At 70.2% G+C, this 55855-nt stretch carries 55 protein-coding genes and 1 other annotated feature (2 of these 56 running past the window's edge); of the genes, 31 read left to right on the top strand and 24 right to left on the bottom strand.

The window, feature by feature from the left end; translation table 11 throughout:
• The 3 genes from ABLE43_RS03570 to ABLE43_RS03560 form a co-directional block, all read left to right on the top strand.
• Positions 1-898, top strand: the 3' portion of a protein-coding gene (locus ABLE43_RS03570) for a DNA-directed RNA polymerase subunit alpha (RefSeq protein ID WP_348977102.1). It extends 167 nt beyond the left edge of the window; only the last 898 of its 1065 coding nucleotides appear in the window; its start codon lies beyond the left edge, outside the window; it ends in the stop codon at positions 896-898.
• 334 nt (positions 899-1232) lie between these two features.
• Entirely contained in the window at positions 1233-1655 is a 423-nt protein-coding gene (gene rplQ, locus ABLE43_RS03565) for a 50S ribosomal protein L17 (RefSeq protein WP_348977101.1), read from the top strand.
• Positions 1656-1808: 153 nt separating this feature from the next.
• Positions 1809-4064, top strand: coding sequence for an NADP-dependent malic enzyme (locus ABLE43_RS03560; protein ID WP_348977100.1), 2256 nt, complete (start codon positions 1809-1811; stop codon positions 4062-4064).
• A gap of 39 nt (positions 4065-4103) precedes the next feature.
• Here the strand turns inward: ABLE43_RS03560 and ABLE43_RS03555 are convergent, their stop codons facing one another.
• The gene (locus ABLE43_RS03555; protein ID WP_348977099.1) at positions 4104-4823 is read right to left on the bottom strand and encodes a hypothetical protein; all 720 of its coding nucleotides are present in this window, start codon (positions 4821-4823) and stop codon (positions 4104-4106) included.
• Positions 4824-4942: 119 nt separating this feature from the next.
• Here ABLE43_RS03555 and ABLE43_RS03550 point away from each other — a divergent pair, with 119 nt between their 5' ends.
• Positions 4943-5653, top strand: coding sequence for an SDR family NAD(P)-dependent oxidoreductase (locus tag ABLE43_RS03550; protein ID WP_348977098.1), 711 nt, complete (start codon positions 4943-4945; stop codon positions 5651-5653).
• Between the two features lie 124 nt (positions 5654-5777).
• Here ABLE43_RS03550 and ABLE43_RS03545 read toward each other — a convergent pair whose 3' ends face one another.
• Positions 5778-5927 (bottom strand): hypothetical protein, encoded by a 150-nt coding sequence (locus ABLE43_RS03545; protein WP_348977097.1) that lies wholly within the window; start codon positions 5925-5927, stop codon positions 5778-5780.
• Between the two features lie 184 nt (positions 5928-6111).
• Here ABLE43_RS03545 and ABLE43_RS03540 point away from each other — a divergent pair, with 184 nt between their 5' ends.
• The 6 genes from ABLE43_RS03540 to ABLE43_RS03515 all read left to right on the top strand — a co-directional run bounded on the left by ABLE43_RS03540 (position 6112) and on the right by ABLE43_RS03515 (position 12768).
• Positions 6112-7488: a helix-turn-helix domain-containing protein gene (locus ABLE43_RS03540; RefSeq protein ID WP_348977096.1), complete on the top strand. Its 1377-nt coding sequence runs from the start codon at positions 6112-6114 to the stop codon at positions 7486-7488.
• 309 nt (positions 7489-7797) lie between these two features.
• Positions 7798-9654 (top strand): ABC-F family ATP-binding cassette domain-containing protein, encoded by a 1857-nt coding sequence (locus ABLE43_RS03535; protein ID WP_348977095.1) that lies wholly within the window; start codon positions 7798-7800, stop codon positions 9652-9654.
• Positions 9655-9702: 48 nt separating this feature from the next.
• Positions 9703-10209 (top strand): hypothetical protein, encoded by a 507-nt coding sequence (locus ABLE43_RS03530; protein ID WP_348977094.1) that lies wholly within the window; start codon positions 9703-9705, stop codon positions 10207-10209.
• A 128-nt stretch (positions 10210-10337) separates the two neighbouring features.
• A complete protein-coding gene (locus ABLE43_RS03525; protein WP_348977093.1) occupies positions 10338-11957 on the top strand; it encodes a DNA polymerase III subunit gamma/tau in 1620 nt (539 codons plus the stop codon).
• Positions 11954-12277: a YbaB/EbfC family nucleoid-associated protein gene (locus ABLE43_RS03520; RefSeq protein WP_348977092.1), complete on the top strand. Its 324-nt coding sequence runs from the start codon at positions 11954-11956 to the stop codon at positions 12275-12277. The genes ABLE43_RS03525 and ABLE43_RS03520 overlap by 4 nt, the downstream gene beginning before the upstream one ends.
• Before the next feature lie 242 nt (positions 12278-12519).
• Positions 12520-12768, top strand: a complete 249-nt coding sequence (locus ABLE43_RS03515; RefSeq protein ID WP_348977091.1) for a hypothetical protein — start codon at positions 12520-12522, stop codon at positions 12766-12768.
• Positions 12769-12965: 197 nt separating this feature from the next.
• Here ABLE43_RS03515 and mtgA read toward each other — a convergent pair whose 3' ends face one another.
• From mtgA to ABLE43_RS03500, 3 genes are all read right to left on the bottom strand, one after another.
• On the bottom strand, positions 12966-13694 hold the full coding sequence (gene mtgA, locus ABLE43_RS03510; protein WP_348977090.1) for a monofunctional biosynthetic peptidoglycan transglycosylase: 729 nt from the start codon (positions 13692-13694) through the stop codon (positions 12966-12968).
• Between the two features lie 189 nt (positions 13695-13883).
• On the bottom strand, positions 13884-14789 hold the full coding sequence (gene rpoH, locus ABLE43_RS03505; RefSeq protein WP_055759716.1) for an RNA polymerase sigma factor RpoH: 906 nt from the start codon (positions 14787-14789) through the stop codon (positions 13884-13886).
• Between the two features lie 52 nt (positions 14790-14841).
• Entirely contained in the window at positions 14842-15795 is a 954-nt protein-coding gene (locus ABLE43_RS03500; protein WP_348977089.1) for an RluA family pseudouridine synthase, read from the bottom strand.
• Between the two features lie 16 nt (positions 15796-15811).
• Here ABLE43_RS03500 and ABLE43_RS03495 point away from each other — a divergent pair, with 16 nt between their 5' ends.
• From ABLE43_RS03495 to ABLE43_RS03480, 4 genes are read left to right on the top strand one after another with little or no spacing between them, the layout of a single operon-like run.
• Positions 15812-16309 carry a Mov34/MPN/PAD-1 family protein gene (locus ABLE43_RS03495; protein WP_348977088.1) on the top strand — a complete coding sequence of 166 codons (498 nt, stop codon included), beginning with the start codon at positions 15812-15814 and terminating at the stop codon, positions 16307-16309.
• Complete coding sequence (locus ABLE43_RS03490) at positions 16306-16944, top strand: histidine phosphotransferase family protein (protein ID WP_348977087.1); 639 nt, start codon at positions 16306-16308, stop codon at positions 16942-16944. The genes ABLE43_RS03495 and ABLE43_RS03490 overlap by 4 nt, the downstream gene beginning before the upstream one ends.
• Before the next feature lie 40 nt (positions 16945-16984).
• Entirely contained in the window at positions 16985-18184 is a 1200-nt protein-coding gene (locus ABLE43_RS03485) for an MBL fold metallo-hydrolase (RefSeq protein ID WP_348977086.1), read from the top strand.
• A 52-nt stretch (positions 18185-18236) separates the two neighbouring features.
• Positions 18237-18983 (top strand): DUF3088 domain-containing protein, encoded by a 747-nt coding sequence (locus ABLE43_RS03480; RefSeq protein ID WP_348977085.1) that lies wholly within the window; start codon positions 18237-18239, stop codon positions 18981-18983.
• Between the two features lie 119 nt (positions 18984-19102).
• Here the strand turns inward: ABLE43_RS03480 and ABLE43_RS03475 are convergent, their stop codons facing one another.
• From ABLE43_RS03475 to ABLE43_RS03445, 7 genes are all read right to left on the bottom strand, one after another.
• On the bottom strand, positions 19103-19768 hold the full coding sequence (locus ABLE43_RS03475) for a hypothetical protein (protein WP_348977084.1): 666 nt from the start codon (positions 19766-19768) through the stop codon (positions 19103-19105).
• Between the two features lie 68 nt (positions 19769-19836).
• Positions 19837-20700, bottom strand: coding sequence for an RDD family protein (locus ABLE43_RS03470; RefSeq protein ID WP_348977083.1), 864 nt, complete (start codon positions 20698-20700; stop codon positions 19837-19839).
• Between the two features lie 13 nt (positions 20701-20713).
• On the bottom strand, positions 20714-21706 hold the full coding sequence (locus ABLE43_RS03465; protein ID WP_348977082.1) for a stage II sporulation protein M: 993 nt from the start codon (positions 21704-21706) through the stop codon (positions 20714-20716).
• Positions 21703-22929 carry a DUF58 domain-containing protein gene (locus ABLE43_RS03460; RefSeq protein WP_348977081.1) on the bottom strand — a complete coding sequence of 409 codons (1227 nt, stop codon included), beginning with the start codon at positions 22927-22929 and terminating at the stop codon, positions 21703-21705. Before ABLE43_RS03460 ends, ABLE43_RS03465 begins: the two co-directional genes overlap by 4 nt.
• Positions 22926-23882, bottom strand: a complete 957-nt coding sequence (locus ABLE43_RS03455; RefSeq protein WP_348977080.1) for an AAA family ATPase — start codon at positions 23880-23882, stop codon at positions 22926-22928. Before ABLE43_RS03455 ends, ABLE43_RS03460 begins: the two co-directional genes overlap by 4 nt.
• Positions 23879-25105 (bottom strand): hypothetical protein, encoded by a 1227-nt coding sequence (locus ABLE43_RS03450; protein WP_348977079.1) that lies wholly within the window; start codon positions 25103-25105, stop codon positions 23879-23881. Before ABLE43_RS03450 ends, ABLE43_RS03455 begins: the two co-directional genes overlap by 4 nt.
• The gene (locus tag ABLE43_RS03445) at positions 25102-25779 is read right to left on the bottom strand and encodes a hypothetical protein (protein WP_348977078.1); all 678 of its coding nucleotides are present in this window, start codon (positions 25777-25779) and stop codon (positions 25102-25104) included. The genes ABLE43_RS03450 and ABLE43_RS03445 overlap by 4 nt, the downstream gene beginning before the upstream one ends.
• A 129-nt stretch (positions 25780-25908) precedes the next feature.
• Here ABLE43_RS03445 and ABLE43_RS03440 point away from each other — a divergent pair, with 129 nt between their 5' ends.
• The 4 genes from ABLE43_RS03440 to ABLE43_RS03425 all read left to right on the top strand — a co-directional run bounded on the left by ABLE43_RS03440 (position 25909) and on the right by ABLE43_RS03425 (position 30010).
• Positions 25909-26748 (top strand): hypothetical protein, encoded by an 840-nt coding sequence (locus tag ABLE43_RS03440; protein ID WP_348977077.1) that lies wholly within the window; start codon positions 25909-25911, stop codon positions 26746-26748.
• A gap of 44 nt (positions 26749-26792) precedes the next feature.
• Positions 26793-28199 carry an amidohydrolase gene (locus tag ABLE43_RS03435; RefSeq protein WP_348977141.1) on the top strand — a complete coding sequence of 469 codons (1407 nt, stop codon included), beginning with the start codon at positions 26793-26795 and terminating at the stop codon, positions 28197-28199.
• Positions 28196-29497, top strand: coding sequence for an amidohydrolase family protein (locus ABLE43_RS03430; RefSeq protein WP_348977076.1), 1302 nt, complete (start codon positions 28196-28198; stop codon positions 29495-29497). Before ABLE43_RS03435 ends, ABLE43_RS03430 begins: the two co-directional genes overlap by 4 nt.
• A gap of 162 nt (positions 29498-29659) precedes the next feature.
• On the top strand, positions 29660-30010 hold the full coding sequence (locus tag ABLE43_RS03425; RefSeq protein WP_348977075.1) for a hypothetical protein: 351 nt from the start codon (positions 29660-29662) through the stop codon (positions 30008-30010).
• A gap of 262 nt (positions 30011-30272) precedes the next feature.
• Here the strand turns inward: ABLE43_RS03425 and ABLE43_RS03420 are convergent, their stop codons facing one another.
• Positions 30273-31202, bottom strand: a complete 930-nt coding sequence (locus ABLE43_RS03420; RefSeq protein ID WP_348977140.1) for a glutaminase — start codon at positions 31200-31202, stop codon at positions 30273-30275.
• 155 nt (positions 31203-31357) lie between these two features.
• On the opposite strand from ABLE43_RS03420, the gene ABLE43_RS03415 reads away from it, so the two are divergent.
• A complete protein-coding gene (locus ABLE43_RS03415) occupies positions 31358-33040 on the top strand; it encodes an alpha-L-fucosidase (RefSeq protein ID WP_348977074.1) in 1683 nt (560 codons plus the stop codon).
• Positions 33041-33140: 100 nt separating this feature from the next.
• Here the strand turns inward: ABLE43_RS03415 and mutS are convergent, their stop codons facing one another.
• The 3 genes from mutS to ABLE43_RS03400 form a co-directional block, all read right to left on the bottom strand.
• A complete protein-coding gene (gene mutS, locus ABLE43_RS03410; RefSeq protein ID WP_348977139.1) occupies positions 33141-35711 on the bottom strand; it encodes a DNA mismatch repair protein MutS in 2571 nt (856 codons plus the stop codon).
• A 134-nt stretch (positions 35712-35845) separates the two neighbouring features.
• Positions 35846-36211: a hypothetical protein gene (locus tag ABLE43_RS03405; RefSeq protein WP_348977073.1), complete on the bottom strand. Its 366-nt coding sequence runs from the start codon at positions 36209-36211 to the stop codon at positions 35846-35848.
• 14 nt (positions 36212-36225) lie between these two features.
• Complete coding sequence (locus ABLE43_RS03400) at positions 36226-36696, bottom strand: Lrp/AsnC family transcriptional regulator (protein WP_348977072.1); 471 nt, start codon at positions 36694-36696, stop codon at positions 36226-36228.
• 178 nt (positions 36697-36874) lie between these two features.
• Between ABLE43_RS03400 and ABLE43_RS03395 the strand changes: the two genes are divergently transcribed.
• Together ABLE43_RS03395 and ABLE43_RS03390 are read left to right on the top strand one after the other, a co-directional pair.
• Entirely contained in the window at positions 36875-38518 is a 1644-nt protein-coding gene (locus ABLE43_RS03395; protein ID WP_348977071.1) for a sensor histidine kinase, read from the top strand.
• On the top strand, positions 38515-39501 hold the full coding sequence (locus ABLE43_RS03390) for a polysaccharide deacetylase family protein (RefSeq protein WP_348977070.1): 987 nt from the start codon (positions 38515-38517) through the stop codon (positions 39499-39501). The genes ABLE43_RS03395 and ABLE43_RS03390 overlap by 4 nt, the downstream gene beginning before the upstream one ends.
• A gap of 16 nt (positions 39502-39517) precedes the next feature.
• Here ABLE43_RS03390 and ABLE43_RS03385 read toward each other — a convergent pair whose 3' ends face one another.
• Entirely contained in the window at positions 39518-40066 is a 549-nt protein-coding gene (locus ABLE43_RS03385; RefSeq protein ID WP_348977069.1) for a GNAT family N-acetyltransferase, read from the bottom strand.
• Positions 40067-40124: 58 nt separating this feature from the next.
• A complete protein-coding gene (locus ABLE43_RS03380; RefSeq protein WP_348977068.1) occupies positions 40125-41021 on the bottom strand; it encodes an AraC family transcriptional regulator in 897 nt (298 codons plus the stop codon).
• Positions 41022-41171: 150 nt separating this feature from the next.
• Here ABLE43_RS03380 and ABLE43_RS03375 point away from each other — a divergent pair, with 150 nt between their 5' ends.
• Positions 41172-42188 carry an aldo/keto reductase gene (locus ABLE43_RS03375; protein WP_348977067.1) on the top strand — a complete coding sequence of 339 codons (1017 nt, stop codon included), beginning with the start codon at positions 41172-41174 and terminating at the stop codon, positions 42186-42188.
• A 23-nt stretch (positions 42189-42211) separates the two neighbouring features.
• On the opposite strand, the gene ABLE43_RS03370 is transcribed toward ABLE43_RS03375, so the two are convergent.
• Entirely contained in the window at positions 42212-43054 is an 843-nt protein-coding gene (locus tag ABLE43_RS03370) for a PhzF family phenazine biosynthesis protein (protein ID WP_348977066.1), read from the bottom strand.
• A 106-nt stretch (positions 43055-43160) separates the two neighbouring features.
• Between ABLE43_RS03370 and ABLE43_RS03365 the strand changes: the two genes are divergently transcribed.
• Positions 43161-44573: an aminotransferase-like domain-containing protein gene (locus tag ABLE43_RS03365; protein WP_348977065.1), complete on the top strand. Its 1413-nt coding sequence runs from the start codon at positions 43161-43163 to the stop codon at positions 44571-44573.
• Here ABLE43_RS03365 and ABLE43_RS03360 read toward each other — a convergent pair.
• Positions 44553-45470, bottom strand: a complete 918-nt coding sequence (locus ABLE43_RS03360; protein ID WP_348977064.1) for a LysR family transcriptional regulator — start codon at positions 45468-45470, stop codon at positions 44553-44555. The two genes, ABLE43_RS03365 and ABLE43_RS03360, sit on opposite strands and share 21 nt — an antisense overlap.
• 91 nt (positions 45471-45561) lie before the next feature.
• On the opposite strand from ABLE43_RS03360, the gene ABLE43_RS03355 reads away from it, so the two are divergent.
• Together ABLE43_RS03355 and ABLE43_RS03350 are read left to right on the top strand one after the other, a co-directional pair.
• On the top strand, positions 45562-46596 hold the full coding sequence (locus ABLE43_RS03355; RefSeq protein ID WP_348977063.1) for an aldo/keto reductase: 1035 nt from the start codon (positions 45562-45564) through the stop codon (positions 46594-46596).
• 12 nt (positions 46597-46608) lie between these two features.
• The gene (locus ABLE43_RS03350; RefSeq protein ID WP_348977062.1) at positions 46609-47772 is read left to right on the top strand and encodes an MFS transporter; all 1164 of its coding nucleotides are present in this window, start codon (positions 46609-46611) and stop codon (positions 47770-47772) included.
• Between the two features lie 400 nt (positions 47773-48172).
• On the opposite strand, the gene ABLE43_RS03345 is transcribed toward ABLE43_RS03350, so the two are convergent.
• Positions 48173-48742 (bottom strand): glutathione S-transferase family protein, encoded by a 570-nt coding sequence (locus ABLE43_RS03345; RefSeq protein WP_348977061.1) that lies wholly within the window; start codon positions 48740-48742, stop codon positions 48173-48175.
• 90 nt (positions 48743-48832) lie between these two features.
• Between ABLE43_RS03345 and ABLE43_RS03340 the strand changes: the two genes are divergently transcribed.
• Positions 48833-49534 carry a helix-turn-helix transcriptional regulator gene (locus tag ABLE43_RS03340; protein WP_348977060.1) on the top strand — a complete coding sequence of 234 codons (702 nt, stop codon included), beginning with the start codon at positions 48833-48835 and terminating at the stop codon, positions 49532-49534.
• Between the two features lie 15 nt (positions 49535-49549).
• On the opposite strand, the gene ABLE43_RS03335 is transcribed toward ABLE43_RS03340, so the two are convergent.
• Positions 49550-51046 (bottom strand): SulP family inorganic anion transporter, encoded by a 1497-nt coding sequence (locus ABLE43_RS03335; RefSeq protein WP_348977059.1) that lies wholly within the window; start codon positions 51044-51046, stop codon positions 49550-49552.
• Between the two features lie 55 nt (positions 51047-51101).
• Positions 51102-51157, bottom strand: a sequence feature (sul1 is cis-regulatory element that is thought to sense ions involved in sulfur or methionine metabolism; They are found in Alphaproteobacteria).
• Positions 51158-51296: 139 nt separating this feature from the next.
• On the opposite strand from ABLE43_RS03335, the gene ABLE43_RS03330 reads away from it, so the two are divergent.
• From ABLE43_RS03330 to ABLE43_RS03315, 4 genes are all read left to right on the top strand, one after another.
• Complete coding sequence (locus ABLE43_RS03330) at positions 51297-51536, top strand: DUF3253 domain-containing protein (RefSeq protein ID WP_348977058.1); 240 nt, start codon at positions 51297-51299, stop codon at positions 51534-51536.
• A gap of 47 nt (positions 51537-51583) precedes the next feature.
• A complete protein-coding gene (locus ABLE43_RS03325; protein WP_348977057.1) occupies positions 51584-51838 on the top strand; it encodes a hypothetical protein in 255 nt (84 codons plus the stop codon).
• A gap of 184 nt (positions 51839-52022) precedes the next feature.
• Positions 52023-53045, top strand: a complete 1023-nt coding sequence (locus tag ABLE43_RS03320) for a metallophosphoesterase (protein ID WP_348977056.1) — start codon at positions 52023-52025, stop codon at positions 53043-53045.
• Between the two features lie 56 nt (positions 53046-53101).
• On the top strand, positions 53102-54274 hold the full coding sequence (locus tag ABLE43_RS03315; protein ID WP_348977055.1) for a winged helix-turn-helix domain-containing protein: 1173 nt from the start codon (positions 53102-53104) through the stop codon (positions 54272-54274).
• A 159-nt stretch (positions 54275-54433) separates the two neighbouring features.
• Here the strand turns inward: ABLE43_RS03315 and ABLE43_RS03310 are convergent, their stop codons facing one another.
• Positions 54434-54694, bottom strand: coding sequence for a type II toxin-antitoxin system PemK/MazF family toxin (locus ABLE43_RS03310; RefSeq protein ID WP_348977054.1), 261 nt, complete (start codon positions 54692-54694; stop codon positions 54434-54436).
• 172 nt (positions 54695-54866) lie between these two features.
• On the opposite strand from ABLE43_RS03310, the gene ABLE43_RS03305 reads away from it, so the two are divergent.
• Positions 54867-55682: a protein NO VEIN domain-containing protein gene (locus tag ABLE43_RS03305; protein ID WP_348977053.1), complete on the top strand. Its 816-nt coding sequence runs from the start codon at positions 54867-54869 to the stop codon at positions 55680-55682.
• Here ABLE43_RS03305 and ABLE43_RS03300 read toward each other — a convergent pair.
• Positions 55679-55855 carry the end of a DJ-1/PfpI family protein gene (locus tag ABLE43_RS03300; RefSeq protein WP_348977052.1) on the bottom strand. Its footprint extends 420 nt past the window's final position, so the window shows 177 of its 597 coding nt (coding positions 421-597); the start codon falls outside the window, past its right edge; its stop codon occupies positions 55679-55681. The two genes, ABLE43_RS03305 and ABLE43_RS03300, sit on opposite strands and share 4 nt — an antisense overlap.

Raw genomic sequence — 55855 nt, 5'->3', positions numbered from 1 at the left:
GCAGGGTGCCGCCGTGACCTCGATCAAGATCGAGAACGTCCTGCACGAATTCTCGAGCCTTGCCGGTGTCCGTGAGGACGTGACCGACATCGTGCTCAACGTGAAGCAGGTCGCGCTCAAGATGCAGGGCGAGGGGCCGAAGCGCCTCCAGCTCTCCGTCACCGGCCCGGCCGAGGTGAAGGCGGGCGACATCGCCGTCACCGGCGACATCGAGGTGATGAACCCCGAACTGGTGCTGTGCCATCTCGACGACGGCGCGACGCTGAACATGGAACTGACCGCCGATGTGGGCAAGGGCTATGTCCCCGCCTCGGGCAACCGTCCGGCCGACGCGCCGATCGGCCTGATCCCGGTCGACGCGCTCTATTCGCCGGTGCGCCAGGTCAGCTACAAGGTCGAGAACACCCGCGTCGGGCAGGAACTCGATTACGACAAGCTGACGCTGACGATCGAGACCGACGGCACCGTGACCCCGGAGGACGCGCTCGCCTATGCTGCGCGCATCCTGCAGGACCAGCTGGCGCTGTTCGTCCACTTCGACGATTCGTCGCTGCCGCGCGCGGCGGTGGTCGGCACCGCGGCCCCGGCGCAGACCAGCGAAGGTCAGGGCGACACCGCCCAGATCAACCGCTATCTGCTCAAGAAGGTCGACGAGCTCGAACTGTCGGTCCGCAGCGCCAACTGCCTCAAGAACGACAACATCATCTATATCGGCGATCTGGTCCAGAAGACCGAGGCCGAGATGCTGCGCACCCCGAACTTCGGTCGCAAGTCGCTGAACGAGATCAAGGAAGTGCTGTCGTCGATGGGCCTGCGCCTCGGCATGGACATCCCCGGATGGCCGCCCGAGAACATCGAGGAAATGGCCAAGAAGCTCGAACAGGAGATCATGGGCTGAGGCCAAGCCGCACCGGGATAGCATCGCTATCCCGGAGGCGGCGAAAGCCCGGCCGGCGGGCCTCTGGCCCGACCGACGACATGGGCTTTGCCCATGTCGGGTTTCCGGTGGAGAGGACATCGCCTGCGGCGATCCCCCTCCACCAGCTTCGCCCTGGCTCGCTTCGCGAGCCGATTTCGCGGCAGCAACTTGCCCCCGGCAAGTTGCTGGTCGCCGCTACATCCCCCTCCCCGTGCCGGGGAGGATCGAGAGACAGGCCAACGGTGGCGGCCTCGACAGCCACCTGCTCTGGGGTATCCGTGACACGGCCCCTTAACGAACGAAGGAACTACCCATGCGTCATCGCGTCGGCGGCCGTAAGCTGCAGCGTACCTCGGCCCATCGTGCGGCCCTGTTCCGCAACATGTCGGCCGCGCTCATCAAGCATGAGCAGATCACCACCACCGTCGCCAAGGCGAAGGAACTGCGCCCCTATGTCGAGAAGCTGATCACCCTCGCCAAGAAGGGTGGCCTGTCGAACCGTCGTCTGGCGCACGCCCGCCTGCTCGACGATGCGCAGCTGACCAAGCTGTTCGACGTGCTGGCGACCCGCTATGCCGATCGCAACGGCGGCTACACCCGCATCATCAAGGCGGGCATCCGCGCGTCGGACGCATCGCCGATGGCGATCATCGAATTCGTCGACCGCGACGTGTCGGCCAAGGGCCAGGATTCGGGTCCGGTGCTGAACGACGAGGATTTCGACGAAGCCGCCTGATCCGGCGTCCTTGCCGATCCGACGGGGGGCGGTCGCACGATGGTGCGGCCGCCCCTTTTGTCGTTCCGCGCGCAAATCCCGCATGGCGGGACAAGAGCCTTGCCCGATCCCGCATCCCCTGCGTAAAGCCGCAGGCAAACGGGAGAAGTGCCAGTGTCCGAAGCCACCGACCAGTTTTCCGAGCGCGAGGCGCTGCTGTTCCATTCTGAAGGGCGGCCCGGCAAGATCGAGATCATCGCCTCCAAGCCGATGGCCACGCAGCGCGATCTGGCGCTGGCCTATTCGCCGGGCGTCGCGGTGCCGGTGCAGGCGATCGCCGACGACGCAGCCACCGCCTATGACTATACCGCCAAGGGCAATCTGGTCGCGGTGATCTCCAACGGCACGGCGATCCTCGGCCTCGGCAATCTCGGCGCGCTGGCATCGAAGCCGGTGATGGAGGGCAAGGCGGTGCTCTTCAAGCGCTTCGCCGACGTCGATTCGATCGATATCGAGCTGAAGACCGAGGACGTCGACCGCTTCATCGACGCGGTCGAACTGATGGAGCCGACCTTCGGCGGCATCAACCTCGAGGACATCAAGGCGCCCGAGTGCTTCATCATCGAGCAGACGCTGCGCGAACGCATGAACATCCCGGTGTTCCATGACGACCAGCACGGCACCGCGATCATCTGTGCGGCGGGGCTCATCAACGCCTGCCTGCTGACCGACCGCAAGCTGTCGGAGGTGAAGGTCGTGGTCAACGGCGCGGGCGCCGCCGCGATCGCCTGTACCGAGCTGATGAAGGCGATGGGCGTCGCCCATGACAACGTCATCATGTGCGACCGTACCGGCGTGATCTATCAGGGCCGCGACGACGTGAACCAGTGGCAGTCGGCGCACGCCGCCGCCACCGACCGCCGTACCCTGACCGAGGCGCTGCACGGCGCGGACGTGTTCCTGGGGCTGTCGGCGGCAGGCGCGCTCAAGCCCGAGATGGTCAAGGACATGGCCCCGTCGCCGATCATCTTCGCGATGGCCAATCCGGAGCCGGAAATCCGCCCGGAACTGGCCAAGGCCGCGCGGCCCGACGCGATCGTTGCCACGGGCCGCTCGGACTATCCGAACCAGGTCAACAACGTCATCGGCTTCCCGTTCATCTTCCGCGGTGCGCTCGACGTGCGCGCGACCGGGATCAACGATGCGATGAAGATCGCCGCCGCCAACGCCATCGCCGAACTGGCGCGCCAGCGCGTGCCGGAGGAAGTGGCGCTGGCCTATGGCACGCAGCACAGCTTCGGCCCCGAATATATCATCCCCGCGCCGTTCGATCCGCGGCTGATGGAACTGGTGCCGAGCGCGGTCGCCAAGGCGGCGATGGACTCGGGCGTGGCGACGCGCCCGATCCTCGACATGGACGCCTATCGCCAGCAGCTGCGCGCGCGGCTCAATCCGACGACCTCGGTCCTGACCATGGCCTATGAGGGCGCGCGCGCGCACCCCAAGCGGGTGCTGTTCGCGGAAGGCGAAGAAGAGGTCGTGCTGCGCGCGGCGATCGCGTTCAAGGAAGGCGGCTACGGCATTCCGGTGCTGGTCGGTCGCGACGACGTGCACGACCGGCTCCGCGCGCTGGGCGTCGCCAACCCGGACGAATATGAGGTCCACAACAGCCGCACCAGCGAGATGGTGCCGCAGATGGTCGACTTCCTGTACGAACGGCTCCAGCGGCGCGGCTATCTGAAGCGCGATGCCGAGCGGCTCATCAACCAGGACCGCAACACCTTCGGTGCGGTGCTGCTGCAACTGGGCGTCGCCGATGCGATGATCACCGGCATCACCCGTACCTATGCGCAGACCTTCCGCGACGTGCGCCGGGTGATCGATCCGGTCGGCGGCAAGGTGCCGTTCGGCATCCACCTGCTGGTCGGGCAGAGCCATACCGTGTTCATGGCCGACACCACGATCAACGAACGTCCCACCGGCGAGGAACTGGCCGACATCGCCGAGCGCACGGCGGCGGTCGCGCGCAAGATGGGCCATGAACCGCGCGTCGCGTTCCTCAGCTACTCGACCTTCGGCAATCCGTCGGGCCAATGGATCGACAACGTCCGCGACGGCGTGGCGGCGCTCGACAAGCGGCAGGTCGGCTTCGAGTATGAAGGCGAAATGGCCCCCGACGTGGCGCTCAACCCGCGGCAGATGGCGAACTTCCCCTTCGCCCGCCTGTCCGGCCCGGCCAACGTGCTGGTGATGCCGGGGCTGCAATCGGCCAACATCTCGGCCAAGCTGATGCGCGAGATCGGCGGCGACGACGTGATCGGGCCGATGCTGATCGGCATGGAGAAGCCGGTGCAGATCGCGCCGATGACCTCGACCGCCAACGAACTGGTGACGCTGGCGGTGCTGGCGGCGGGCGGCATGGTCGGCTGAGGGCAGGGGGCGCGGTCGTGCCGCGCCCCCGCCGGGACGTCAGAATTCCTTGATGAGCCGCAGGCCGCCGACCGGCCTTGCGCGTTCGCCGCGTTGCCGGTCGACCCCGGCGCCGACCTGCACATTGACCCTGGACGCCAGCGGCGCGTGGAATTGCGGGATCATCGCGATCCCGCCGTCATGGCCCGACTTGTAGTTGACCTCCAGCCCGGCGATGCGATCCCCGCGCAGGTCGTAGAAGGTCGAATGGTTGACCAGCAGCCCGGCGTCGCTCTCCGACTGGCCGAGGCGCACGTCGCCGATGCCGACCATCGACATCGTGCTCCACCGTTCGCCGTGCCGCCGCCCGAGCATGTAGAGCAGCGCCTGCGACGTCCGCCCGCTCTCGCGCTCGTAGATGCCGAGATACTGCACGCCGTGGACGGCGCGTCCGCCGTCGAAGGTGCCGATCGTCGCCTGCGCCCCCAGCTTCCATTCGGCCAGTCGGGTGCCCTCGAACGGCAGCTCGAACTCCAGCGCGAAATTGTCGGCGACGGCATATTCGATCTCGGGCGCCCATTCGAGCGCGCGCTCCTGCCCCGACAGCGGCGACAGCGCGAGCGCGTTGACCTCCAGTTCGCCGCGACGGGCACCCATCGGGCGCACCATGTCGAACACCATCGGTTCGGGGATGTGCGGATAGTCGGCGGCTTCGGCGGCCAGCGCCGGGGCGGCAACGGCGAGCATCAGCGCCGACACGGCAGAACGGTAGATAAACATCGATAGATCAGACCCTTGTCGTGAGGGGGCGTTGTACCCACGGCCCCGCCGGGGCGCAAACCGGGCCACGAAGGGCACTTCGCCCGGGGATCGGCGTTGACCCGCCGATCGGAGCCGACATGACCACTGCCCTCATCATCGGCGCCAACGGCGGCATCGGCGCGGCGCTGGTCCGCGCACTCGCCGCCGCGGGGCGTCACGACCGGATCGTCGCCGCCGCGCGCACCGAACCGGCGGCGCTCCCGCCGGGCGTGGCGACGGCGCGGATCGACATCGCCGATCCGGCATCGATCGAACGCGCCGCCGCAGCCGTCGGCGGCCCGCTGCATCAGGTGATCGTCGCGACCGGCACGTTGCAGACGGCGCACGGCGGCCCCGAGCGGTCGCTGCGCGATCTCGATCCCGCGCTGCTCGCCGACTATTTCGCGGTCAACACCATCGGTCCGGCGCTGGTGCTGCGCCATTTCGCACCGCTGCTGGCGAAGGGCGAGCGGGCGGTGATCGCCTGCCTGTCCGCGCGGGTCGGCAGCATTTCCGACAATCGGCTGGGCGGGTGGTACGGCTATCGCGCGTCCAAGGCGGCGCTGAACCAGATCGTGCGCACCGCCGCGATCGAACTGGCGCGGACCCGGCCGCAGGCGGTGTGCGTCGCGCTCCACCCCGGCACGGTCGACACGGCGCTCAGCAAGCCGTTCCGGAAGGGCGTGGCGGAAGGCAGGCTGTTCACCCCTGCACACAGCGCCGGTCGGTTGCTGGCGGTGCTCGACACGCTGACCCCGGTACAGAGCGGGCGGGTCTTCGCATGGGACGGCAGCGAGGTCGCGCCGTAGCGTTATGCCGGTCCCGTGCCGGCATGGGCGAGATCGCCGTCGACCACGATCGTCCCGCCCACCACCGCACAAGCATCCTGCCTCGGCCGCGATGCCAGTCCGCGGCACTTGGGGGAGCGGCAGGTCAGATCCGGCCGAGCCGGTGGTAGAGGTGCGCGAACTTGGTCGAGCGGGGGTCGTCGGCGATCGTCCGGATGTGTGTCGCCAGGGCTTCCTTCAGCAGGCGGAAATCCTCGGTCGAGAAGACGGCGCGGCTGCGGGTCGGTTCGGGCATGTCGGCTCTCCTTCATGGTGCTTGTGCGGCAAGGGCTGTGTGTTTCCTCGTCCGTTGACAGGAGAATGACGCGCCAGCCGGGCGAACGACAGCCGTCCGCGCCGCAAATTCGCGTATCACGGTTGCCGGATCGGGGGTGCTGGCTGTAGCGTTGTGTGAAAGTTACAAACGCAGGGCCGTCGCCATGGAAGCCAAGCTGTTCGCCGGTCACGCCATCCGCCGCCTGCGCCGGGGCGCGGCGCTGACCCAGGCGGCGATGGCCGAGGCGCTGGGCATCTCCGCCAGCTATCTCAACCTCGTCGAGCGCAACCAGCGCCCGCTGACCGCGACGCTGCTGGTCGCGCTGTCCGAACGCTACGGCTTCGATCCGCGCACGCTGGCGGCGAGCGAGCCGGGCGGGGGCATGGAACCGATGCGGCGGCGGCTGGCCGACCCGCTGTTCGCCGACCTCGCCCTCGACCGCGGCGACATCGCCGAATGGCTGGCCAGCGCGCCCGGCGGGGCGGAGGCGTTCGCACGGGTGTTCGACCGGCTGGGTGGCGGCGCGGCGGGGCCGGTCGTCGCCGACCCGGCGATCGACGCGCGCGCCACGATCGAGCATTGGCGCAACCATTTCCCCGATCTGGATGCGCAGGCCGAGGCGCTGGCCGACGAACTGCGCCTGTCGGGCGGCGATCCGGCGGCGGCGATGGCCGACCGGCTGCGGGTGCGCCACCACCTCTCCGTCCGGCTGCTGCCGGTGGAGGCGATGCCGGACCATCTCCACCGGACCGACCTGCACGCGCGGCAGCTGCAGCTGTCGGAACGGCTCGACCCCGCCTCGCGCAGCTTCGCGATCGCGCGCACGCTCGGCCATATGGAGGCACGGGCCGAGGTGGAGGCGGTGGTGCGCGGCGCAGGACTGGCCGACCGGACCGCCGAGCAATGGCTGCGGCGGCACCTCCACGGCTATTTCGCGGCGGCGGTGATGATGCCCTATGCCCGCTTCCTGCGCGCGTGCGAGGCGACGGGATACGACATCGCGCTGCTCGGCCGCCGCTTCGGCGCGGGGTTCGAGCATGTCGCGCACCGGTTGACCACGCTCCACCGCGTCGGGGCGCGCGGGCTGTCGTTCTGCATGCTCCGGCTCGACCGCGCGGGACAGGTGTCGAAGCGCTTCGCCGGGGCCAGCCGGTCGCCGCTGGTCGAGGGCGCGCCGTGCCCGCTGCTGGGCGCGTTCGACGCCTTTGCGCGCGGCGGCGAGACGATCGTGCAACTGGTCGAGCCGGAGGCGGGCGGGCGCTGGTTCACCATCGCGCGGACGGTGACGCCGCCCGGCGCGCTTGCCGGAGAGGTGCGGGCGCGCTTCGTCGTGATGCTGGGGGTGGCGGTGGAACAGGCAGGCGTGCTGGCGGCGGCGCGCGGGCACGACCTTTCGGCACCGGGCGTACCGGTGGGGCCGGGCTGCCGCGCCTGCACCCGCGTCGCCTGCCCGCAGCGCTCCGCCCCGCCGCTCGCCCGCGCGATGCGGATCGAGGAGCGCGAGGGCGGGCTGACGCCGTTCGCCTTCGCGGGGGATTGAGCGGAACGGGACGCAACGCGGCGTTCACCTTCTCCCCTCCCTGGACAAGGGAGAGGAGATATGTCGCAACCATCCCGGGGGATTGCCGACCTGCCCTGACGCCCCCCCGTTCGTGTCGAGTCTAGTCGAGACACCATGCGCAACGTTCGCGGCACGTCCCTCGACGTCGCTCGGGACGAACGGGGGACTTGTTCCGTCTGGCCGAGGCGTGGCGCGTAGCGCCCGGAACAGCGCCGGTCCGCGCGTGGCGCAAATGCGCGATCGTCGCCACCCTTCGCAAATGCGGCGAAAACTGCTACGCGCACCGCCATGCTCAATCTGAACGGTATCACGGTGCGCCTTGGCGGGCGGACGATCCTCGACAATGCCAGCGCGGCGCTGCCGCCGGGCAGCCGGGTCGGGCTCATCGGCCGCAACGGCGCGGGCAAGTCGACGCTGGTACGCGTCATCGCCGGGCAGCTCGAACCCGATACCGGCACCGCCGAGATGCCGCGCGGGTCGCGCCTCGGCTATGTCGCGCAGGAAGCGCCCGCCGGACAGGCGACCCCGTTCGAGACGGTGCTGGAGGCGGATACCGAACGCGCGCGGCTGATGCACGAGGCGGAAACCGTCACCGATCCCGATCGGCTGGGCGATATCCACGAACGGCTGCTGGCGATCGACGCCTATGGCGCGCCCGCGCGCGCCGCCCGCATCCTCGTCGGCCTCGGCTTCGACGAGGAGATGCAGAACCGGGCGCTGGAGAGCTATTCGGGCGGCTGGCGGATGCGCGTGGCGCTGGCGGCGTTGCTGTTCAGCCAGCCCGACGTGCTGCTGCTCGACGAACCGTCGAACCACCTCGACCTCGAAGCGGTCATGTGGCTCGAGGATTTCCTGAAGGGCTACAAGGCGACGATCGTCGTCGTCAGCCACGAGCGCGATTTCCTCAACAACGTGGTCGATCACATCCTGCACCTGCATCAGGGCAAGATCACGCTGTACCCCGGCGGCTATGACGCGTTCGAGAAGCAGCGCGCCGAACGCCTTGCGCAGCTGGAGGCGGCCCGCGCCAACCAGGCGGCGCAGCGGGCCAAGCTGCAGGAATATGTCGCGAAGAATTCGGCGCGCGCCTCGACCGCGAAACAGGCCCAGTCGCGCCTGAAGATCCTCGCCAAGATGAAGCCGATCGCGGCGATGGCGGAAGACCCCAGCCTGTCGTTCGACTTCCCCGATCCGGACGAACTGCGCCCGCCGCTGGTCACGCTCGACATGGCGAGCGTCGGCTATGGCGACACGCCGATCCTCAAGCGGCTGAACCTGCGCATCGATCCCGAGGACCGCATCGCGCTGTTGGGCCGCAACGGCAACGGCAAGACGACGCTCGCCCGGCTGCTGGCGGCGCAGCTGGCCCCGATGGACGGCGGGATCAACACTGCGGGCAAGATGAAGGTCGGCTATTTCACCCAGTATCAGGTGGAGGAACTCGATACCGACGACACGCCGCTCGAACACATGACCCGCCAGATGAAGGGCGCGACCCCTGCCGCCGTCCGCGCGCAACTCGGCCGCTTCGGCTTCTCGGGCGACAAGGCGACGACGCTGGTCGGCAAATTGTCGGGCGGCGAGCGCGCGCGGCTCGCGCTGGCGCTCATCACGCGCGAGGCGCCGCACATGCTGATCCTCGACGAACCGACCAACCACTTGGACGTCGATGCGCGCGAGGCGCTGGTGCAGGCGCTCAATGCCTATACCGGCTGCGTCGTGGTGGTCAGCCACGACCGCCACATGCTGGAGGCGACCGCCGACCGGCTGGTGCTGGTCGACGAGGGCACCGCGCGCGAGTTCGACGGATCGATCGACGACTATATCGCGCTGGTGCTCGGCAATTCGGCGAAGGAAAAGGCGGCCAAGGCCAACAAGAAGAACGACCGCAAGGCCGCCGCCGAAGCGCGCGAAAAGGCGCAGGTGCTCAGGAAGGGCGCGCAGGCGATCGAGCGCGATCTGGCGCGGCTGACCGAGCAGCGCGACGCGCTGGACGCGGCGATGGCGGGGAAGCCGATCCCGGCGCTGGCGAAGCTGACCATGGCGCAGCTGATGAAGCGCCGCGCGAGCCTCGACACCGAGATCGAGGTGGCCGAGACGAAGTGGATGGAGGCGAACGAGGCGCTGGAGGCACTGGCGGCGTAGGGGAACGGGATCGGTCGATACTGGTATAATCGCGGATCGGAAACCGATGTGACCGAATGGCGGCGAAGGCGGATGGGAAGCGCTTCCGATCTCGGCTACGCTTCGTCGATGGCATCTCTACGACCCTGCATCGCTCTCATCGCCGCCGTCTGGCTTTGCGCGTTTCCTGCGTTCGCCGAAGCCCGACGTGTCGTCCTCCAGGATGGTCGCGCCACGCCCGTACCTCCCGAACCGGCGTACCATCCCGTGCCCGGCCCCTATCTGGCCGGGGTGGACGATCGCGGATCGCTGAACGATGCGGGCGTGGTCGCCAATGCAACCGAATCATGGAGCGGGCCGAGGCTGTCCGCTTTCATCCTGTGCTTTCAGCCGGGCGTCGGACCCGTGGATTGGAACGTCGTTTTCGCCGCGCTGAACGATGCGTCGCGCAAGTTGGCGGCACGGGGTGCCGTCGTCGTCGTCGACGCTAGGCGTCTTTGCCCGTCGCCGGCCAATCCTTCCATGAAGGGCAAACCCCATGTCGAGATAAAAGGCGTTCTTCGCAGCCCCGGCTGATCCGGCGCGATGCCGACGTTCCACCCGTAACGCCGTCCGCGGTATCCGAACGAACCGGCCTCCCGATGCGCGAACCGCGCGGCGCACGATAGGCGACACCGCCCGCGCCACCCGCTAAGACAACCCCAATGTCCGACTCCTTCCTCGCCCTCGACATCCCCCCCCAGCCGGAAGCGGCGCAGCCCTACCGCGTGCTCGCGCGCAAATACCGTCCGCAGACCTTTTCGCAGCTGATCGGGCAGGATGCGATGGTCACGACGCTCGGCAACGCGATCGCGCGCGGGCGGCTGGCGCATGCGTTCCTGCTGACCGGCGTGCGTGGGGTCGGCAAGACCTCGACCGCGCGGCTGATCGCCAAGGCGCTGAACTGCATCGGGCCGGACGGGCAGGGCGGGCCGACGATCGATCCGTGCGGGGTGTGCGAACCGTGCCGCGCCATCGCCGAGGGGCGGCATATCGACGTGATCGAGATCGACGCCGCGTCGAACAACGGCGTCGACAGCGTGCGCGAGATGACCGAGGCGGTGCGCTATGCCGCCGTCTCCGCGCGCTTCAAGATCTACATCATCGACGAAGTGCACATGATGTCGACCCCGGCGTTCAACGCGCTGCTGAAAACGCTCGAGGAACCGCCCGCGCACGTCAAGTTCCTGCTGGCGACGACCGAGGTGCACAAGGTGCCGGTGACGGTGCTGTCGCGCTGCCAGCGCTTCGACCTGCGCCGCATCCCCGCCGACCTGCTGGCCGGGCATTTCGCGCATGTGGTGGAGGCGGAGGGCGTCGCCGCCGAGCCGGAAGCGCTGCAACTCATCGCCCGCGCGGCGGAGGGATCGGCGCGCGACGGCCTGTCGATCCTCGACCAGGCGATCGCGCACGGCGGGCTGGAGGGCGAGGGGGTCCGCGCCGATGCGGTGCGCCAGATGCTGGGCCTGTCCGATCGCGGGGCGATCCGCACGCTGTTCGATCTGTTGCTCAAGAGCGACGGGCCGGGCGCGTTGCAGGCACTCCGGCGGCAATATGACCTGGGTGTCGATCCGGCGTCGGTGCTGCGGACCCTGCTGGAGACGGTGCACGCCGTCACCATCGTCAAGGTCGGCGGCGATCCCGCGCCGGGCCAGTCGGCGGAAGAGCGCGCCGCGTTCGATGCGTGGAGCGCGCTGTCCTTCCCGATGCTCCATCGCCTCTGGCAGTTGCTGCTGAAGGGGCATGAGGAGGTGTCGCGCGCCGCGCTGCCGATCGAGACGTGCGAGATGGCGCTGCTGCGCATCGTCCACGCCTCCTCGCTGCCCGATCCGGGGACGCTGGCGCGGCAACTGGCGGCGGGACAGGTGCCCGCGCCCGTCGCCGCCCCGCCCGCACCCGCGCCCGAACCCGAAGCACCGCCCGCGCCCGAGACGATGGAGGCGATCGCCGCGCTGCTGTCCAAGCATGGCCGCCATTCGCTGGAGGCGCAGTTCCGCAATTGCGCGCGGATGCTTCGGCTGGAGCCGCAATTGCTGGAGCTGAGCGGCAGCCGTCCGCTCCCCGCCGATTTCGCGCGCGATCTGGAGCAGGCGCTCAAGGGGATCACCGGCAGCCATTGGCGCGTTCTGATCGGCGAGGGGGCGGGTGCGCCGACCCTGCGCGAACAGGAAACGGCGCGCGCCGAGGACGAGCGCGCCGCGATCCTCGCCTCCCCGCTGGTGGCGGCGGCATTCCAGGCGTTTCCCGACGCCGAACTGGTCGAATGGAAGAAAGTGGAACGATGAAGAATCTCGACGAAATCATGGCGATGGCGCAGAACGTCCAGAACGAGCTGACCAAGGCGCAGGCGAACCTCGACACGATCGAGGTCGACGGCCAGTCGGGCGGCGGGCTGGTAAAGGTCCGCGCCTCGGCCAAGGGCCGCATCCTCGGCGTCGATATCGACGATTCGCTGCTCCAGCCGTCCGAGAAGCAGATGCTGGAAGACCTGATCGTCGCCGCGTTCAACGACGCGCGGACCAAGGCGGATGCCGCCAGCTCGACCGAGATGTCGAAGCTGACCAGCGGCCTGCCGCTGCCGCCGGGGTTCAAGCTGCCGTTCTGAGCGAGCGTTTGAAAACATGCTGATCGCACGTTTTGCGGCACCGGCCCGCACCCGCACCCGGCCACCCACGCAAGTATCCTGATGGGTGGCCGGGTGCGGGTGCGGGCCGGTGCCGCTTAGAAACTCGCGTTCCCGCGAGTTTCCAAACGAGCTTTGGCCTGCAAACCGGTCGATACGCCGCTGGAACAAGGTGCCGGGCAAGGCATTTGTTGCTGCATCATTGCAATCAGGGAGCGTTCGACATGGCAGAGGATCGGATCGAAACCACCCACGGCGCCGCGCCGCACACCACGATCATCGAGCGTCGCGGATCGGGCGGCGGGCTGCTGATCGGGCTGGCGGTGCTGGTGGCGGTGATCGTCGCGGCCTATTTCATGCTGAACCAGGCCAATAACGACAATGCCCCCACCGGGGCCGTGACCTCTGCCGCGAAGAGCGTGGGTGACGCCGCCGACAAGGCGGGCGACGCGGTGGAGCGGGCGACGAAGTAAGTCGTTGGCGTCATCCCGGCGGAAGCCGGGGTGACGGAATGCCGCGATAAGCAGCAGATCCGCCATCCAACCCGTTCGTCCCGAGCGTAGTCGAGGGACGTGCCCCAAGCGTCGCGCGCGGTGTCTCGACTACGCTCGACACGAACGGGCGGGATTGGCGGCCTGACTGGTGGGAGCCGGGCTGGTCGCGGACGACCCTACCGCAAACACCCGTCCAGCCCGTCGCGCCTAACCACGCCGATCCGCGCCTCGATCGTGCGGGCATAGCGGCGGGTGAAGCCGGTCGGCGCGATCCCGGCGCGCTTCTTGGGCAGCGGCAGGACGGCGGCGATCTGCGCCGCCTCGCGCGGGGACAGGCGGCCCGCGCCATGCTTGAAGTAGCGCTGCGCCCCGGCCTCCACGCCGTAGGTGCCGATGCCGGTTTCCGCGACGTTCAGATAGACTTCCATGATCCGGCGCTTGCCCCACAGCGCCTCGATCAGCATCGTGAACCATGCCTCCAGCCCTTTGCGGAAGTATCCGCCGTTCTGCCACAGGAACACGTTCTTCGCGGTCTGCTGGCTGATGGTCGATCCGCCGCGGATGCGACCGCCCGACAGGTTGCGGCGCGCGGCATTGACGATCGCGGCATAGTCGAAGCCGTTGTGCGCGCAGAACCGGCTGTCCTCGCCCGCGATCACCGCGCGGGGCATGTCGGGATCGATCGCCGACAGCGGGCGCCACGACTTGGTGACCCCGTGCCCGGTCGGCACGTCGCCCAGCATGGTGATGGTAATCGGCGGCGGGACGAAGCGCAGGATCGCCACCCACAGCACCGACAGCAGCACGAAACCGAGGACGAGCCGGATCGCCCAGACGAGGATGCGGCGAAGCCAGCCGCGCTGGGGTGCGGCGGTGCGGGAGCGGGAGGCGGTGCGGGCGGCCATGCCCGTTGGCTACCCGCTGCGGGCGGGGGAGGGCAAGGCTCGGGTTGATGTTCGGGAAGCGTGGCCCTTCGCTTCTCCCCTCCGTGACAAGGGAGGGGTAGGGGTGGGTTGGTCTGAGGCGCGCGACACGTTCCCTCGCGGGCCGACCGACCCCCGGCCCCTCCCTTATCCAGGGAGGGGAGACCGTCGTCACACCGCCGCCAGCATCCGGCGATCGCCCGCCAGCCGCATCATCGCCTTTTGCAGCTTCTCGAACGCGCGTACCTCGATCTGGCGGACGCGCTCGCGGCTGACGCCATAGACCTGGCTCAGCTCCTCCAGCGTCTTGGGATCGTCGGTCAGGCGGCGTTCGGTCAGGATGTGCTTCTCGCGGTCGTTCAGGTCGTCCATCGCCTCGACCAGCATGCCGTGGCGCACGTCGGCCTCCTGCGCCTCGGCCACCACCGAATCCTGCAACGGGCTGTCGTCGGCCAGCCAGTCCTGCCACTGGCTCTCGCCGTCCTCGCGCATCGGCACGTTGAGCGACGTGTCGCCACCCATCGCCATGCGCCGGTTCATCGAGGTCACTTCCTCCTCGGTGACGCCGAGGTCGGTCGCGATCTTGTGAAGATGTTCGGGGGAAAGGTCGCCGTCCTCGAACGCATCGAGCTTCGACTTCATCCGGCGCAGGTTGAAGAACAGCTTCTTCTGCGCGGCGGTGGTGCCCATCTTCACGAGGCTCCAAGACCGCAGGATGAATTCCTGGATCGAGGCGCGGATCCACCACATCGCATAGGTGGCGAGGCGGAAGCCCCGATCCGGCTCGAACTTCTTCACGCCCTGCATCAGGCCGATGTTGCCCTCGGAGATCAGCTCGCTGACCGGCAGGCCGTAGCCGCGATAGCCCATTGCGATCTTCGCCACGAGTCGCAGGTGCGACGTGACCAGCTGCGCCGCCGCCTCCGGATCGCCATGTTCCTGGAACCGCTTGGCGAGCATATATTCCTGCTCGGGCGCCAGGATCGGAAACTTGCGGATTTCCGACAGATAGCGGTTGAGGCTCGCCTCGCCGCCGAGCGCCGGGATCGTCGCCGGGACGTTGCTGCCGGTTGCCATCGTCTCAAACTCCCTCTTCATGTGCACGCCGCATCGCAGCGATGCCGTACCTTTATACGTGAAGCTGCCCCAACAGTTCCTGCATGTCTGCCGGAAGGTCGCTATCGAACGCCAAAGCGTTTTTTGTCACCGGATGGATGAACCCCAGATGTGCGGCATGCAACGCCTGTCGCCGGAAACCCAGGGTTTCGAGCAGCGGCTTGAGCGCCGGACGCCGCCCGGCATAGACCGGATCGCCGAGCAGCGGATGGCCGAGCGAGGCCATGTGCACCCGCACCTGATGCGTCCGCCCCGTCTCCAGCCGGCATTCGATCAGCGTCGCGTCGCCAAGTTGGCGAAGCCTGCGCCAATGCGTCACCGCATGCTTGGCGGCAGGGCTGCGGACGATCGCCATCTTCTTGCGATCGTTGGGCGACCGGGCGAGCGGCGCGTCGACCGTACCCGCCGGGGCCGACACCCGCCCGGCGACGATCGCGAGATAGCGCCGGTCGATGCTGTGGTCCTTGAACTGCGCGGCCAGCCCCTCGTGCGCCACGTCGTTCTTGGCGACGACCAGCAGCCCCGAGGTATCCTTGTCGATGCGGTGGACGATGCCGGGCCGCGCGACGCCGCCGATCCCCGACAGCTTGCCCGCGCAGTGGTGGAGCAGCGCGTTGACCAGCGTCCCGTCGAGGTTCCCGGCGGCGGGATGCACGACCAGCCCGGCGGGCTTGTCGACGACGATCAGATGTTCGTCCTCGTACGCGACCGCCAGCGGGATATCCTGTGCGACGTTGTCGAGCGGGACCGCCTTGGGCACGGCGATGGTGAAGGTCTGCCCCGCCGCCACCTTGCGCGCGCCGTCGCCGACCGGACCGTCGCTGCCGCGGACATGGCCCGCCGCCATCAGCGCCTTGATCCGTTCGCGCGAGAGGTCGGCGACGACATCGGCCAGCGCCTTGTCGATCCGTTGCCCGTGCAGCCCTTCGGGGATGCGTGCGGTAATCGTGGAAACCCCCCGGTCCATCCGTTACGAGATGGGAATGACGCCGCTGTTTTCAAGCGACCTGCTGCTGGCGCTGCTGCGCGCCGCCGCCGACAGCCGCATCGAACTGTGCGGGCTGTTGCGCGGGGAGGGGCGGCGGATCGTCGCGGCCGACCCCGCCGCCAATGTCGCCGCCGATCCGGCGCGGACCTTCGAGATCGATCCCGCCGCGCTGTTCGCCGCGCACCGCGACGCCCGGCGCCCAGGCGGGGCGGCGGTCGTCGGCTGCTATCATTCGCACCCGTCCGGCGATCCGATGCCGTCCGCGACCGATGCGGCACAGGCCGCGCCCGACGGCATGTTGTGGCTGATCCTCGGCCATGCCCAGGCGCGGTTGTGGCGCGCGGTGGCGGCGGGTGCGGTGCACGGACGCTTCGATCCGGTGCGCTTCGGGATCGCGGACGTCGGAAACGTTGAAAAAAAATGGCTCACGGTGCACATGGACGTGGCCGGGCAAAAGTTGCTGTCCGCGCCAGAACGGGAACCGCCGCGTTGAGCCTCAGTCCAGCCGATTTCGCCAGCCTGCTGTGTTCGCGGCTGTGCCACGACTTGCTCAGCCCGGTCGGCGCGCTCAACAACGGGCTGGAACTGCTCGCCGACGAGCATGACCCCGACATGCGCGCCCGCTGCCTCGAACTGCTGGCCGACAGTGCGCGGGCATCGGCCAACAAGCTCAAATTCTTCCGCCTGGCGTTCGGCGCGGCGGGCGGGTTCGGCGATTCGATCGACACGCGCGAGGCGAAGGCGGCGATCGAGGGGCTGTTCGGCGACAACCACCGGGTGAAGCTCGGCTGGATGGTCGATGCCCCGTCGCTGCCCAAGCCTGCGGTCAAGGTGCTGCTCAACCTCGCGCTGATCGCGGGCGACGCGCTGGTGCGCGGCGGGCAGCTCGACGTCGGCGCGGAGGCGACCGCGACGGGCATCGAGATCGTGGTGCGCGCCGATGGCGAGCGGATCGTGCTCGACCCCGAGCTGCGCGGCGCACTGCTGGGCGATGCGGCGATGATGACCCCGCGCGCCGCCGCCGCCTGCCTCGCGCGCGAACTGGTGGAGCAGGGTGACGGCGACCTTCAGGTATCGCCGACCGATTCGCCGGTGCTGCTGTTCGGCGCGTCGTTTCCGGGGCGGTAGTTTCCGTGCATCCCTCGCCCCGACGGCGCGTTGGGGCGGGATGAAGGGGATCGCGCGCGGCATCGCTTGGGGGCTGGTCTGGCTGGTGGCGATCGCCGCCCTTGCCGCCGTGATCGCGCCGCGCTTCCTCGACCGCATCTATTATCGCGGCGTCGCGACCGATCATTTCGACGGCGCGCGCTTCTTCAACCCCGACGGCGAGGATACCGCCGGCCCGCCGGGGCGGGGCGGGCGCGCCGGGTTCCTGTGGCGGCAGGCGACCGGCGGCGACGGGCGACCGGCCTGGCCCGAAACGGTGGCGGTGCGGCCCGCCCGACCGGCGGAACTGCCGGGCACGACCACGCTCCCTGCGCGCGATCCGGCGGCGACCCCGATGCGGGTGACGTGGATCGGCCATGCCAGCGTGCTGGTGCAGGTGCCCGGCCTCAACATCCTGACCGATCCCGTCTGGAGCGACCGCGCCGGGCCGTTCGGCTTCGGCCCCCGCCGGGTGGCGGCACCCGGCATCGCGCTGGCCGACCTGCCGAAGATCGACCTGATCCTCATCAGCCACAATCACTACGACCATCTCGACCTCGCGACGCTCAGGGCGATCTGGGCGCGGGACCGCCCGGCGATCGTGACGAGCCTCGGCAACGACGCGATCCTGCGCGGCGCGGGGATGGATGCCACCGCGCTCGACTGGCGACAGGCGGCGCGGGTCGGCGGGGCGACCGTGCATGTCGTGCGCAACCATCACTGGGGCAGCCGCTGGTTCGCCGATCGCAACCGTGCGCTATGGTCGGCGTTCGCGGTCGACCTGCCCGGCGGCAACCTGTTCTTCGCGGGCGACACCGGGCTTGGCGACGGCGGCTGGGTGCGCGAGGCGGCGGCGCTCGGCCCCTATCGCCTCGCGCTGCTGCCGATCGGCGCGTTCCGCTTCCAGCCCGGACAGATGGCGAGCGGCGCGCATATCGGCCCGGTCGATGCGCTGGGCGTCTTCCACGGCCTCGGCGCGGCGCGGGGCATGGCGATCCACTGGGGCACGTTCCGCCTGTCGTACGAGGGGTGGGATACGCCGCCCCGCCTGCTGCGCGCGGCACGCGCCTGTGCGCCGGAGGCGGCGGGCAGCCGGTTCGGGACGGCGGCAATCGGGCGGCCCGTGGATATCCCGCCGATGCGCGCGGTCGCGCCCACGGGGTTCGACCGGGCGGCGGTGCTCGCCTGTCTCGACACGCCGCAGGTGCGGGCGTTGCGATAGCCGGGGCAGGCGCGCTAGGCTGGCGCGGCATGAGCCAGCCGACGCCCGCCGCATGAGCGACCTGCCGATCCGCGGGACCGGGGCGATCGGCGCGGTCGACCTGCGCCTGCCGACGCTGCCGCCGAAGCCCGCCGTGCCGACCGCAGCGCCCGCGCCCGCCCCCGCGCCGACGATGCTGGCGACGGTCACGCAGGCGGTGGCGGCGCTGCCCCCCGGAACGGCGATGGCGGTGTTCCTCGCCGCGGTCGAGCGGGTGACGGCGGAGGTCGAGGCGCGGGGCGCCGCCGCCGACATGCAGCCACTGCCCAATGGCTCCCCGCCGCCCTCGGGCGAGGTCAGCACGCGCGACCTTGCGCTGGCCGCCGCGCTGATCGCCGGGCGGCTGGTGCCCGATCCCCATGACCCGCTCGCCCCCGTCGCCGCCGACGGGGACGCCGTGCTACCGGAGCCGATGATGCGCGACCGCCTGTACCTGCTCGACCCCGTGTTCGCCGATCCCGCGCTGCCGGGGCGGCGCTTCTATTGCCGCGACTGCGTGACGGTCGACGGGCTGCTCGCGCTGTTTCCCGAATGCGCGGCGGGGCTGGAGGTGATCCGCATCCCCTATCCCCGGCCCCGCGCCGAGGTGGTGGCGATCCTCGGCGAGGCGCAGCAGAATCTGCCGGTGCTGGTGCTGGGCAGCGATCCCGCGCCGGGGCTGGCCGACGGGCGGCGGGGCGAGACGTTCTTCGTCGGCGATTTCCGGCGGCTGCTCCACGCACTGCACGTCCGCCACGGCTTTCCGGAGGCGCATCCGTAGCGGGCATTCCATGCGCTAACCCCCGTTCGTCCCGAGCGAAGTCGAGGGACGTGCGCTACCTATGGCGTCGTGACTTTTCCCCTCCCTTCCAGGGAGGGGAGCAGTTTCGCCGGTCGGTATCAAGCAGGCACCGAGGGCGGCGGCGCGGTGAGCTTGCGCAGCGCGGCGGCGCGCTCGCGCTCGATGGTGGCGCGGTCCGCCATCAGCCGCTTGCGCACCGCGAGGTAATGGAGCGCCGCCCGCCGGTCCTCCTCGCGCCAGTCGCGCGGGGGCAGGTGCGTCGCGGCTTCCTCCAGCGCGGCGGGCGTGGGGACCGGGGTGGCGCCCGGCAGGCCCGCATGCCCCTGCGACGCGATGTCGTACCAGTGCGCCGCCGCCTGCGAGAAGCCGGGCAGCGCCTGCGCCACCGCGTCGAACTTCTCGACCTCGGCGGCGTGGCGGACCAGTTCGGCCTCGATCGGGGTCAGCGCGCGTTCGGCCATCACCATCCGCAGCATCGCCGCGTCCCGATCGAACCGCGTCCATGCCGCCTGGTTGAAGCCGTGCTGGCTGCGTTGCAGCGACAGCGCGCGCAGCACCTCGCGCCGGTCGGGGCGCTGCCACAGCCAGCCCAGCCCCTGGATCGCGAACCAGCCCCACGCCACCAGCGCGAACGCCGCCGCCGCCAGCAGCAGCACCCGCCACACCGGCTCGCCCGCCGCCGCGACCGCCACCGCCTCCGCCAGCGCGGTGAGCGTCGCGGGGATCAGCGCGATCCGCGGGTCCCGATACCATCCGTCGCGCATGCGGGCGTTCCCCCTGGTCCAAAGCCGGTCATGCTATCCTGCCCGCGCACCGGGCGAAAGGCGCGACGTCAGCCGTTCTCCGCATCGAACTTGTCGCGTTTGCGCTTGCCGAACAACAGCTTGCGTTCGAGATGGCCGCGCAGCGCGGCATAATAGGCTTCGAGAAAGGCAAGGTCGGCCCGGTCGTCGGCGCGGCCGATCTTGCGGCGGATCGCGCTCGCCACCTCGTACAGGTCGGCGCGGTCGTTGCGGCGGAGCACCTCCTCCAGCCGTTGCAGCTCGAACGTGCCGTACGCATCCAACTCGGCGGTGGTGAACGGCGCGATGCGCGCACGTTCGCTGGCATGGGCGGTTTCGACCAGCAGGTCCTCGCCCAGCTTCGCCACATCGCGCTCGACGACGCAGGTGCCCGCGATCAGGTCGCCCGCGCGCACCCGTTCGCGGTTGAACAGCGGAAAGAACAGGAACAGCAGCGTCCAGCACAGCCCGAGGATCGCGGTCCATTTGTCCGCCATCCCCTCCGCAAAGGCGAAGCCGAGGAACAGCAGCGGCAGGAACACCTCGACCTCGCGCATCAGGTTGCGCGCCAGCACCGCCGATCCGGTCAGCCGCGCCCCGTCGCGCGACACGACGCGCAGCTTCATCAGCCGCTTGCCCGGCGTCGCCGCGCGCCGCCCCGATTCGTGCAGCACGAAATAGAAGTTGCGCAGGGTGAAGAAGCCGAGCAGCCAGACGATCTGATACAGCGATTTCGCCGCCGCGCCGCCGTACGGCACCGCCGCGAGGATCAGCAACGTCGCCCCGATCAGCACGCCGAGCATGATGAGCGCGTCGATCACGAACGCGCCCGCCCGCGCGCCCGCCGATCCCAGCCGCACCTTCAGCGGCACCCCCTCGGGCGTCAGCAACTGCCGGACGAGGGTGCGCGGCATGCGGGGCCGCCGCTCACGCCGCGCCACGACGACCGCCCAGCGTGAAGTACAGCGTCCACAGCAGCAACATCCCCGCCCCGATCGCGAGGCGGGCGCCGTCGTCGCGCACCAGCTGCCGCCCGAACCCCTCCAGCAGCCCGGCGAACAGCAGCATCACGACCACCCCGATCATCACCAGCGCGCCGCGCCGCCCCGCCGCCGCCGCCGCGGCCATGCGGGTGCGCTCGCCCGGGAAGGCGACGGCGCGGCCGATATGGATGCCCGCCGCACTCGCCAGCGCGATCGCGAGGATTTCGGTCGTGCCGTGGATCATCAGCCAGCAGAACAGCCCCCAGCCAAGGCCATGCGGCACGAAGGCGGCGAACAGCGCGCCCGCCGACGCGCCGTTCTGCACCGCGAGGATCATCGTCGGTATGCCGAACGCGAACCCCAGCGCGAAGGCGAGGATCGACACCTGCGAATTATGGGTGAACAGCGCGGTCGCGAACACCTCCAGCCCGCCGCTCTCGGGCGGGTCGTAGAGCGAGGCGCGCAGCGTCGCCGCGCTGGCGGCCATGTCGCGGCCCTGCGCCATCTCGGGCGGGATCATCGCCGCGAACCATGCGGGCTCGCTGCGCACCAGATGATAGCCCGCGAATGCGCTGAGCAGCAGCAGCGCGAGGGCGAGGAACAGTTCGGGCGCGACGGCGCGCACCGCGCGCGGCCAGTGGTGGGTGAAGAAGGCGATCACCTGCCGCCCCCATGGCTCGCGACAGCCGTAGAGGACGAAATAGGCCCGCGTCGACAGCGCCTCCAGATACGCGACCAGCCCCGCGTCGAGCGAGGTCGCCCGCGCGACCGACAGCGCCGAGAGCGTCGCGCGGTACAGGCGCGGCAGGTCGGTCAGGTCCGCGTCGGTCAGCGTGCGCGGCGATGCCTTTTCCACCCGGTCGAGCAGTTCCTCCAGCCGCGCCCAGTCGCCCTCGCGCTCGGCACGGAAATGGCGGGCGGCGAAGAACACGCTCATCGCCCGCGCTCCCGGTGCGCGACATAGCGCTCGACCAGCGCCAGCGGCATTGCTTCGGCGGCGCTCTCGATCACTTCCGCGCCCATGCGGCGCAGGCGTTCGACCACGATCGCCCGGTCGCGCAGCAGCATGTGCGCGACGTTGGCGCGGACGAGGTCGTCGGCATGGGTGGGCACGGCGTCGCGCATCGCTTCCAGTTCGGTATCGCGGAACAGCACGAACAGCAGCCGGTGGCGCTTCAGCATCCGCTGCGCCGCCGCCAGCATCAGCTCGGCGCTGGTGGGATCGGTGAATTCGGTGAACAGCACGATCAGCGCGCGCCGGTCGAGCCGTGTGTCGAGCGTGACGAGGCCGAGCGTATAGTTGCTCTCGTCGGTGCCATAGTCGATGTCGGCGGCGGCATGGTGCAGCCGGGCGAAGCCGCGCGTGCCGGTGATGCTGCCGCTGTCCACCTGCGGGCGCGCGCCGAACGAGAACAGCCGCACCCGGTCGCCCGATTTCAGCGCGACGAACGCGGCGAGCAGCGCCGCCGATACCGCCTTGTCGATGCGGGGCATGTCGCCGACCGGATCGGTCATCGCGCGTCCCGCATCGACCGCGAACACGATCATGTTGTCGCGTTCGCTATGGAATTCGCGCGCCAGCAGCGCGGCGTGGCGGGCGGATGCCTTCCAGTCGATCGCGCGGCGCTCCATCCCCGGCTGGAACTCGGTCAGCACCTGGAAATCCTGCCCGTCGCCATGGTCGCGGCGCAGGCGCTGCCCGGCGCTCTGGCTGTTGAGGAACTGGCGCATCCCCTGATCGCGCACCGGGCGGATGTCGGGCAGGATCGCGATGCTGTCCGTCGTCCTCGCGCTGCGTTGCCGCCATGCGAGGCCGAGCGGACCGCTGGCGCGTGCCCAGATGCGCCGCAGATGCGCGCGCCCGCGCCGTACCGCGCGGTAGCGGCCCGGCGCGACGCGCTCGAGCGGACCGTCGATCGCGACCGCCCGATCGGCACCGTGCAGCGTCACCGCCTCGCCCACGTTCAGCGTCGCGGGCAGGGGGAGGGCGGCATCGGCGGGCGCCCGCGCCAGCAGCGCATCGGCGAGGATCAGCAGCAGCATCGCGCCGATCCACAGCGGCGCCACCACCCATGCGGCGGGCCGGAGCACGCCCAGCGCCAGCGCGACCGGCGCGGCGAGCGCGGTCAGCTGGATCGCGCGGGGCGTGGGATAGATCACCGCGGCGCGTCCACCGACGCGATCAGCGCCGCCACCACATCATCGACGCGCCGTCCGTCGATCTCGGCGGCGGGCGACAGGATCAGCCGGTGGCGCAGCAAGTGGGGGCTGAGCGCCTTCACATCGTCGGGCAGCACATAGTCGCGCCCGTCGAGCGCCGCCGCCGCCCGCGCCGCCGCCGCCAGCGCCGATGCCGCGCGCGGGGAGGCGCCCGACGACAGGTCGCCATGCTCGCGGGTCGCGCGCACCAGCCGCACGATATAGTCGATCACCTCGTCCACCAGCCGCACGCCCGCGACAGCATCGATCGCCCCGGCGATGGCGGCGGCGTCGGCCACTTGTGCCACGCCCGAATCCTGCGGCGCGGGGGTGCCGGTGCGCGTGCCATATTGCGCGACGATCGCGCGTTCGGCCTCGGCGGTGGGCCAGCCGATGGCGATCTTGAACAGGAACCGGTCGAGCTGCGCCTCGGGCAGCGGGTAGACGCCCTGCTGTTCGATCGGGTTCTGCGTCGCGACCACGGTGAAGCGGTCGGAGAGATGCTCGGTCCGCCCGTCGATGGTGATGCGCCGTTCCTGCATGGCTTCCAGCAGCGCGGCCTGCGTCTTGGGCGGCGTGCGGTTGATCTCGTCGGCCAGCAGGAGTTCGCAGAACACCGGCCCCCGCGTCAGCGCGAACTGCGAGGTCTGGAAGTTGAACAGGTTGGAGCCGATGATGTCGCCGGGCATCAGGTCCGGCGTGAACTGGATGCGCCCGAAGTCGAGGCCCAGCGTGCGCGCGAAGCTCTGCGCCAGCAGCGTCTTGGCGGTGCCCGGCGGCCCCTCCAATAACACATGGCCGCTCGAGAACAGCGCGATGGTGAGCAGCCGCACCGCCGCGCCCTGTCCCACCACCGCCCTGGCGATCTCGGCCTCGATCGCCGATCCCAGCGCGCGTACGTCGTCCAGCGTCATGCGCCCGTTTCCTTCTTCCATGCGTGCAGTGCCTGTGCCGCCGCCAGCGCCTCGCCCTCGGTCGTGGCGGTGCGCAGGCGGCGGTCGATGTCGCTGTAGCCGGGGTGCACCCGGTCGAGCCGCTCGGGCCCGGCCTTGCCGATGCTGAGCGACCGGCCGATCGCTTCCAGCATCGTGTCGGCATAGGCGGGTCCGGCGCGGCGGGTGCGGCCCGCCAGCCTTGTGAGCGCGACGATATTGTCGATCAGCGCGCGCTTGCCCGGCGGCAGCACCGCCGCCTCGCGCCGTGGCGGGCCGAAGCGGCAGGCGGCGGCGATCCCGGCCAGCACCGCGGCGGCGATCAGCGCCAGCGTGACGCCCAGGAACGGCGGCAGGAACAGCAGCTTCACCAGATTGCGGTCGCCCGCCGTGTAATGCAGCGTCCGGTCGAACACCGCGCGCCCGTCATGTTCGGGATCGATCGCGCGCAGCATCGCCAGCCCGGCGCGGGCGTTGCGGATGTCGGCCATCGCCCGGTTGTTCACCGTATCGGGATCGGCGAGCACGAAGGTGTCGCCCGTCCCGATCCGGCCCAGCACCGCCGCCCCGTCGCGCGCGCCGATCAGCGGGAACACGCCGTCGCCCTTGATCGCATTGACCCCGCGGTCGGGCATCGCGAAGGGTCGCAGCGGCGGATAGGCCGCGCCGCGCACCGGGCCGGTATCGCCGATCTGCTCGCCGTGCCACGCGACGCTGGCCGGGACCAGCGGCAGGATGCGGAGCACATTGGCTACCCCAGTGCGCCGCACCCGCCCGCCGCCCAGCGGGATCGGCTCCACCTGCCATTTGGGCAGGATGATGAGCGTCGGGTAGCGCAGCGGCGTGCCGTCCGCCGCCTCCCATTCGTCGTCGTCGCCCCCCGCCATCGATTCCGCCAGCGCGACGCGCCGGTCGACGATCGCCTTGACCGCTTCGGGCCGGGTCGTCTCGGTCGGGGTCAGGATCAGGATGGCGGGGGTGTCGATCGCGTTCGCCTCGGCGGTGTCGCCCTGCACCGCCGCGACCAGCCGCTGGAAGGCGTGGAAGCCCGCGCCGTCCCTGCGATCGGCGGCAGGCGCATCGCCGACCGCGCGCGCCATGTCGTCGCCGAACCCCGACATCAGGATCGCACCGAGCAGCAGCAGCGCACCGCCGACCACCAGCACCAGCACCGCGCGGACGGAAAAGGGCGAGGCGTCGTTCACCGCGCGGCCCGCCCCAGCGCGAAACCGGCATAGTCGGCGCGGGCGCGGGTCCAGTCCGCCTCGCCCAGCGCCGCCCCGCCGAACAGGCTGCGCTCGACCGCCGCGACGATTCCTGTGAACACGGTGCGCGCGTGCGGCGGCAGCGCCTCGGCACGGGCGATGTCGCGGCTGGTGTCGGACACCTGCACCACGTCGCCGCGCCACGCGACGATATCGTCGATGCTGCGGAACAGCAGCAGGTGCACCGCCTCGCCATAGCGGCCCGCCGCCGCCAGCGCATCGGCATCCTCCAGCAGCGCACGCGCCGCCGTCTCGGTCGGCACCCAGCCGGTCTCCTCGGCGGGTTGCTTGCGGAAGCGCTCGGTCAGCCATTCGCGCAGGCCCGGCACCAGCGCGAACAGCAGCACGACGACGACCAGCGCGACCAGCACCCACAGCAGCACGTTCCAGCCGCCGCCGACCCAGGCGACGAACCGCCCGATGCCGCGCAGCAGCGCCTCGAGCCATGCGGGCGGCGGATCGGGCGGCGGCACGGTCTTTTCGGGCAGGTCGAACTGGATCGCAGGATCGGCGCGGATGCGGCTCCACGCTTCGGCGACGCGCGGGGAATCGACCGGCGGCGGCGGGGCCGCTGCGGCTTCGGCCGTGCGTTCGACGATCGCTCCGCTGTTCAACCCATGCCCCCGCCGCGCCACCGGGCGGCGCGCAGGCCGTTGGAGCAAATCGGCGATTTACATGCAACGCTTTTCGCCCCTAGTTTCGCGCCCGACCGCACAGGGGGCTGGCGGGCAGGGGGAGCAGGCATGACCGGGGTGGTCGCGTTCGGGATCGTCATACTGCTGCTGCCGGTGCTCGTGGTGGCGGCGGTGCTGGCGGCGGCGTGGCGCGAGGGGCGGTCGTCGCCCTATGCCTTCAGCGTGGGGCGGGTGATCTCCAACAGCTTCGCCGCGATCGGCGGCGCGCCGCTGGTGTTCGTCGGCGTGGCGCTGCTGCTCAACGGCCTGCCCTCGCTGATGGTGGGCATGACCACCGCGCAGATCACGCGCAGCCCGGAACTGGTCGCGGCCAGCATGTCGCAGGTCGGCACGACCTATGGCGGGATATTCCTGCTGCGGCTGCTGGTGTGGCCGTTCACGCAAGGGTTGCTGATGCTGCTGGCGGTCGAGGCGCTGGCGGGTCGCGTGCCCGATCTGCGCCGCGCTGCGGGCACGGCGTTGCGGGTATGGATCTTCGCGATCGGCCTCACGCTGCTGAACTGGATCGGCATCACCATCGGCTTCTTCCTGTTCATCCTCCCCGGCCTCGTGCTGTTCCTCAACTGGTTCGTGGCGCTGCCGGTGCTGTTCGTCGAACGGCGCGGCGTGTTCGAGGCCTTCGGGCGCAGTACCGAACTGCTGCGCGGCATGCGCTGGCGCCTGCTGCTGCTGCTGGTGATCGCGCTGGTGCTGTGGTTCTTCGCGGCGATGGTCGGCGGCGTGTTGCAGGCGACGCTGCCCGACAGCTGGATGACGCATGCCGCCACGCTCGTCGGCGCGACCGTCGGCGGCATGCTGGTGCCCGCGGGCATCGCGGCGGTCTATCACGAGGCGGTCACCGCCAAGGAAGGCGCGGGCGGACGCGATCTGTCCGACGTCTTCGCATGACAACGACACGATACAAGGGGACTGGCGTGAAGCGGACATGGACGATGCTGGCACTGGCGGCGGGCCTTGCCGCCTGTGCCGATACCGGGGGCGGGCGCGCGCAGTCCGCCGGGGCCGATGCGCCGCGCCGCGGGCCGGGCGCGGGCAAGGGATACGATCATGACCCGTACCCCTCCACCTACCGCGCCTATCCGGGGCAGCCGACGCTGGTGACGAACGTCACCATCTATGACGGCGAGGGCGGGCGGATCGACCGCGGCTCGGTGCTGTTCCGCGACGGCAAGATCGTCGAGATCGGCCAGAGCATCGCCGCGCCCGCAGGCGTCACCGTGATCGACGGGCAGGGCAAGTGGGTCACGCCGGGCATCATCGACGTGCACAGCCATCTGGGCGACTATCCCAGCCCCGGCGTCGAGGCGCACAGCGACGGCAACGAGATGACCGGCCCGGTCACGGCGGAAGTCTGGGCCGAACACAGCGTCTGGCCGCAGGACCCCGGCTTCTCGCGCGCGCTGACCAACGGCGGCGTCACCACGCTCCAGATCCTGCCCGGATCGGCCAATCTGATGGGCGGGCGCTCGGTGACGCTCAAGAACGTCTATGCCCGCACGATGCAGGGGATGAAGTTCCCCGGCGCGCCCTATGGCCTGAAGATGGCGTGCGGCGAGAATCCGAAGCGCGTCTATGGGTCGAAGGGGCGGATGCCTTCCACCCGCATGGGCAACCTCGCCGTCGATCGCGCGACCTGGCTGCGCGCGCGCGACTACGACCGCAAATGGGACAGGTATGAAAAGGACGGCGGCGACGAACCGCCGACGCGCGACCTCGCGATGGACACGCTGCGCGGCGTGCTCGACGGCGAGATCCTCGTCCACAACCACTGCTACCGCGCCGACGAAATGGCCATCGTCATGGATATGGCGCAGGAGATGGGGTACAAGGTCACCGCCTTCCACCACGCGGTCGAAAGCTACAAGATCGCCGATCTGTTGAAGGCGCGCGGGGCGTGCTCGGCGGTATGGGCCGACTGGTACGGCTTCAAGATGGAAAGCTACGACGCGATCAGCGAGAATCTGGCGATCCTCGACAGGCAGGGCGCCTGCGCGATGATCCATTCCGACGACGCCAACGGCATCCAGCGGCTGAACCAGGAAGTGGCCAAGGTCATGGCCTCGGCACGGCGTGCGGGGATGCCGGTGACGCCCGAACATGCGTGGACATGGCTCGGCATCAATCCGGCCAGGGCGCTGGGCATCGATCAGGTCACGGGGTCGCTGAAGGCGGGCAAGATGGCCGATGTCGTGCTGTGGAACGGCGATCCGTTCAGCGTCTATACCCGGCCCGAAAAGGTCTGGGTCGACGGCGCGCTGCTGTATGACGCGACCAACCCCCGGCTGCGGCCGGTGTCCGATTTCGAGCTCGGCCAGCCCGGCGAAGGGGATGTGAAGTGAAGCGCCTGATGCTTGCCGCCGCGCTTGCGGCCGGGGTCGCCATGCCCGCCGCCGCGCAGGATGTCGTCGTCACCAATGCGAAGCTGGTGATCGGTGACGGTTCCGCCCCGATCGAGAACGGCACGGTGATCGTGCGCGGCGGGCGCGTCGTCGCCGCCGGGCGGCTGGTGCCCCCGGCCAGCATGCGCACGATCGATGCGGGCGGGCGCTTCGTTACCCCCGGCATCGTCGCGGGCTTCACGCGCCTCGGCATCGTCGAGGTGGACGGGGTGTCGGCGACCAACGATGCGGCGGCGCGCAGCACCCCGTTCAACGCCGCGCTCGACGTGACCGGTGGGCTCAACCCGCGCGCCACGCCGATCGCGATCAACCGCGCGGAGGGGATCACCCGCGCGATCGTCGCCCCCGACAATGCCGATTCGATCTTCGCGGGGCAGGGCGCGGTCATCGACCTCGGCACCGACATGGACGCGGTGACGCGCCCGCGCGCCTTCCAGTTCATGGAATGGGGCGAAAGCGGCGCGCGCGCGGCAGGGGGCAGCCGCCCCGCCGCACTCGCGATGTTCCGCAACGCGCTGTTCGAGGCGCAGGCCTATGCCCGCAACCCCGCCAGCTTCACCGATCGCGGCAAGGAAGCGCTGCTGACCCGCGCCGATGCGCAGGCGTTGCAGGGCGTGCTGTCGGGACAGGTGCCGCTGCTGATCCATGTCGAGCGTGCGTCGGACATCCTCGGCGTCCTGGCGCTGAAGCGCGAGTTCGCGTCGCTGCGCCCGGTGCTGGTCGGCGCGACCGAGGGCTGGACCGTGGCGCAGCAGATCGCGGCGGCGGGCGTGCCGGTGATCGCCAGCCCGCTGGCCGACCTGCCCGCCAGCTTCGAGCAGCTCGCAGCGACGCAATCGAACATCGGGCGGATGAAGGCGGCGGGCGTGACCGTCGCGATCGGCACGATCGGCGACGACGAGGCACGGCAAGCGCGGCTGGTGAAGCAATATGCGGGCAACCTCGTCGCGCTGTCGAAGATTCCGGGTGCCGCCGGGCTGGACTGGGGCGCGGCGTTCGCCACGATCAGCTCGCTGCCCGCACAGGCGATCGGCATGGGCGGCGAGATCGGCTCGCTGGCGGCGGGGCGGCGCGGCGACGTGGTGATCTGGGACGGCGATCCGCTGGAGATCGGATCGATGCCGACGCAGGTCTTCATCGACGGCGTCGAACAGTCGCTGGTCAACCGCCAGACCCGGCTGCGCGACCGCTATCTGGTGCCGACCGAACAGGGGCTGCCCAAGGCGTATCAGCGCTAGGGAAATCGCGACCGAACCGTTCGTGTCGAGCGCAGTCGAGACACCGTGCGAATCGCGCGCGGCACGTCCCTAAGGCGGCGCTCGGGACGAACGGAACGCGCGGCGGGGAACCCGGCGCCCGATCGGCGATTGTCCGGACGGTACCAGCAACGGGAGTTGGATATGCGTGGGTTGATGCTGACGATGTCGGGCGCGCTGCTGCTGTCGGCATGCGGGCCGAGCGCGCAGGAGCAGGCGGCGGCCAATGCACAGGCGGTCGCCAACCAGCAGGAGGCCTCCGAAGCGGCGAAGAAGGTCGAGGCACTGGCACCGGGCCAGCGCGACGGCGTGTTCATCCGCGCGATCCGCGACGCGGGGCTGCCGTGCCAGGGCGTGACCGCCTCCGAACGCGGCGAAACGCCCGGCAGCTGGATCGCGACCTGTCAGGAAGGATCGCGCCACATCATCACCTTCGGCGCGAACGGCATGGCCAATGTGACGAGCTTCACGCCGCAGCCCGCGCCGCAGCGCTGATCGGTTCGAGCGGGGTCGGATCGGTATCGCACGATCCGATCCGCTTCGCCCCTCCCTGTCAGGATTCCTCTGCGAAGGTCCTTTTCCGTACCCCCGCGCAGGCGGGGGGCCAGGAGCCACGGACGCAAGCCGTTGTTTTACTTGGCTCTGGACCCCCGCCTGCGCGGGGGTACGGCAGGATCAAGCGTTGGCCCTGGACTTTGGCAGAGGCTTCTCTGTCAGGAAGAGGCGCCGATCACCCCCCGCGGATCGTCGATCCACCCTATCGCGGCTCGAACACCGACCACCCCGTCCGCTGCACCAGCCGTTCGAGCGCCAGCGTGCCGAGCTGCGAATTGCCGCGCTCGTTCAGCCCCGGCGACCAGACCGCGATCGACGCGACGCCCGGCACGATCGCGAGGATGCCGCCGCCGACCCCGCTCTTGCCCGGCAGGCCCACGCGGAACGCGAACTCGCCCGATCCGTCGTAATGGCCGCAGGTCAGCATCAGCGCGTTGATCCGCCGCGCCCGCTGCGCCGATACGACATGCCGCCCGGTCGAGGGATTGACCCCGCCCGCCATCAGATAGCGCCCGGCCAGCGCCAGTTGCCGACAGCTCATCGCCAGCGCGCACTGGTGGAAATAGACGCCCAGCGTCACCTGCGGATCATGGTGCAGGTTGCCGAACGCGCGCATGTAGCTGGCGAGCGCCAAGTTGCGGAAGCCGCTGTCCTGCTCGGCCCGCGCCACCGCCTCGTCGATGAAGATGCCGTCCTCGCCCGTACACGCCCGCACGAAGCGCAGCAGCTCCCCCAGCGCCTCGCGCGGCTGGTGGCGGCCCAGCAGCACGTCGGCGACGACGATCGCGCCCGCGTTGATGAACGGGTTGCGCGGGATGCCGTGCTCGCTCTCCAGCTGCACGATCGAGTTGAACGCGCTGCCCGACGGTTCGCGCCCCACCCGCTGCCACAGCTGGTCGCCGACCGCGCCGAGCGCGAGGGTGAGCGCGAACACCTTTGACACCGACTGGATCGAAAACGCCTCCTCGGCATCGCCCGCCAGATGGCAGGCACCGTCCGCCGCGATCACCGCGATCCCGAACCGGCGCGGGTCCACGCGGGCAAGCGGCGGGATATAGTCGGCGGGCGTGCCGCGATCGGGCGCGTCGGCCATTTCGGCGGCGATATCGGCAACGATCGCGGAGAGGTCCATCGGCGGGGTGTAGCGCGGCGCTCCGGCACGGGCGAGGGGGAACGACCGTTGCCCCGGAGCACGCCGACCCCATGCCCGATTTTCACCGATGGCGGCGGCTTGCATCCATGTGGCATCCCGCTAGGCTCTTGTCCGAGAAAACATGGGAGCGGGCGATGCGGACGAACCGGCGCGAGGTGATCGGGGGCGGCATGGCGGCGGCGGCACTGGCCCCGGCGGCGGCAAGGGCGGTGGCGACGCTGCCGACCCCGAACGGGGCGGGCCGCGCGCTGAAGGTGCCGCCCCCGGCGCGCTTCACCCCCGACTGGGCGTCGCTCACCGCCGGGTACAGCGTGCCCGACTGGTTCCGCGACGCGAAGTTCGGCATGTGGGCGCACTGGACCGCGCAATGCGTGCCCGAGGCGGGCGACTGGTATGCGCGCGACATGTATCTGCCGGGCACCCGCGCCTATAAGCATCACCTCAAGACCTATGGCCATCCCGCCGATCGCGGCTTCATGGAAATCCAGAATCTGTGGACGGCGGATCGCTGGGATCCCGCGCGCCTGCTCGATCTCTACCAGAAAGCGGGCGCGCGCTATTTCATGGCGCTGGCCAACCATCACGACAATCTCGACACCTATGCATCGCGCCATCATCCCTGGAACACCACCCGCGTCGGCCCGCGCCGCGACATCGTCGGCACCTGGGCCAAACTGGCGCGCGAACGCGGGCTGCGCTTCGCCGTCTCCAACCATTCGGCGCATGCGTGGCACTGGAACCAGCCCGCCTATGGCTATGACCCGGGCGGGCCGCGGGCGGGCGAGCGCTACGACGCCTACACGCTGACCGCCGCGCAAGGGGCGGGCAAATGGTGGCAGGGGCTCGATCCGCAGCGGCTCTACACCGGGCGCCGCATGGCGCTGCCCGACGGCATCCGCACGGTCGAGGAAGCGAATGCGTGGCACGAGGCGACCGACCGGCTGTGGACCGAAGGCGTGCCCGAGGGCGATTTCGCCGCCAACTGGCTGGCGCGCTGCCGCGACCTGATCGAGCAGCACGACCCGGACATGATCTATTTCGACAATTTCGACCTGCCGCTCGAACAGCACGGGCTCGATTTCACCGCATGGTACTACAACCGCTCGATGCAGCGCAACGGCGGGCGGATCGAGGCGGTCGTCACCGCCAAGACGACCCCGCCGCAGCGGCGCATGGGGCTGGTCGACGATGTCGAGCGCGGCGGCAAACCCTATATCGAGCGCTTCCCGTGGCAGACCGACACCTGCCTCGGCAACTGGCATTACGACGCCGATCTGGCGGCGCGCGACGGGTACAAGTCGGCGGCGACCGTGCTGCATACGCTGTGCGACGTGGTGTCGAAGAACGGCAATCTGATGCTGTCGGTGCCGATGCGCGGCGACGGGACGATCGATGCGAAGGAGGAACGCATCCTCGGGGAGATCGCCGACTGGATGGGCCGCTTCGGCGCGGCGATCTATGCCACCCGCCCGTGGCGGCGCTTCGGCGAGGGGCCGACGCAGGGCAGGTCGGGGCTGTTCTCCGAAGGCGGTCCGGTCTCCCCCTATGGCGCGCGCGACGTGCGCTATGTGACGCGCGGCGACGATCTCCATGCGCTGCTGCTCGGCTGGCCCGACGATCATGTCGCGCGGCTGACGCTCTTGGGCCGCGACGATCCGACGCTGCCGGGCGAGGTGCGCCGGGTGACGCTGCCCGGCGACCCGACGCCGCTCCCGTTCCGCCGGACGGGGGCGGCGCTGGAAATCGACCTGCCGCCCGCCGCGCGCCACCCGATCGGCGTCGCGCTGATCCTGTCGGGCGAAGGGGTCGCGCGGTAGGGCGGACGGGATATTGCGTGACGGAGACGCTTCTCCCCTCCCTTCCAGGGAGGGGCGCAGTTGCGTTCGTGCTTCGACGGACGGGCTACACCCGCTCAGCTCACGCCAGCCCCTTCAACCGGTACAGCGCGTCCAGCGCCTCGCGCGGCGACAGCGCGTCCACGTCGATCGCCGACAGCGCCTCGCGCAAGCCATCGACCGGCGCCTCCTCCGCCTGCGCGACGGCGGCGAACAGCGGCAGGTCGTCCAGTCCCGCCGCGATGCCGCCGGTCTTCGCCTTGCCCGCCTCCAGCCTCGCCAGCACCGCCTTCGCACGCGCCAGCGTCGCCGGCGGCAGGCCCGCGAGGCGCGCCACCGCGATGCCGTAGCTGCGATCCGCCGGTCCCTCGGCCAGTTCGTGCAGCAGCACGAGGTCGCCCTTCCACTCGCGCGCGCGGACATGGTGCAGCGACAGCGCCCTGCACCGCTCGGCCAGCCGGGTGAGTTCGTGATAATGCGTCGCGAACAGGCAGCGGCAGCGATTGTCCTCATGGATCGCCTCCACCACCGCCCACGCGATGGCAAGCCCGTCATAGGTGCTGGTGCCGCGCCCCACCTCGTCGAGGATCACGAACGATCGTTCGGTCGCCTGCGCGAGGATCGCCGCCGTCTCGACCATCTCGACCATGAAGGTCGATCGCCCGCGCGCCAGATTGTCCGACGCGCCGACCCGGCTGAACAGCCGGTCGACCAGCCCCAGCGTCGCCGAGGTCGCGGGCACGAAGCTCCCCGCCTGCGCCAGCACCACGATCAGCGCGTTCTGCCGCAGGAAGGTGGACTTGCCGCCCATGTTCGGCCCCGTCACCAGCCACAGCCGCGAATCGGGCGACAGGCGGCAGTCGTTGGCGACGAACCGTCCGCCCGCCTTCGCAACCGCGCTCTCGACCACCGGATGCCGCCCGCCGGTGATTTCGAGGCAGGGGTGATCGACCAGCTGTGGCCGTGCCCAGCCGCCTTCGCCCGCACGTTCGGCCAGCGCCGTCGTCACGTCGATCCGGGCGAGCGCGTCGGCGGTCGCGGCGATCGCCTCCCGCGCGTCCAGCGCCGCCTCGGTGAACGCCTCCAGATGCGCGGCCTCCGCCGCCAGCGCGTGCGCCCCGGCCTGCGTCACCTTCAGCGCCGCTTCGTGCAGGTCGGGCGCGTTGAAGCGCACCACGCCCGCCAGCGTCTGGCGATGGGTGAAGCCGCTGTCCGCCGCCATCAGCCGGTCCGCCGCGCGCGCGGGCACCTCGACATGATAGCCGAGCACGCCGTTGTGGCGGATTTTCAGCGCGGCGATGCCGGTCGATGTGCGATATTGCGCCTCCAGCGCGGCGATCGCCCGTCTGCCGCCCGCACCAGCATCGCGCAGCGAATCGAGCGCGGGGTCATAGCCCTCCGCGATATAGCCGCCCGCCGCCGCATCGATCGGCGGCATCGGTACCAGCCCGCGCGTCAGCAGGTCGATCAGCGCGCCATGCCCGCGCAGCGACGGCGCGAGTCCGGCGATCAGCGGCGGCACCGCGTCGAGCCGCTCCAGCCGCTGCCCCAGCGTCCATGCCCCCGCCAGCCCGTCGCGCAACTGCCCCAGATCGCGCGGGGAACCACGCCCCGCCGCGATCCGCCCGAGCGCCCGGCCCACATCGGGCAGCGCGCGGAGCGTGGTGCGCAGTTCGTCGCGCAGGCCGGAATCGTCATGCGCCCAGGCGACTGCCGCCAGCCGCGCCTCGATCGCGCCGCGCTCCATCAGCGGCGCGGCGATATCGGCGGCGAGCAGCCGCGCGCCCGCGCCGGTGACGGTGCGATCCACCTCCGCCAGCAGGCTGCCCGCCCGTGCTCCGGCGGCGGTGCGGGTGAGTTCGAGGCTCTCGCGCGTCGCGGCGTCGATCGCCATGCACTGCGCGTCGCTGGCGCAGACCGGCGGGCGCAGGAACGGCAACTGCCCGCGCGCGGTATGGTCGAGGTACGCGATCAGCCCGCCCGCCGCCGCCAGCGCCGCGCGGCTGAACTGGCCGAAACCGTCGAGCGTCGCGACGCCGTGGAGTTGCCGCAGCCGCGCCTCGCCGCGCGCGCTGTCGAAATCGGCCTTGCCGCGCAGCACGGTCGCGACCTCGGCGAAGGCGGAGGTTTCGGCGGCGACCACCTCGACCGCCTGCAACCGGGCGAGCGCGGCAGTGAGGCCCGCGGCATCGGTCTCGATCACCTCGAACCGCCCGGTGGAGACGTCGGCGGCGGCGATCGCGACCCCGCCCGCCGCCTCGCCCACCGCGACGCACCAGTTGGCGGCGCGCGCATCGAGCAGCGCCTCCTCGGTCAGCGTGCCTGCGGTGACGACGCGCACGATCGCGCGGTTCACCAGCGCCTTCGACCCGCGCGCCTTGCGCGCCTCGTCGGGCGATTCGGTCTGTTCGGCGATGGCGACGCGATGCCCGGCCTTGATGAGCCGCGCCAGATAGCCCTCGGCACTGTGCACCGGCACGCCGCACATCGGGATCTTCTGCCCCTCATGCTCGCCGCGCGCGGTCAGCGCGATGTCGAGGCACGCGGCGGCGATCTTCGCATCGTCATGGAACAGCTCGAAGAAATCGCCCATGCGATAGAAGAGCAGGCAGTCGTCGGCCTCCGCCTTCAACGCCAGATACTGCGCCATCATCGGGGTCGGGGCGGGGGCATCGCCCGCGGTCTTGCTCGCCATGCGTCTGCCGATACCGGTGCCGGGGGCCGGGTGCAAATGGACGTGGAGAAGTGCGTGCCGAGGAACGGGAGCGCGACGCAACCCGTTAGCCGTCAACCCATGTTCGGCCCGCAGAAGCGCAAGGTCAGGCGTCCGTTGGCGACGTCAAAGCTGCCGGACGCGATCCAATAGTCCCGGTCGTCGACGTCGAACTCGCGCGTCGGCCGCGCGTCGAGCCGATGTCGTCCGTGCCCGAACTCGTCGAAGCCGGCCTGCCGAAGATCGATCGCGACGGTGTTGCGGTCGATCGATCCCGACCGATCACGCGCAAACCAGTAGCTGCGGTACCAGCGGTTCAGCGATCCCACGCATTCTGTCGCGACCAGCTTGTCCTCGATCCTGTCAACCAGTGCTTCGTCCGGCGTGTTCGCTGCCTTTTCGTGCGGCTCACATCCGGCGAGGCACGCGAGCAACAGCATTGCCGCCGGTTGCCTCATCCCTCGGGCGACACCGGAATCCCCGGCAGCGCCTTCGACGTGCGCACCGTCGGCGACGTCTTCACGCTCGCCACATTGGGCGCGGTGATGAGTTGCGTCGTCAGCATCGACTGGAAGCTTTCCAGATCGGCGGCGACGATCTTCAGGATGAAGTCGATCTCGCCGTTCAGCATATGGCATTCGCGGACCTCGGGAATGGTCGCGACATGCGCCTCGAACGCCGCAAGGTCGCTCCCCGCCTGGCTCTTCAGGCTGACCAGCGCGAATACGGTGATGGTGAAGCCCAGCAGCCGCGGGTCGAGCGTCGCGTGATAGCCGCGAATCGCCCCCGCCTCCTCCAGCGCGCGGACCCGGCGCAGGCAGGGCGGCGCGGTCAGCCCGACGCGCTCGGCCAGCTCCACGTTGGTCATCCGTCCGTCTTCCTGCAACAGCGCAAGAATCTGCCGGTCGATGCGGTCGAATGCCATGAGATGGGTTTCCGTGGGTGGGATCGAACAGAAACCCCTGCCTACCGCATTATAAAATTACGTCAAAGCGCAATTGTCCCACATTGCGACGTACCGAATTGGCATGTTCCGCTTTGCGGTCGATGGCGCTAAGCACTTCGCATGCCACGATTCCCCATGTCGCGGCGAACAGGGCGGTGTGGATTTGCGCTTCGACGACAGCCTCGACACGGTGTTGGCCTCCGATCTTTCGGGGGAAGGCGCGCGGGCGTCGGCGTGGCGGCAGCTGGTCGACCTGATCGGGCGGCGGCGGGCCCCCGCCGACCGCCGCGCCATCGCGCTGCTGGCCGATCTGCAGGACCGGGTGCCGCGCGCCGTCCGCATGGCGAGCGCGCGCGACCTCGAACATGCCCGGCCGCCGCTGGCGCTGGTCGAGCTGCTGGCGGGCGATGTGGTCGAGGTCGCGCTGCCGGTGCTGCGCGGGGCCGATCTGCATGCCGAGGAATGGCGCGACCTGATCCCGCGCCTGTCGCCCGCGGCGCGCGGCGTGGTGCGCAACCGGCGCGACATCGCGCCGGAGGTCCGCCGCCTGCTCGACAGCTATGGGCCGGTCGATCTGGTGCTCCCCGACGCGCATGTGCCCGAGCCGGTCGCGCCGCCGGAACCGATTGCGACCGAACCGCTGTTCTTCGGCGACGACGTGGCCGAGCCCGAGCCCGAACCGATGCCGTCCGGCCCGTTCAGCATCGTTGACGTCATGGCCCGGATCGAGGCGTTCGAGCGCAACCACGACACCGCTGTCCCCGCCGCTCCGCCGCCCCCCGCCGAAGAGGGCTTCCGCTTCGAGAGCGATGCGATGGGCATGATCCGCTGGGTCGAGGGGGTGCGGCGCGAGGCGCTGATCGGGATGATGCTCGATTCGGGCGGCCTGCCCGCCGCGTCGGGGTTCGACGGGGTGGCGGCGGGCGGCCATCGCCGCCGCACCGCCTTTCGCGACGCGCGGCTGACGATCGGCGGCGACAGCGACGCGGCGGGCGAATGGCGCGTGTCGGCGGTCCCGGTGTTCGATCCGGCCAGCGGGCGCTTTACCGGCCATCGCGGCACCGCCCGCCGCCCGCGCCGCGACGAACGCGCCGGGCCGGTGCGCGGCGGCCATGCGTCCGGCGTGGCGCAGCTGCGCCAGCTCGTCCACGAACTGCGGACGCCCGCGGGCGCGATCGCCGGGTTCGCGGAGATGATCGACGCCGAACTGCTGGGGCCGGTGTCCGGCGTGTACCGGGCACGCGCCGCCGCGATCCTCGACAATGCGCGCGACCTGGTGGGCGTGATCGACGACCTCGATCTCGCGGCGCGGATCGAGGGCGACGCGCTCGACCTGCGCGACGACACGGTCGCGCTGGGGCCGTTGTTCGCGGGGATCGCCGCCGATCTGGCCGGGCTGTGTGCGCTGCGCGACACCGACCTCGCGATCGAGCCGAGCGACCTGTCGGTCACCGGCGACCGGCGCGCCGTCGAACGCCTGCTTGCCCGACTGCTCGCGACGCTGGTATCGGCGGGATCGCCGGGCGAAGGGCTGTTCGTCCGCACGGGTGCGGAAGGGAACGACATGGTGGCGATCGTGGTCGATCGGCCGGTGGCGCTGGCGGCATGGCCCGGCGCGACGCTGTTCGACATCGACGACGGCGAGGCCGATTCGGCCCTGCTCGGCACCGGCTTCGCGCTGCGGCTGGCGCGCAACCTCGCGCGCGAGCTGGGCGGCACGCTGGAGCCGGGCGGGGCGACGCTGACGCTGCGCCTGCCGGGTGTCGCCGCCGCCGGGGTCGGGCAGGCGCGGCACCGGTGAAGCATGGCTGGCGGCCGGGCGCCGACGGGCGCCCGGTGGTGTGGCAGGCGGGGTTCGGCACCCGCTTCATCGTCACCGTCGATACCGAGGAGGAGTTCGACTGGCGCGCGCCGCTGACGCGCGACCGCTGGGACGTGCGTGCCACCGCCGTGCTGCCCGCCGCGCATGCCCGCTTCGCCGAACGCGCGGTGCCGGTCACCTATCTGGTCGACCATCCGATCGCGACCGACCCGCGCGCCGCCGATGCGATCCGCGCGATCGTGGCGGCAGGCGATGCGACGATCGGCGCGCAGCTCCACCCATGGGTCAACCCGCCCTTCGCCGCGCACGAGGCCCCGCGCGAGAGCTTTCCCGGCAACCTGCCGCCTGTGCTGGAGGCGGCCAAGCTCGACCGGCTGGGCGCGGCGATCGCCGCACTGACGGGCAGGCCGCCGATCGTCTATCGCGCCGGGCGCTACGGGCTGGGGCCGAACACGCTCGGGCTGCTCGCCGCGCGGGGCTATCGGATCGACAGCTCGATGCGCGCGCGCTACGACTATCGCGGCGAGGGCGGGCCGGATTACCGCGCGATCGGGCCGGGCGCCTTCCATACCAGCGAAGGGCTGGTCGAGGTGCCGCTGACCACCTTGTTCACCGGGCGGCTGCGCGGTCGCGGTGCGGCAATCGATGCATGGGCGGCGCGCCTGCCGCGCGGGCGCGGGCTGCTGGCGCGCACCGGCCTGCTCGCGCGGGTCGCACTGACGCCCGAGGACATGCCGCCCGCCGCCGCGCTGGAGGCGATCCGCATCGCGGTGGGCGAGGGGCTGGCGCTGCTCAACCTCAGCTTCCATTCGCCGAGCGTCGCCGTCGGCCACACCCCCTATGTGCGCGATGCGGCGGGGCTGGCCGCCTTCTGGCGCTGGTGGGACGCGGTGCTGGACCTGCTCGACCGGCTGGGGGTGCGGGCGGCCAGCTGTGCCGAGGTGCTGGCGGCGGCGGGGTGAGCGCACCGGTACCGCGTCAGCCCGCGCCGTCCAGCCGCTTCCGCATCCGGGTGAGCGGCACGACCACGCCGTCCACCACCGGATCGACCCGCTCGACCGGCACATAGCCGCACGCCGCATAGAGCGGCACGCCCCCGGCGGTGCCCATCAGTTCGACGGCGGCGAACCCTTCCGCCCGTGCCGCCGCTTCGCAGCGGTCGAGGATCATCCGCCCGATCCCACGCCGGACGTGATCGGGGTGGGTATACATGGCGCGGATGCGCGCGGCGTCGGTCGCCGGATCGAGCAGCGCCGGATCGCGCAGGCCGGTGCTGTGATCGCCGCCATAGAGCGTCGCGCGTCTGCTCCACCCGCCGCAGCCGACCGGCATCCCCGCCGCCTCGACCACGAAATAGGTGCCGTCGCGCACCAGTTGCGTGTCGAGGCCCATCACCGCCCGGCTGGCGACGACCTGTGCGGGCGTCAGCACCGCCGCCTGCCCGCGATCGATCGCCAGCGCCATCAGCGTGCGCAGCGCGGGAAGGTCCGCCTCGCTCGCGCGCCGGAGAGTCAGGTCTGCCGTCATGCCGTGGCGATCCTGCATGGTGGTGCAGCCGGACGATATCGGGCGACACGGTCGGCCATCACGGCAGCGCCGGTTCCGGCACCAGCCGCGCGCGCAGCGCCGCCGCATCGCGGCCGGGCGGCGCACCGAACAGGCGGCGATAGTCGCGGCTGAACTGCGACAGGCTTTCATAGCAGATCGCGAAGCCGACGCGGGCGACCTCCTCGGCGGCGATCAGGCGGCGGCGCGCCTCCTGCAACCGCACCTGCTTCTGGAACTGCACCGGCGTCATCGTCGTCACCGCCTTGAAATGGCGGTGGAAGCCGGGAACGCTCATCCCCGCCAGCGCGGCGAGATCGGCGACGCGCAGCGTCCGGGCGAAATGGTCGCGGATATGGGCGGTCGCCCGAGCGATGCGCGCGGCATGGGTGTCGGCCAGCCCGATCTGGCGCAGCGACGGCCCCAGCGGTCCGCCGAGCAACCGCCACACGATCTCGCGCCGGAGCATCGGCACCAGCACCGGCTGGTCGCGGGGGCTGTCGAGCAGTTCGAGCAGCCGCCTGAGCGGATCGCGCAGCGCCGGGTCGTGCGCGCCGGTCGTCAGCGCGGCGAAGGCGGGCGGGGGAGCAGCCACGCTCCCACGCTCGACCAGCAGTTCGGCGATCGTCGCCGGATCGATCGCGAGCGACAGCGCCAGATAGGGCGCGGCGGGGCTGGCATGGGTGATCCGCGACGTCACCGGCAGGTCGACCGAGGCGAGCAGGCACTCCCCCGCGGCATAGCGATAGGCCGCGTCGCCCAGCATCGACAGCTTGCCCCCCTGCACCACGAGGCAGAAGGACGGGCGGTACAGCGCCGGGATCAGCCCGCTGGGCGCATCGGCGCGGGTGATGCGCAGCCCGTCGATCGGCGTCTCGCGGCCATGGCGGTGCCAGTGGCGCTCGATCAGCGGTGCGAGGTCGGACAGGCTCGTCATGGCGCCTGCCATAGCGCGCGCCGCGGGCCGATGCACGGGTGGCGGCATGGCGGTGATAGGATCGGGCAACGGATTGATCGGATCGGCGTCGCGCGGGAGCAGGCGCGCCGCCTATCGCCGCTTGCATCCACTTCGACGGGAGAATCGCCCATGCGCATGCGTCCACTCGGCCACAGCGGCCTGTTCGTCTCCGAACTCTGCCACGGCACCATGACCTTCGGCGGCAGCGAGGGGCTGTGGGGCCAGATCGGTCGACTCCGCCAGGAGGATGCCGACACGCTGGTCGGTACCGCGATCGATGCGGGGATCAACTTCATCGACACCGCCAATGTCTATGCGGGCGGCGAGAGCGAACGCATCCTCGGGCAATCGCTCCGGAACCTCGGCATCGCGCGCGACGACGTGGTCGTCGCGACCAAGGTGCTGGGGCCGATGGGCGAGGGGCCGAACGCGCGCGGTGCGTCGCGCGGGCATATCCTCGCCCAGTGCAAGGCGAGCCTCCGGCGGTTGGGGCTCGATCATATCGACCTGTACCAGATCCACGGCTTCGATCCCGCCACGCCGGTCGAGGAGACGCTGGCGGCGCTCGACACCCTCGTCGTGCAAGGCCATGTCCGCTATCTCGGCCTGTCGAACTGGGCCGCGTGGCAGGTGGTGAAGGCGGTCGGCATCGCCGATGCGCGGCGGCTGGCGCCGATCCTGTCGCTGCAGGCCCATTACACGCTGGTCGGTCGCGACCTCGAGCGCGAAATCGTGCCGATGCTGCTGTCCGAGCGGATCGGGCTGATGGTATGGAGCCCGCTGGCGGGCGGCTATCTGTCGGGCAAGTACGACGGCGGCGGCGCGGCGGCGGACGGGCGGCGCGCGACGTTCGACTTTCCCCCGGTGGACCGGACGCGCGGCGCGGCGGTGCTGCCCGAGATGCGGCGCATCGCGAAAGACAGGGGGTGCTCCGTCGCGCAGGTCGCGCTGGCGTGGCTGCTGCACCAGCCGGTGGTGACGAGCGTGATCGTCGGCGCCAAGCGGGCCGAGCAGCTGACCGACAATATCGCCGCGACGCGGGTGGTGCTGGACGCCGACGACCTCGCCGCGCTGGACGCGGTGACGAAGCTGCCCGCCGAATATCCCGGCTGGATGCTGGAGCGCCAGGGCGGCTATCGCGCCTGAGGCGGGTCAGGCGCGGTCGCCGTTCACCCGTGCGTCCGCCCGGCGAACAGCGTCCGCGTCGCACCGGCGACCCAGACCTGCCCGGTCGCATCCTGCGAGACATGGATGCGCCCGCTCCGCCCGAGGCGCGTACCCTGCGCCGCGACATAGCTGCCGCGCGCCCGGCCGCCGGCGAACAGCCACTGGCCGACCGAGGCGTTGAGGCTGCCCGTCACCGGGTCCTCGATCAACCCGCCATGTGCATCGGTGAACAGCGCGCGCAGTTCAAAGGCGACCTCGCCGCCGGGGGCATGCGGGCCGACGATGCCGATGTCGATATGCTCGGGATGATGCCGCGCCGGTTCGACCGCCAGCACCGCCTCCGCCGATTCGAGCAGGACCGCGATCCAGCCGGGGCCGTTGTCCGCCCATGCCGCGTCGACGATCGCCGCCCGGTCGATCCGCAGCAGTTCGGCGACCTGCGCGATCTCCGCCTCGGTCGGCGTGCCCCCGCGCAGCAGCGGCGGCGCGGCAAAGGCGAGCCGGTCGCCGTCCTGCCGGATCGTGACCAGCCCCACGCCGCATTCCTGCACGATCACGCCGTCCCGCTTCGACTGCCCGCCCGCCTCGAGCCAGGCATGCGCGCTGCCCAGCGTCGGATGCCCGGCAAAGGGCAGTTCGTGCGCCATGGTGAAGATGCGCACGCGATAGTCGGCGGCCGGATCGGTCGGCGGCAGCAGGAAGCTCGTCTCGGAAAAGTTCAGCCAGCTCGCGATCGCCTGCATCTCCGCGGTCGTCAGGCCGTCGGCATCGGCGATGACGGCCAGCGGATTGCCGGTCAGCGGATCGGTGCCGAATACGTCGACGAGTCGGAATGGGCGGGTCACGGGCATCTCCTGTTGCTGATGGCGCGTCCTATCGCGGGGCGACTGGCGTCGACAGATACGCATCGGTACGATCGCGCCGAACTGTATGGGTGGAAACGGCAGTACGATGGCGCATGCTCCCGATGAATCCCGCACCGGCCGGGTGGTGCGCACGATCCGCGACCGGATCGATGCCCGCATGCTGACGCCGGGTGCCCGGCTGCCCTCGATCCGTGCCATGGCCGACATGAGCGGTGTCGCGCGCTCGACCGTGGTGGAGGCCTATGATCGCCTTGCAGCGGAGGGCGTCATCCGCTCGCGACCGGGATCGGGCTTCTATGTCGCCGCGCCCTTGGCCCCGCTGGCGCTGGACCGGCTGACCGCCGTGCAGGAACGCGAGGTCGATCCGCTGTGGATGTTGCGCCAGTCGCTGGGGGAGCGGCGCCACGGGTCAATGCCGGGATGCGGCTGGCTGCCCGACGACTGGCTGGCGGGCGGCGCGCTGCGCAAGGCGATGCGCGCGGCGGCACGCACGGACGATGCCGCGACGCTGGCGGGCTATGCGTCGCCGCTGGGGTCGCCCCCGCTGCGGGCGTTGCTCGCGCGGCGGATGGCGGGGCAGGGGATCGAGGCAGGCTCCGACCAGATCCTGCTGACCGACAGCGGCACCCACGCGCTCGATCTGGTGTGCCGCTTCCTGCTCCAGCCGGGCGATACCGTGCTGGTCGACGATCCGTGCTACTTCAATTTCCTCGCGCTGCTCCGGGCGCACCGGGCGACCGTGGTCGGCGTGCCGATGACGCCCCTCGGGCCGGACGTCGCCGCCTTCGCCCGGCTCGCGGCGGCGCATCGTCCGCGCTTCTACCTCACCAATTCGGGCGTCCATAACCCGACCGGCGCGTCGCTCGCCGCCGCCACCGCCCACCGGCTGCTCAAGATCGCCGAGGCGCATGCCATGGTCGTCGTCGAGGACGACATCTTCGCCGACTTCGAGCACGCACCGTCGCCACGGCTGGCGGCGTTCGACGGGCTCGACCGGACGATCCGTATCGGCAGCTTCTCCAAGTCGCTGTCGGCGGCGGTGCGCTGCGGCCATATCGCGGCGCGCTCCGACTGGATCGGGGCGCTGGCCGACCTGCGGATCGCGACGTCGATGGCGGGCAGTCCGCTCGCCGCGCATCTGCTCCACGCGGTGCTGACCGACGGCAGCTATCGGCGGCATGTCGACGGCGTCCGCACCCGGCTGGCGCGGGCGATGGCGCAGGTGGCGAAACGCCTGCGGGCTATCGGTATCGAACCGTGGACAGATCCGGCGGCGGGCATCTTCCTGTGGGCGCGATTGCCGGACGGCATCGATGCGGTGGAGCTCGCCCGGCAGGCCATCGCCGAAGGGATCGTGCTCGCACCCGGACCGGTGTTCAGCACCAGCGGCGGATGGCGCGATCACCTGCGCTTCAACGTCGCGATGAGCGAGGGGGACCGGCTGTACGCCTTTCTGGCGGCGCATCTGGCCCGGCGGTCATCCGCCCGGGTGTCCTAGCCGCTGCACCAGAAAGTCGACGAACGCCCGCACCCGCGCCGGCGTCGTCGCACCGCCGACGAAGACGGCGTGGATCAGCTCGACGTCACCCGGATTATAGTCCTCCAGCAGCGGCACCAGCGTTCCGTCGGCGATCTCGGTGGTCACGCTGAAGCGGCCCACGCGCGTCACGCCGACCCCGGCGGCGGCGAGTTGGCCGAGCGTCTCGCCGTTGTTGGCGACGATGTTCCCCTCCACCGCCAGCGCGAAATCCCGGCCGTCGCGGCGGAAGGGCCAGATCGGCTCGGCCCGGCGGAAGTTGAAGTTGAGGCAGTTGTGGGCGTGCAGGTCCTCCGGCACCTGCGGCGTGCCCGCCCGCGCCAGATAGCCGGGCGAGGCGACGATCACCCGGCCCGATTCCCCCAGCTTGCGCGCGGTCAGCCCGCTGTCGGCGAGCGGGCCGAAGCGGATCGCGACATCGGCCTGGCCGCCTGCGACATCGACCAGCGTGTCGGTCAGCGCCACGTCGATCAGGATATGCGGATAGGCGCGGGCGAAGTCGCCGAGCAGCGGCACCACGCACAGCCGACCGTGCGCCAGCGCCGCGCTGATCCGCAACCGCCCGCGCGGTGCGCCCTGATCGGCGATCTGCTGTTCGGCATCGTCGAGATCGGCGAGGATGCGGCGGGCGGCGAGCAGATAGGCCTGTCCCTCGGCGGTCAGCGTCAGCGCGCGGGTCGAACGCAGCAGCAACCGTACGCCCAGCCGCGCCTCGATCCGGTCGATCGCCCGCGCCACCGCCGAGGGGGTCAGCCCGAGCGTACGCCCGGCGGCGGAGAAGCTCCCCTCGTCCACCACGCTCGCGAACAGCGCGAGCGACCGGGCGCGGTCGTCCTGGCCGATTATCTTTGCGTCCACGGCATAGATCCTTTGCACCGGCGGGCGGTTCCGCCCTGCGGCTTCCCCGGCCATCTATGCGCCTGACGATGACATTCGCAACGGAGGTGTCATGGAATATCGGCAATCGGGATCGTCCGGCCTGCGCGTGCCTGCGCTGTCGTTCGGCGCGGGCACCTTCGGCGGCAAGGGGCCGCTGTTCGGCGCATGGGGGACCAGCGACGCCGCCGAGGCGCGGCGGCTGGTCGACATCTGCCTCGACGCGGGCGTGACGCTGTTCGACACCGCCGACGTCTATTCGGACGGCGCGTCGGAGGAAGTGCTCGGCGAGGCGATCAGGGGGCGACGCGATGCCGTCCTCCTCTCGACCAAGACCGGCCTGCCGATCGGCGAGGGCCCGCAGGACTGGGGCGCATCCCGCGCGCGGCTCATCAGGGCGGTCGAGGCGGCATTGCGGCGGCTGGGCACCGACCGGATCGATCTGCTCCAGCTCCACGCCTTCGACGCATCCACGCCGACCGAGGAGGTGATGGGCACGCTCGACCGGCTGATCGCCGACGGCAAGGTCCGCTATGCGGGCGTCTCCAACTATCCCGGCTGGCAGGTCATGAAGGCGCAGGCGATCGCGGATCGTCATGGCTGGCCGCGCCTCGTCGCGCATCAGGTCCATTACTCGCTGATCGGTCGCGCCTATGAGTGGGACCTGATGCCACTGGCCGCGGACCAGGGCGTCGGCGCCCTGGTCTGGAGCCCGCTCGGCTGGGGGCGGCTGACCGGCAGGATCGGGCGGGGACGGCCCATTCCGGCGGGGAGTCGCCTCCACGAAACCGCCCGGTTCGCACCGCCGGTCGAGGACGAGCATCTCTACTGCGTGGTCGATGCGCTGGAGGCGGTGGCGGCGGAGACGGGCAAGACCGTGCCGCAGGTCGCGATCAACTGGCTGTTGCGGCGACCGACCGTGGCGTCGGTCATCCTCGGCGCGCGCGACGAGGCGCAGCTGCGCGACAATCTGGGCGCAATCGGCTGGGCGCTGACGCCCGAACAGGTGGCGGTGCTCGACGCGGCGAGCGACATGCTGCCGCCCTATCCGCACACCCCCTATCGGCAACAGGCGGGTTTCGCCCGCCTCGCGCCGCCCTTGGTCTGAAGGAGGATCGTCATGAAGTTGAACCCCGGGCTGATCGCACTCGCGGTCGGCGCCTTCGGCATCGGCGTGACCGAGTTCGCGCCGATGGGCATGTTGCCGGTGATCGCCGCCGACCTGCACGTCTCGATCCCCGCCGCCGGGCTGCTCGTCAGCGCCTATGCGATGGGCGTGCTGATCGGCGCGCCGCTGATGACGCTCACGACCGGGCGGGTCGACCGGCGGACGCTGCTGATCGCGCTGACGGGCATCTTCACGCTCGGCAATGCGCTGTCGGCGATGGCGGACGGATATGGGATGCTGATGGCGGCGCGGATCGTCACCTCGTTCAACCATGGCGCGTTCTTCGGCGTCGGATCGGTGGTGGCCGCCGGTCTGGTGCCGCCGGACCGGCGCGCGGGTGCGGTCGCGGCGATGTTCACCGGGCTGACCGTCGCCACGATCGGCGGTGTGCCGCTCACGACCTGGGTCAGCGAGGCGATCGGGTGGCGCACCGCCTTTGCCGGGATCGCGGGCGTGGGGGCGATCGCGATGCTGTCGCTCCGCCTTGCCCTGCCGCCGCTGCCCGCGGCTGAGGGCGGCGACATGCGCGCCGAACTGCGGGTGCTGACGCGCCGGCCGGTGCTGGCCGCGCTGGCGCTGACCGTGGTGGGGGCGAGCGCCATGTTCACCGTCTTCACCTATATCGTCCCGATCCTGCGCGAGGTGACGCACGCATCGACCGGCTTCGTGACGGCGATGCTGGTACTCTACGGCGTCGGGCTGACCATCGGGAACACGCTGGGCGGCCGCCTTGCCGACCGGTCGATCGAGCGGACGCTGATCGGCAGTTTCGCGGTGCTCGCCGTGGTGCTGGTGCTGTTCGCGGGCGTGATGCAATGGCCCTCAGCCGCTGCGGTCGCGATCCTGATCTGGGGCATCGCCAGCTTCGCCATCGTGCCCCCGTTGCAGATGCGGGTGATGGACGCGGCAAGCGAGGCCCCCAATCTCGCCTCGGCGATGAACGTCGGCGCGTTCAACCTCGGCAACGCCTTTGGCGCGGCGCTGGGCGGGGGCGTCATCGGCGCCGGACTGGGGCTGCCCGCGGTATCGCTGGCGGGCGCGGCGATGGCCGCGGCGGCGCTGGTGATGCTGCTGCTGATCCGGCGTTCGCCGCAGCACGCCGCCTGCACGGCCTGAGGAACGATCGTCGAGCGGCGAGGCCGCACCGGGGCAGCGGGGGACGCGACCGGACAACGGAGCGCGGATCGGGCTCGGGACTATTCCGTGAGTCGATCTTCCGGAATGGTCGCCTTTCCCGGGTGCGACGGTCGCTGCTTGCGGTGGAAGGGCTGATTTCCGCCCTGTCTGGTCGGGGAGACAGGATTCCTCCGAATTTTTCCCGACCCGCTAAGTCGTTGATTCCACGTCAACGAACAACTCGTCTGTCTGCGAGTTGCACAGCGATGGGTACAAAAAGGTGCGCAGAATGGCAAGCGCCCGATGACCGACCGGCGGCATCTTTCAACCGCCGATCGACGGTGAATCCCGGTCGTGAGTCTTGCCCGGCACCATCACAGGACAGTGGGCCGACGTAGTCTTACCTCCCGTCACCCATCCGTTCAGCACACCGCGCCACCCAGTCGCGGATCGCCGGATCGGCGGGCATCATGTCGGTGAACCAGAAGAAGGGCGAACTGCACAGCATGTCGGCGGCGGAGAAGCGCTCGCCGAGCAGCCAAGGCCCCTTGCGCAGCGGCTCGGCCAGCCGCTCGATCATCGTGTCGAAATCGCGCAGGCCCGCGGTGATCGCGGGATGGCTGACGTTCGCCCACTTCAGGATCAGCAGCGGTTCGATGACGCCCTGATAGTAGGATAGCCACGACAGATAGGCGCCGCGCCGCGCCTCGCCGGGCAGCGGTCCGAGCCCGGCATCGGGATAGGCGTCGGTGAGGTAGAGCATGATCGCGCCGCGCTCGCGCACCGCATCGTCGCCATCGGTCAGATAAGGCACCTTGCCCTCCGGGTGCGGATTGGCAGGATCGGCGCTGCCTGACCCGTCCTGCCGTGCGATGGTCACCTCCCGCATCTCGATGTCGGCGCCGAGCATCCGGACGAGTGCGACGACCGTGTCGGACCGGGAATTGGGCGAGTAATAAAGGGTGCGCATCGATTGCTCCTTGCGTTGGATGACGCCGCCCATTTACCCAAGGAGTCCTGACAGTTTCGGGCAGTAGGGATGGCACGATCGGATCGGCTGATGCGGTTGCTCGACGCGTTGCGGCGGCTACCCAAGCCAGTGACGGCAACCCGCCTCGCGGCGGAGACGGAAGTGTCGACGCGGCAGCTCTATCGCGACATCGCCACGCTACGCGCCGGCGGTGTGCTGATCGACGGGACGGCGGGCTACGGCTACACGCTGACCGAGGACCCGGCCTTGCCGCCGCAGAGCTTCTCTCGGCTGGAGATCGAGGCGCTGATGCTCGGGGTCGCGAGCCTCGGCGACTTCGGCGACCAGGCACTGGCGACGGCAGGGCGCAATGCGCTGGCGCGGATCGTCGCCACCTTGCCCGACCGGCAGGCGCGGCAAGCCGCACACGCGACGATGCGATCGTGGCGCCCACCGGAGCCCCGTGCTGCCATCACGATCGACCTCGATCTGTTGCGCGAAGCCTGCTGGGACGAGTTCAGCGTCCGGATCGCCTATCGGGACGCGAAGGGGCGACGGACCGAGCGCGAGATCCTGCCGCTCGGCATGTCCTACAGCCCGAAGACGCTGATGCTGGTGGGATGGTGCCTGTTGCGCGAGGCGCACCGGACGTTCGAGGTGCCGCGGATCGAGGCGCTGGAGCGCGGCGGGAGCAGTTTCCGCCCCCGCCGGGTGCAACTGCTTCGGGAATATGTCGTCCTGCGGATCGAGGAGTGGAAGAGGAAGGAGGAAGAGGCGCGCCTACGAGCTTAGCGCGGCTGCCACCGCTCAGTGCGGCGCCAGCCCCATCTCCACGCCGGTCTTGTCGTGGAGCGCGAAGCGGTCGATCAGGTCGGCGCTCGCCCGATTGTAGCCGACCACCTCGACGACGCGTCCTTCGCGGCGTAACCGGGCGACAATCTTGTCGAGCGCGCCGACACCCGAGATGTCCCAGAAATGCGCCGCGGTCACGTCGATGACGACGCGGGTGGAGTTGTCTTCGATCTGGAAGGCGCGGGTGAACCGGTCGACCGAGGCGAAGAAGATTTCGCCCTCCACGCGATAGGTCGTCTGGGCGCCGTCCGGCGATACCGATCGCTCGACCGAGAACATGCGTTGGACCTTGCCCGCGAAGAAGATGCCGGACAACAGCACGCCCGCCAGCACGCCCAGCGACAGGTCGCGCGTGGCGACGACCACCACTACCGTCGTCAGCATCACGACCGACGATGTGGGCGGATGCCGCCGTAGGTTCGCGATCGAGTTCCAGCTAAAGGTGCCGATCGACACCATGACCATGACGGCCAACAGCGCCGGCATCGGCACCCGCCCGACGAACGGCCCCAAAACCGCCAACAGGAACAGGAGGAACGCGCCCGCCACGAAGGTCGACAGTCGCCCGCTCCCGCCCGATGTGACGTTGATGACCGACTGACCGATCATCGCGCAGCCGCCCATGCCGCCGAACAGCGCGGCGAGGATGTTGGCACCGCCCTGTCCGGCACATTCGCGACGCTTGTCGCTGTCGGTGTCGGTCATGTCGTCAACGATCTGCGCAGTCAGCAGCGATTCGAGCAGGCCGACGGCGGCCATCGCCAGCGAATAGGGCAGGATGATTCGCAACGTGTCGACCGTCAGCGGCACCTGCGGCCAGGCGAGGCTGGGCAGGCCGTCGGGCAGTCGGCCCATATCGCCGACCGTGTTCACCGGCAGCCCCAGCCCGATGCTGACCGCGCTGAGCACAAGGATCGCCACCAGCGGCGACGGCACGGCGCGGGTGATCCGCGGCATGCCGTAGATGATCGCCAGCCCGCCCGCGACCATCGCATAGGTCTGCCAGCCGACGCCGGTCAGTTGCGGAAGCTGTGCCATGAAGATCAGGATCGCCAGCGCGTTGACGAAGCCGGTGATGACCGAGCGCGACACGAACTGCATCAGCAGGTCGAGCCGCAGCAGCCCGGCGGCGATCTGGATCAGCCCCATCAGGATCGTGGCGGCGAAGAGGTATTCGACGCCGTGATCGCGCACCAGCGGGCCGACGAGAACGGCGACCGCAGCGGTCGCGGCGGAGATCATGCCCGGTCGTCCGCCGATCAGCGCGATGGTGATCGCGATCGCGACCGAGGCGTAGAGGCCGACGCGCGGATCGACGCCGGCGATGATCGAAAAGCCGATCGCCTCCGGGATCAGCGCGAGCGCGACGACAATACCGGCCAGGATGTCGCGGCGGGCGGTGGTGCCGTCAGTGAACCACTGGCGGCGATAGGTAGCGAAGTCGAAGGTCATCGAATGTCCACAACAGGGCCCGGGCGCCGGGCGGCGCATCTCATCGGGTGCGTGTTGTTGTCCGGCGGATCGGCGGCCGGAATAGCCACCCGGGATTTCACCGGGTCCTTGCGAATGACCGCCCCATAGGCGAGCCGGCCCGGTCGGCGCAACCGCCTGAACGAGCAATGCCGTCGACCCGGGCTGGACGCTGACACTGTGGGAGCGACGGTGGCTTGACCCGCAGGCGTGCGGGGCCGAGGTGAAGCGGATGACCGATCCGCGCGCGGCGACACTGGACCTTCTCGCGCGCCGCGGTGCCGGCGCGACGATCTGCCCGAGCGAGGTGGCGCGCGCGCTGTCCGGGGACGACTGGCGCAGTGCGATGCCGTCCGTGCACACAGCGATCGACGGGCTGGTCCGAGACGGGGCGGTGCGGCTGAGTTGGAAGGGGGAGCGGTTGGCGAAGCGATCGGGGCCCTACAGGATCAGCCTTCCCGGCGACGATTGAGGCCTGGTCCTCTCCCGCGTCGATCGGGAGTGCGGTATCGCCCGGAGATGGCGAGAAAGAAGCGCTACCTGACCGCGACGATGGCCGACGGTTATGTGAAGACGATCGGTCCCACTGCCGCGCCGTTCACGCATTACTGGCGGATCGTCGCGCATCTGCGCGATGGAAAGACCGAGGTGTTCTGGGGGCACGCCACCTCCGCCCGCGAGGCGGCGAGCAAGAAGGCGCTGACCGAACAGGCCGCGAAGCGTTACGGCTGGCGCAGTTTCGACTTCGAGGTCGCCGAGTTGACCGAACATTGACGCCCGGCGACCGATCGCTGGTCGCCTCCGGCGCCTAGCGGCGTTAAAGTGTTGCGATTACCGGCAGCCGCTTGCCGACGCTCGCTGAAGGATGCCGATCATCTTCCTGATCCCGGCGATCTACGTCGCGTCCCGCACCCTCTGGCCGCTGACGCTGCCGTTGTGGAGCAAGGTCATCGTCACGGTGCTGCTGCTCGGCGTATCGCAATATCACCTCTGGAGCCGGCTATCGTCGGGGTCGGTCTTCGCACCCGAGTTTCCGCGTCCGGTCGTTATCCTCTTCAACTGGGCCTTGGGCGCGCTGGTGCTGCTCATGCTCCTCCAGATCGTGCTCGATCTCGGCCTGCTGGCGACGGCGGTCGCCCGGTGGCAGCGTGTCGGGCTTTCGGATGCCGCGCGTTACGGCGCGCTCGGCCTGGCGGCGATGGCCAGCGCGATCGCGGTCGCCAATGCGGTGCGGGTTCCGCCGATCAAGGACGTCGAAGTAGAGGTTGCGGGTCTGCCGCCTCAGTTCGAGGGCTACCGGATCCTCCAACTCACCGATCTTCATATCAGCAAGCTGTTCCCGGCCGCCTGGGCCAGCGCGGTCGCGGCGCGCGCCAACGCGGCGGGCAGCGACGTGATCGTCGTCACGGGCGATTTCATCGATGGCTCGGTCGACATGCGACGCAAGGATGTGGCGCCGCTTCAAGCGCTTGACGCTCCCGATGGCGTCTGGGCCATACCCGGCAACCACGAGTATTTCTTCGATTATGGCGCATGGATGCGGCACCTGACGTCGCTCGGCTTCCGGATGCTGCCGAATGCGCATCATGTCATCCGGCGCGGGGGTGCGGAACTGGTCATGGCCGGTGTGACCGACCTGTCCGCCCCGAGCGTCGGCGAGGCGGCACCGGATGTCGGGCTGGCACTGCGCGGTGCGCCGGCCGGGGCACCGATCGTCCTCCTCGATCATCAGCCGCGGCGGGCGCTGGGCGCCGCTGCGAAGGGGGTGGCGCTCCAATTGTCCGGCCACACCCATGGCGGCATGATCGTCGGAATGGACCGGCTCGTCGCCCGCGCCAACGCCGGGTTCGTTGCGGGTCGCTATCAGGTCGGCGGCATGACCCTCTATGTCAGCAACGGCACGGGGCTGTGGCCGGGCTTCGCGCTCCGCCTCGGCGTGCCGTCGGAGATGACCCGCTTCACCTTGCGGTCGAAGATGTAAGGTCGATGCCACCGCCACGATTGACGGTCGCGCCGGACCGCCACCATCAGCGCCCCATGACCACCTCGCTGGCCGATGCCCGACGCATGGCCCTCGCCGCGCAGGGCTTCGGCCGCGCCCCGCCCCCGGGAGTCACGGCGGGGCACCTTCGCAAGGTTGCCGATCGCACCGGCCTGTTCCAGATCGACAGCGTCAACGTCCTTGCTCGCGCCCATTACCTGCCTGCCTTCTCCCGGCTCGGCAGCTATGATCGCTCGCTGCTCGAAGGCGCTGCCTGGGGTCCGAAGCGGCAGCGCCGGTTCTTCGAATATTGGGCACATGAAGCATCGTTGCTGCCGCTCGACCTTCATCCGCTCCTGCGTTGGCGGATGGCGCGCGCCGAACGGGGCGAGATCGGCTATCGCGGGCTGCGTCGCTTCGCCACCGAGCGCCGTCGCGAGGCGGACGCCGTGCTCGCCCGCATCGCGGCCGAGGGACCGCTGACCGCCGCCGACTTCGAGAACGGCACAAGCCGCAGCGGCTGGCGGGAGTGGAGCGACGTCAAGCACGCGCTCGAATGGCTGTTCTGGTCAGGCCGGATCACGACGGCGACGCGGCGGGGCAGCTTCGCGCGGGTGTACGACCTGCCCGAGCGGGTGCTGCCCGCGGCCATTCTCGTCATGCCGACGCCGACCGTCGCCGAGGCGCAGCGTGCGCTGATCGACCGCAGTGCGCGGGCGCTCGGCATCGCGACCGCGGCCGACCTGCGCGATTATTACCGGCTGAAGCCCGACGAGGCGGATCACGCCATCGCCGATCTGGCGGAGGATGGCGTGCTGGTCCCCGTCCGTGTCGAAGGCTGGAGCCAGAAGGCGTGGCGGCACCGTGACGCTTCGCCGCTCCGGCGGGTGCGCGGGGCGGCCTTGCTGGCGCCGTTCGATCCGCTGATCTGGGAACGCGGCCGCACCGATCGGCTGTTCGGCTTTCGCTACCGGATCGAGATCTACGTGCCGCAGGATCGGCGCACCCACGGCTATTACGTGCTGCCCTTCCTGCTGGACGAGGCGCTGGTCGCGCGGGTCGACCTCAAGGCGGACCGGCGAGCGGGCATGCTGCTGGCGCATCGCATCACGCTCGAGCCTGGGGCGCCCGACGATACGCTGCCACGCCTGGAGGTCGAACTGGCGCGGATGGCGACATGGCTCGGCCTATCGGGTGTTCGCACCGGGGCGATCGTCCGTTCCGGATGATCGCCAGCAGCGGCGTTGCGGCACATCGCCTGCCGAGCGATGCCCGCGCCCACCGATAAAAACAGTGAGTCAGGGACCTCGTTCCGTTACGACTCCAGCAGCGCGCGAACCTTGGCCCGCACCTCTGCCAGCGTCACAGAAGAGACACGACCCTTTCTCTCAGCCCGCCGGGCGCCAGTCGACGTTCTGGACCTGATCGGCGAACACGACGCTGGGTGGATCGTCCTCGTCGATCGCTTCGAACGGATAGCGCTTGATGCGGGAGGTCATCGAGCAGCAGATCGTCATACCGCGCGGCCCGCTGCAGCGCGCCGGCGACAGCACCAGCGCCGGACGATGCCCGGACTGTTCGTGGCCCGCCTGCGGATCGAAATAAAGCCAGATGATGGCACCGGTATCCGGGACATACCCCGGTTTCACCACGCCTCCTGTCCAACGGCGCGACCGAACTCGATCTCGTCAGGGAAGGTTTCCGCGGCCATGGGAGTGGAAGCGCGACGTCGATCGGGCCGCAGCGCGACGTGACAGTCTTACCTTCATCGCATAGCATTTGCCGATGGCTTCCGGCGACTGGACCGATCAGCAGAACGACGTGATCGTCGCCGACTATTTCGCGATGCTGGCCGACGATGAGGCAGGCCGCCCCTATAGCAAGGCCGAGCATAATCGTCGGTTGCAGGCGGCGATCGGAAGGCCGCGCGGGTCGATCGAATACAAGCATCAGAATATCAGTGCCGTCCTGAAGGGACTCGGTGAGGATTGGATCCCCGGCTACAAGCCCGCCTTCAACTTCCAGGGCTCGCTGGTCGATGCCGTGGCGCGCTGGCTGGCTGCGCATCCGACGTGGCTCTCGCCCTACACGCGCGTGTCACTGGCGGGAGGGTCGCCGCCGTCGCATGTGCGGGAAGCGCCGACCCTGTGGATCGGCCCGCCGCCGACGCTCGGCAATGCCCCGCCGCCGGAGGAACTCGAGCAGATGCAGTATATCGCCCGGCGCTTCGACGTGGCGGAGCGCGATGCCCGCAACCGTGCGCTCGGCCGCGCTGGCGAGGAGCGCATCGTCCTCCACGAACGATCGTCGCTTATTGCCGCCGGGCGCGACGATCTGGCCGATCGCGTCCGCTGGGTTTCGGACCAGGATGGCGACGGCGCAGGCTACGATATCGCCAGCTTCGAGATCGATGGCCGTCCTCGCCTTATCGAGGTGAAGACCACCAATGGATGGGAGCGCACGCCCTTTCACATCAGCCGCAACGAACTGGCCGTGTCGGAAGAGCATCGCCACGATTGGTGCCTTGTGCGGCTCTGGAACTTCGCCCGAGATCCACGCGGATTCGAGTTGCGGCCGCCGCTGGACGCGCATGTGTCACTGATGCCGACCAGTTTTCAGGCCAGCTTTAGGGATTAAGGCTGGGCGCCAATCATGGATAGCGCGTGCTCGACGAACCGGTCCTTCTCGCCGACCGGCGCGACATAGTGCAGCGCCTCGCGCGCAAGGTCGGGCGAGCCGCCGCGCGCGATCATCCAGGCGGCGAGGTATGGGGCCGCGAGACAACCGCCCGCCGTCGCGACATTGCCATG

Origin of the sequence: Sphingomonas silueang, from assembly GCF_040049155.1 — a bacterium.
GTDB lineage: Bacteria > Pseudomonadota > Alphaproteobacteria > Sphingomonadales > Sphingomonadaceae > Sphingomonas > Sphingomonas silueang.
This window is presented reverse-complemented; position numbering and strand designations above follow the sequence as displayed.

Excerpts from the sequence above, each read along its gene's own strand:
- rplQ (WP_348977101.1), top strand. The coding sequence starts at position 1,233 with ATGCGTCATCGCGTCGGCGGCCGTAAGCTGCAGCGTACCTCGGCCCAT.
- ABLE43_RS03555 (WP_348977099.1), bottom strand. The coding sequence starts at position 4,823 with ATGTTTATCTACCGTTCTGCCGTGTCGGCGCTGATGCTCGCCGTTGCC.
- ABLE43_RS03550 (WP_348977098.1), top strand. The coding sequence starts at position 4,943 with ATGACCACTGCCCTCATCATCGGCGCCAACGGCGGCATCGGCGCGGCG.
- ABLE43_RS03545 (WP_348977097.1), bottom strand. The coding sequence starts at position 5,927 with ATGCCCGAACCGACCCGCAGCCGCGCCGTCTTCTCGACCGAGGATTTC.
- ABLE43_RS03540 (WP_348977096.1), top strand. The coding sequence starts at position 6,112 with ATGGAAGCCAAGCTGTTCGCCGGTCACGCCATCCGCCGCCTGCGCCGG.
- ABLE43_RS03535 (WP_348977095.1), top strand. The coding sequence starts at position 7,798 with ATGCTCAATCTGAACGGTATCACGGTGCGCCTTGGCGGGCGGACGATC.
- ABLE43_RS03525 (WP_348977093.1), top strand. The coding sequence starts at position 10,338 with ATGTCCGACTCCTTCCTCGCCCTCGACATCCCCCCCCAGCCGGAAGCG.
- ABLE43_RS03520 (WP_348977092.1), top strand. The coding sequence starts at position 11,954 with ATGAAGAATCTCGACGAAATCATGGCGATGGCGCAGAACGTCCAGAAC.
- ABLE43_RS03515 (WP_348977091.1), top strand. The coding sequence starts at position 12,520 with ATGGCAGAGGATCGGATCGAAACCACCCACGGCGCCGCGCCGCACACC.
- mtgA (WP_348977090.1), bottom strand. The coding sequence starts at position 13,694 with ATGGCCGCCCGCACCGCCTCCCGCTCCCGCACCGCCGCACCCCAGCGC.
- rpoH (WP_055759716.1), bottom strand. The coding sequence starts at position 14,789 with ATGGCAACCGGCAGCAACGTCCCGGCGACGATCCCGGCGCTCGGCGGC.
- ABLE43_RS03500 (WP_348977089.1), bottom strand. The coding sequence starts at position 15,795 with ATGGACCGGGGGGTTTCCACGATTACCGCACGCATCCCCGAAGGGCTG.
- ABLE43_RS03495 (WP_348977088.1), top strand. The coding sequence starts at position 15,812 with ATGACGCCGCTGTTTTCAAGCGACCTGCTGCTGGCGCTGCTGCGCGCC.
- ABLE43_RS03485 (WP_348977086.1), top strand. The coding sequence starts at position 16,985 with ATGAAGGGGATCGCGCGCGGCATCGCTTGGGGGCTGGTCTGGCTGGTG.
- ABLE43_RS03480 (WP_348977085.1), top strand. The coding sequence starts at position 18,237 with ATGAGCGACCTGCCGATCCGCGGGACCGGGGCGATCGGCGCGGTCGAC.
- ABLE43_RS03475 (WP_348977084.1), bottom strand. The coding sequence starts at position 19,768 with ATGCGCGACGGATGGTATCGGGACCCGCGGATCGCGCTGATCCCCGCG.
- ABLE43_RS03470 (WP_348977083.1), bottom strand. The coding sequence starts at position 20,700 with ATGCCGCGCACCCTCGTCCGGCAGTTGCTGACGCCCGAGGGGGTGCCG.
- ABLE43_RS03465 (WP_348977082.1), bottom strand. The coding sequence starts at position 21,706 with ATGAGCGTGTTCTTCGCCGCCCGCCATTTCCGTGCCGAGCGCGAGGGC.
- ABLE43_RS03455 (WP_348977080.1), bottom strand. The coding sequence starts at position 23,882 with ATGACGCTGGACGACGTACGCGCGCTGGGATCGGCGATCGAGGCCGAG.
- ABLE43_RS03440 (WP_348977077.1), top strand. The coding sequence starts at position 25,909 with ATGACCGGGGTGGTCGCGTTCGGGATCGTCATACTGCTGCTGCCGGTG.
- ABLE43_RS03435 (WP_348977141.1), top strand. The coding sequence starts at position 26,793 with ATGCTGGCACTGGCGGCGGGCCTTGCCGCCTGTGCCGATACCGGGGGC.
- ABLE43_RS03425 (WP_348977075.1), top strand. The coding sequence starts at position 29,660 with ATGCGTGGGTTGATGCTGACGATGTCGGGCGCGCTGCTGCTGTCGGCA.
- ABLE43_RS03420 (WP_348977140.1), bottom strand. The coding sequence starts at position 31,202 with ATGGACCTCTCCGCGATCGTTGCCGATATCGCCGCCGAAATGGCCGAC.
- ABLE43_RS03415 (WP_348977074.1), top strand. The coding sequence starts at position 31,358 with ATGCGGACGAACCGGCGCGAGGTGATCGGGGGCGGCATGGCGGCGGCG.
- mutS (WP_348977139.1), bottom strand. The coding sequence starts at position 35,711 with ATGATGGCGCAGTATCTGGCGTTGAAGGCGGAGGCCGACGACTGCCTG.
- ABLE43_RS03405 (WP_348977073.1), bottom strand. The coding sequence starts at position 36,211 with ATGCTGTTGCTCGCGTGCCTCGCCGGATGTGAGCCGCACGAAAAGGCA.
- ABLE43_RS03400 (WP_348977072.1), bottom strand. The coding sequence starts at position 36,696 with ATGGCATTCGACCGCATCGACCGGCAGATTCTTGCGCTGTTGCAGGAA.
- ABLE43_RS03385 (WP_348977069.1), bottom strand. The coding sequence starts at position 40,066 with ATGACGGCAGACCTGACTCTCCGGCGCGCGAGCGAGGCGGACCTTCCC.
- ABLE43_RS03380 (WP_348977068.1), bottom strand. The coding sequence starts at position 41,021 with ATGACGAGCCTGTCCGACCTCGCACCGCTGATCGAGCGCCACTGGCAC.
- ABLE43_RS03375 (WP_348977067.1), top strand. The coding sequence starts at position 41,172 with ATGCGCATGCGTCCACTCGGCCACAGCGGCCTGTTCGTCTCCGAACTC.
- ABLE43_RS03365 (WP_348977065.1), top strand. The coding sequence starts at position 43,161 with ATGGCGCATGCTCCCGATGAATCCCGCACCGGCCGGGTGGTGCGCACG.
- ABLE43_RS03355 (WP_348977063.1), top strand. The coding sequence starts at position 45,562 with ATGGAATATCGGCAATCGGGATCGTCCGGCCTGCGCGTGCCTGCGCTG.
- ABLE43_RS03350 (WP_348977062.1), top strand. The coding sequence starts at position 46,609 with ATGAAGTTGAACCCCGGGCTGATCGCACTCGCGGTCGGCGCCTTCGGC.
- ABLE43_RS03345 (WP_348977061.1), bottom strand. The coding sequence starts at position 48,742 with ATGCGCACCCTTTATTACTCGCCCAATTCCCGGTCCGACACGGTCGTC.
- ABLE43_RS03340 (WP_348977060.1), top strand. The coding sequence starts at position 48,833 with ATGCGGTTGCTCGACGCGTTGCGGCGGCTACCCAAGCCAGTGACGGCA.
- ABLE43_RS03335 (WP_348977059.1), bottom strand. The coding sequence starts at position 51,046 with ATGACCTTCGACTTCGCTACCTATCGCCGCCAGTGGTTCACTGACGGC.
- ABLE43_RS03330 (WP_348977058.1), top strand. The coding sequence starts at position 51,297 with ATGACCGATCCGCGCGCGGCGACACTGGACCTTCTCGCGCGCCGCGGT.
- ABLE43_RS03325 (WP_348977057.1), top strand. The coding sequence starts at position 51,584 with ATGGCGAGAAAGAAGCGCTACCTGACCGCGACGATGGCCGACGGTTAT.
- ABLE43_RS03315 (WP_348977055.1), top strand. The coding sequence starts at position 53,102 with ATGACCACCTCGCTGGCCGATGCCCGACGCATGGCCCTCGCCGCGCAG.